The 57,315-nt window shown below is 57.5% G+C and carries 53 protein-coding genes (1 of these 53 only partly in view); 15 read left to right on the top strand and 38 right to left on the bottom strand.

Annotated features, from left to right (window positions below; translation table 11 throughout):
* Positions 1-178 precede the first annotated feature (178 nt).
* From PHQ58_RS01625 to PHQ58_RS01635, 3 genes are read left to right on the top strand one after another with little or no spacing between them, the layout of a single operon-like run.
* Positions 179-490 (top strand): type IIL restriction-modification enzyme MmeI, encoded by a 312-nt coding sequence (locus tag PHQ58_RS01625; protein WP_367187265.1) that lies wholly within the window; start codon positions 179-181, stop codon positions 488-490.
* 25 nt (positions 491-515) lie between these two features.
* Complete coding sequence (locus PHQ58_RS01630) at positions 516-734, top strand: addiction module protein (RefSeq protein ID WP_300106088.1); 219 nt, start codon at positions 516-518, stop codon at positions 732-734.
* A complete protein-coding gene (locus PHQ58_RS01635; RefSeq protein ID WP_300106089.1) occupies positions 731-1,054 on the top strand; it encodes a type II toxin-antitoxin system RelE/ParE family toxin in 324 nt (107 codons plus the stop codon). The genes PHQ58_RS01630 and PHQ58_RS01635 overlap by 4 nt, the downstream gene beginning before the upstream one ends.
* A gap of 21 nt (positions 1,055-1,075) precedes the next feature.
* Here the strand turns inward: PHQ58_RS01635 and PHQ58_RS01640 are convergent, their stop codons facing one another.
* The 7 genes from PHQ58_RS01640 to PHQ58_RS01670 all read right to left on the bottom strand — a co-directional run bounded on the left by PHQ58_RS01640 (position 1,076) and on the right by PHQ58_RS01670 (position 13,908).
* Positions 1,076-1,945 carry an HDOD domain-containing protein gene (locus tag PHQ58_RS01640; RefSeq protein WP_300106091.1) on the bottom strand — a complete coding sequence of 290 codons (870 nt, stop codon included), beginning with the start codon at positions 1,943-1,945 and terminating at the stop codon, positions 1,076-1,078.
* Positions 1,946-1,969: 24 nt separating this feature from the next.
* On the bottom strand, positions 1,970-5,167 hold the full coding sequence (locus PHQ58_RS01645; protein WP_300106093.1) for an EAL domain-containing protein: 3,198 nt from the start codon (positions 5,165-5,167) through the stop codon (positions 1,970-1,972).
* A gap of 36 nt (positions 5,168-5,203) precedes the next feature.
* Entirely contained in the window at positions 5,204-6,163 is a 960-nt protein-coding gene (locus PHQ58_RS01650; protein WP_300106095.1) for an alpha-E domain-containing protein, read from the bottom strand.
* A gap of 39 nt (positions 6,164-6,202) precedes the next feature.
* A complete protein-coding gene (locus PHQ58_RS01655; RefSeq protein ID WP_300106679.1) occupies positions 6,203-7,774 on the bottom strand; it encodes a circularly permuted type 2 ATP-grasp protein in 1,572 nt (523 codons plus the stop codon).
* 291 nt (positions 7,775-8,065) lie between these two features.
* On the bottom strand, positions 8,066-10,570 hold the full coding sequence (locus PHQ58_RS01660; protein ID WP_300106097.1) for a DNA internalization-related competence protein ComEC/Rec2: 2,505 nt from the start codon (positions 10,568-10,570) through the stop codon (positions 8,066-8,068).
* A 33-nt stretch (positions 10,571-10,603) separates the two neighbouring features.
* Complete coding sequence (locus PHQ58_RS01665) at positions 10,604-11,440, bottom strand: HDOD domain-containing protein (RefSeq protein WP_300106099.1); 837 nt, start codon at positions 11,438-11,440, stop codon at positions 10,604-10,606.
* 5 nt (positions 11,441-11,445) lie between these two features.
* The gene (locus tag PHQ58_RS01670) at positions 11,446-13,908 is read right to left on the bottom strand and encodes a Tex family protein (RefSeq protein WP_300106100.1); all 2,463 of its coding nucleotides are present in this window, start codon (positions 13,906-13,908) and stop codon (positions 11,446-11,448) included.
* Between the two features lie 179 nt (positions 13,909-14,087).
* On the opposite strand from PHQ58_RS01670, the gene PHQ58_RS01675 reads away from it, so the two are divergent.
* Positions 14,088-16,109: an HDOD domain-containing protein gene (locus PHQ58_RS01675; protein ID WP_300106102.1), complete on the top strand. Its 2,022-nt coding sequence runs from the start codon at positions 14,088-14,090 to the stop codon at positions 16,107-16,109.
* A gap of 27 nt (positions 16,110-16,136) precedes the next feature.
* On the opposite strand, the gene PHQ58_RS01680 is transcribed toward PHQ58_RS01675, so the two are convergent.
* The 4 genes from PHQ58_RS01680 to PHQ58_RS01695 form a co-directional block, all read right to left on the bottom strand.
* Complete coding sequence (locus PHQ58_RS01680; RefSeq protein WP_300106104.1) at positions 16,137-16,631, bottom strand: GNAT family N-acetyltransferase; 495 nt, start codon at positions 16,629-16,631, stop codon at positions 16,137-16,139.
* A 16-nt stretch (positions 16,632-16,647) separates the two neighbouring features.
* Positions 16,648-17,664 (bottom strand): NADP-dependent oxidoreductase, encoded by a 1,017-nt coding sequence (locus PHQ58_RS01685; protein ID WP_300106106.1) that lies wholly within the window; start codon positions 17,662-17,664, stop codon positions 16,648-16,650.
* Between the two features lie 123 nt (positions 17,665-17,787).
* Positions 17,788-18,282 (bottom strand): PaaI family thioesterase, encoded by a 495-nt coding sequence (locus tag PHQ58_RS01690; RefSeq protein WP_300106108.1) that lies wholly within the window; start codon positions 18,280-18,282, stop codon positions 17,788-17,790.
* A 2-nt stretch (positions 18,283-18,284) separates the two neighbouring features.
* Complete coding sequence (locus PHQ58_RS01695) at positions 18,285-19,085, bottom strand: SDR family oxidoreductase (protein ID WP_300106110.1); 801 nt, start codon at positions 19,083-19,085, stop codon at positions 18,285-18,287.
* 229 nt (positions 19,086-19,314) lie between these two features.
* Here PHQ58_RS01695 and PHQ58_RS01700 point away from each other — a divergent pair, with 229 nt between their 5' ends.
* Positions 19,315-20,880 carry a PAS domain-containing methyl-accepting chemotaxis protein gene (locus PHQ58_RS01700; protein WP_300106112.1) on the top strand — a complete coding sequence of 522 codons (1,566 nt, stop codon included), beginning with the start codon at positions 19,315-19,317 and terminating at the stop codon, positions 20,878-20,880.
* A 139-nt stretch (positions 20,881-21,019) separates the two neighbouring features.
* Here PHQ58_RS01700 and PHQ58_RS01705 read toward each other — a convergent pair whose 3' ends face one another.
* From PHQ58_RS01705 to PHQ58_RS01720, 4 genes are all read right to left on the bottom strand, one after another.
* Positions 21,020-21,451 carry a putative toxin-antitoxin system toxin component, PIN family gene (locus PHQ58_RS01705; RefSeq protein ID WP_300106114.1) on the bottom strand — a complete coding sequence of 144 codons (432 nt, stop codon included), beginning with the start codon at positions 21,449-21,451 and terminating at the stop codon, positions 21,020-21,022.
* Positions 21,448-21,687 carry a CopG family transcriptional regulator gene (locus tag PHQ58_RS01710; protein WP_300106116.1) on the bottom strand — a complete coding sequence of 80 codons (240 nt, stop codon included), beginning with the start codon at positions 21,685-21,687 and terminating at the stop codon, positions 21,448-21,450. Before PHQ58_RS01710 ends, PHQ58_RS01705 begins: the two co-directional genes overlap by 4 nt.
* 64 nt (positions 21,688-21,751) lie before the next feature.
* Entirely contained in the window at positions 21,752-22,927 is a 1,176-nt protein-coding gene (locus PHQ58_RS01715; RefSeq protein WP_300106117.1) for an acetyl-CoA C-acyltransferase, read from the bottom strand.
* Positions 22,928-22,984: 57 nt separating this feature from the next.
* On the bottom strand, positions 22,985-25,084 hold the full coding sequence (locus tag PHQ58_RS01720) for a 3-hydroxyacyl-CoA dehydrogenase NAD-binding domain-containing protein (RefSeq protein ID WP_300106119.1): 2,100 nt from the start codon (positions 25,082-25,084) through the stop codon (positions 22,985-22,987).
* 608 nt (positions 25,085-25,692) lie between these two features.
* On the opposite strand from PHQ58_RS01720, the gene PHQ58_RS01725 reads away from it, so the two are divergent.
* The 3 genes from PHQ58_RS01725 (at position 25,693) to PHQ58_RS01735 (ending at position 28,701) form a co-directional block, all read left to right on the top strand.
* The gene (locus PHQ58_RS01725; protein ID WP_300106121.1) at positions 25,693-27,534 is read left to right on the top strand and encodes a hypothetical protein; all 1,842 of its coding nucleotides are present in this window, start codon (positions 25,693-25,695) and stop codon (positions 27,532-27,534) included.
* A 79-nt stretch (positions 27,535-27,613) separates the two neighbouring features.
* Positions 27,614-28,336 carry a PEP-CTERM sorting domain-containing protein gene (locus PHQ58_RS01730; protein WP_300106123.1) on the top strand — a complete coding sequence of 241 codons (723 nt, stop codon included), beginning with the start codon at positions 27,614-27,616 and terminating at the stop codon, positions 28,334-28,336.
* A gap of 125 nt (positions 28,337-28,461) precedes the next feature.
* Positions 28,462-28,701 (top strand): hypothetical protein, encoded by a 240-nt coding sequence (locus PHQ58_RS01735; protein ID WP_300106125.1) that lies wholly within the window; start codon positions 28,462-28,464, stop codon positions 28,699-28,701.
* Positions 28,702-28,749: 48 nt separating this feature from the next.
* Here PHQ58_RS01735 and PHQ58_RS01740 read toward each other — a convergent pair whose 3' ends face one another.
* The gene (locus PHQ58_RS01740; RefSeq protein WP_300106127.1) at positions 28,750-30,393 is read right to left on the bottom strand and encodes a 3-(methylthio)propionyl-CoA ligase; all 1,644 of its coding nucleotides are present in this window, start codon (positions 30,391-30,393) and stop codon (positions 28,750-28,752) included.
* Between the two features lie 104 nt (positions 30,394-30,497).
* Positions 30,498-32,960 carry a diguanylate cyclase gene (locus PHQ58_RS01745; RefSeq protein ID WP_300106129.1) on the bottom strand — a complete coding sequence of 821 codons (2,463 nt, stop codon included), beginning with the start codon at positions 32,958-32,960 and terminating at the stop codon, positions 30,498-30,500.
* 152 nt (positions 32,961-33,112) lie between these two features.
* On the opposite strand from PHQ58_RS01745, the gene PHQ58_RS01750 reads away from it, so the two are divergent.
* The 5 genes from PHQ58_RS01750 to PHQ58_RS01770 are packed head-to-tail and all read left to right on the top strand — an operon-like array spanning position 33,113 to position 36,801.
* Positions 33,113-34,678 (top strand): YdiU family protein, encoded by a 1,566-nt coding sequence (locus PHQ58_RS01750; protein ID WP_300106682.1) that lies wholly within the window; start codon positions 33,113-33,115, stop codon positions 34,676-34,678.
* A 49-nt stretch (positions 34,679-34,727) separates the two neighbouring features.
* Entirely contained in the window at positions 34,728-35,135 is a 408-nt protein-coding gene (msrB, locus tag PHQ58_RS01755) for a peptide-methionine (R)-S-oxide reductase MsrB (protein ID WP_300106130.1), read from the top strand.
* Positions 35,132-35,680, top strand: coding sequence for a septation protein A (locus PHQ58_RS01760; RefSeq protein WP_300106132.1), 549 nt, complete (start codon positions 35,132-35,134; stop codon positions 35,678-35,680). The genes msrB and PHQ58_RS01760 overlap by 4 nt, the downstream gene beginning before the upstream one ends.
* Positions 35,677-35,958 carry a BolA family transcriptional regulator gene (locus tag PHQ58_RS01765; protein WP_300106133.1) on the top strand — a complete coding sequence of 94 codons (282 nt, stop codon included), beginning with the start codon at positions 35,677-35,679 and terminating at the stop codon, positions 35,956-35,958. Before PHQ58_RS01760 ends, PHQ58_RS01765 begins: the two co-directional genes overlap by 4 nt.
* Before the next feature lie 57 nt (positions 35,959-36,015).
* Positions 36,016-36,801: a peptidylprolyl isomerase gene (locus tag PHQ58_RS01770; protein WP_300106135.1), complete on the top strand. Its 786-nt coding sequence runs from the start codon at positions 36,016-36,018 to the stop codon at positions 36,799-36,801.
* A 105-nt stretch (positions 36,802-36,906) separates the two neighbouring features.
* Here PHQ58_RS01770 and PHQ58_RS01775 read toward each other — a convergent pair whose 3' ends face one another.
* The 3 genes from PHQ58_RS01775 to PHQ58_RS01785 all read right to left on the bottom strand — a co-directional run bounded on the left by PHQ58_RS01775 (position 36,907) and on the right by PHQ58_RS01785 (position 38,844).
* Complete coding sequence (locus PHQ58_RS01775) at positions 36,907-37,266, bottom strand: hypothetical protein (RefSeq protein WP_300106136.1); 360 nt, start codon at positions 37,264-37,266, stop codon at positions 36,907-36,909.
* Between the two features lie 105 nt (positions 37,267-37,371).
* On the bottom strand, positions 37,372-38,145 hold the full coding sequence (rlmB, locus tag PHQ58_RS01780; protein WP_300106138.1) for a 23S rRNA (guanosine(2251)-2'-O)-methyltransferase RlmB: 774 nt from the start codon (positions 38,143-38,145) through the stop codon (positions 37,372-37,374).
* Between the two features lie 30 nt (positions 38,146-38,175).
* Positions 38,176-38,844, bottom strand: coding sequence for an ABC transporter ATP-binding protein (locus tag PHQ58_RS01785; RefSeq protein ID WP_300106140.1), 669 nt, complete (start codon positions 38,842-38,844; stop codon positions 38,176-38,178).
* A gap of 70 nt (positions 38,845-38,914) precedes the next feature.
* Here PHQ58_RS01785 and PHQ58_RS01790 point away from each other — a divergent pair, with 70 nt between their 5' ends.
* Together PHQ58_RS01790 and mnmH are read left to right on the top strand one after the other, a co-directional pair.
* Positions 38,915-39,520, top strand: a complete 606-nt coding sequence (locus PHQ58_RS01790) for an arylesterase (protein ID WP_300106684.1) — start codon at positions 38,915-38,917, stop codon at positions 39,518-39,520.
* Positions 39,517-40,593: a tRNA 2-selenouridine(34) synthase MnmH gene (gene mnmH / locus PHQ58_RS01795; RefSeq protein ID WP_300106142.1), complete on the top strand. Its 1,077-nt coding sequence runs from the start codon at positions 39,517-39,519 to the stop codon at positions 40,591-40,593. The genes PHQ58_RS01790 and mnmH overlap by 4 nt, the downstream gene beginning before the upstream one ends.
* A 56-nt stretch (positions 40,594-40,649) precedes the next feature.
* On the opposite strand, the gene PHQ58_RS01800 is transcribed toward mnmH, so the two are convergent.
* The 18 genes from PHQ58_RS01800 to rlmN form a co-directional block, all read right to left on the bottom strand.
* On the bottom strand, positions 40,650-40,817 hold the full coding sequence (locus PHQ58_RS01800; RefSeq protein WP_300106144.1) for a hypothetical protein: 168 nt from the start codon (positions 40,815-40,817) through the stop codon (positions 40,650-40,652).
* Positions 40,818-40,883: 66 nt separating this feature from the next.
* A complete protein-coding gene (locus PHQ58_RS01805) occupies positions 40,884-42,098 on the bottom strand; it encodes a PLP-dependent transferase (protein ID WP_300106146.1) in 1,215 nt (404 codons plus the stop codon).
* 21 nt (positions 42,099-42,119) lie between these two features.
* On the bottom strand, positions 42,120-42,644 hold the full coding sequence (locus PHQ58_RS01810; RefSeq protein ID WP_300106147.1) for a phosphoribosyltransferase: 525 nt from the start codon (positions 42,642-42,644) through the stop codon (positions 42,120-42,122).
* Between the two features lie 78 nt (positions 42,645-42,722).
* The gene (locus PHQ58_RS01815; protein WP_300106149.1) at positions 42,723-44,099 is read right to left on the bottom strand and encodes an adenylosuccinate synthase; all 1,377 of its coding nucleotides are present in this window, start codon (positions 44,097-44,099) and stop codon (positions 42,723-42,725) included.
* Positions 44,100-44,119: 20 nt separating this feature from the next.
* The gene (locus PHQ58_RS01820; RefSeq protein WP_300106151.1) at positions 44,120-45,271 is read right to left on the bottom strand and encodes an ATP phosphoribosyltransferase regulatory subunit; all 1,152 of its coding nucleotides are present in this window, start codon (positions 45,269-45,271) and stop codon (positions 44,120-44,122) included.
* 57 nt (positions 45,272-45,328) lie between these two features.
* The gene (locus tag PHQ58_RS01825) at positions 45,329-45,517 is read right to left on the bottom strand and encodes a DUF2065 domain-containing protein (RefSeq protein ID WP_300106152.1); all 189 of its coding nucleotides are present in this window, start codon (positions 45,515-45,517) and stop codon (positions 45,329-45,331) included.
* Between the two features lie 14 nt (positions 45,518-45,531).
* Positions 45,532-46,434, bottom strand: a complete 903-nt coding sequence (gene hflC, locus PHQ58_RS01830; RefSeq protein WP_300106154.1) for a protease modulator HflC — start codon at positions 46,432-46,434, stop codon at positions 45,532-45,534.
* 9 nt (positions 46,435-46,443) lie between these two features.
* Entirely contained in the window at positions 46,444-47,841 is a 1,398-nt protein-coding gene (gene hflK, locus PHQ58_RS01835) for an FtsH protease activity modulator HflK (protein WP_300106156.1), read from the bottom strand.
* 46 nt (positions 47,842-47,887) lie between these two features.
* Positions 47,888-49,066 (bottom strand): GTPase HflX, encoded by a 1,179-nt coding sequence (gene hflX / locus PHQ58_RS01840; protein WP_300106158.1) that lies wholly within the window; start codon positions 49,064-49,066, stop codon positions 47,888-47,890.
* A complete protein-coding gene (gene hfq, locus PHQ58_RS01845) occupies positions 49,044-49,292 on the bottom strand; it encodes an RNA chaperone Hfq (protein WP_300106160.1) in 249 nt (82 codons plus the stop codon). Before hfq ends, hflX begins: the two co-directional genes overlap by 23 nt.
* Positions 49,293-49,416: 124 nt before the next feature.
* Entirely contained in the window at positions 49,417-50,754 is a 1,338-nt protein-coding gene (der, locus tag PHQ58_RS01850; protein ID WP_300106162.1) for a ribosome biogenesis GTPase Der, read from the bottom strand.
* Between the two features lie 39 nt (positions 50,755-50,793).
* Positions 50,794-51,930 (bottom strand): outer membrane protein assembly factor BamB, encoded by a 1,137-nt coding sequence (gene bamB / locus PHQ58_RS01855; RefSeq protein WP_300106164.1) that lies wholly within the window; start codon positions 51,928-51,930, stop codon positions 50,794-50,796.
* 6 nt (positions 51,931-51,936) lie between these two features.
* Entirely contained in the window at positions 51,937-52,614 is a 678-nt protein-coding gene (locus PHQ58_RS01860) for a tetratricopeptide repeat protein (RefSeq protein WP_300106166.1), read from the bottom strand.
* A 13-nt stretch (positions 52,615-52,627) separates the two neighbouring features.
* A complete protein-coding gene (hisS, locus tag PHQ58_RS01865) occupies positions 52,628-53,914 on the bottom strand; it encodes a histidine--tRNA ligase (protein WP_300106687.1) in 1,287 nt (428 codons plus the stop codon).
* A 38-nt stretch (positions 53,915-53,952) separates the two neighbouring features.
* On the bottom strand, positions 53,953-55,224 hold the full coding sequence (ispG, locus tag PHQ58_RS01870; RefSeq protein ID WP_300106168.1) for a flavodoxin-dependent (E)-4-hydroxy-3-methylbut-2-enyl-diphosphate synthase: 1,272 nt from the start codon (positions 55,222-55,224) through the stop codon (positions 53,953-53,955).
* Positions 55,224-56,201, bottom strand: coding sequence for a helix-turn-helix domain-containing protein (locus tag PHQ58_RS01875; protein ID WP_300106170.1), 978 nt, complete (start codon positions 56,199-56,201; stop codon positions 55,224-55,226). The genes ispG and PHQ58_RS01875 overlap by 1 nt, the downstream gene beginning before the upstream one ends.
* The gene (gene pilW, locus PHQ58_RS01880) at positions 56,161-56,940 is read right to left on the bottom strand and encodes a type IV pilus biogenesis/stability protein PilW (protein WP_300106690.1); all 780 of its coding nucleotides are present in this window, start codon (positions 56,938-56,940) and stop codon (positions 56,161-56,163) included. The genes PHQ58_RS01875 and pilW overlap by 41 nt, the downstream gene beginning before the upstream one ends.
* A 60-nt stretch (positions 56,941-57,000) precedes the next feature.
* Positions 57,001-57,315 carry the 3' end of a 23S rRNA (adenine(2503)-C(2))-methyltransferase RlmN gene (rlmN, locus tag PHQ58_RS01885; protein ID WP_300106172.1) on the bottom strand. The gene runs 828 nt beyond the window's last position, so only the last 315 of its 1,143 coding nucleotides appear in the window; the start codon falls outside the window, past its right edge; it ends in the stop codon at positions 57,001-57,003.

The following is a 57,315-nucleotide window of genomic DNA, read 5'->3' on the forward strand; positions in this document are numbered from 1 at the left end:
TCTTTACCATCCGCTCCTACTTGGCAACCATGACCAAGCAGAAAAACAATCTGTTTGACTGTTTGGTCAGCGTGTTTAACCGCCAGATAATTCAGCCCAGCTTTGCTCGTTAAGCTGAGTAGTTACAGACTTTAAGCAAAATCAGCCTATAGACCAAGTAAATCAAGCGCAAGCAGCTATAGAAACCGCAGCACAAGCCGTGCTCGACGTGCGCGCCAAATTCCAGGCCACCGACGCCGCAGGCAAACAAGCTGCAACGCTGGCGGACTTGTACGACCCGCTCACCATGCCACCCGAGTTGCTCAAAGCGCATCAAAAACTCGACGCCGACGTCGACAAGGCCTATGAGGCCAGTGGCGGCAAAAAGGTCTACAAGAGCGACGCCGAGCGCGTCGCCTTCCTGTTTGAGCTGTACCAAAAACTCACCAGCCTGCTGCCCGCCGATAAGCAAAAGCAAAAGCTTAGTGCAAAATTAACGATGAACAAGTAAAGTGACCATTCAGCCAGGAGCCACCATGTCAAACACACAAGCACTTCAGCGACAAATAGCCCAGCTACCAGCGTTGGACCGCATTGCCTTGGTCGAAGATATCTTGCAGGGCTTGGACGCGCCCGACAAATCTCTTGATGCCTTATGGGCCAACGAGGCAGAAAGTCGGCTTGCGGCTTACAAGGCGGGACAAGCAAAGGCCGTACCGCTGTCTGAGGTAATGGCCAAATACCGCGTGTCATGAACTTCAGCCTGATACCTGACGCGCAGGCAGAGTTAGACGATGCTTTTCAGTGGTATGAAACTCAATCGGGTGGCTTGGGCGATCGTTTTTTGGGTGAGGTAGTTCACGCCTTTGAATTGATTCGGCAATTTCCCAGCGCTTGGCATCCCCTCAGCGCAAACACTCGCCGTTGTCGCTTGAAGCGATTCCCCTACGGCGTGATTTATGCTCAAGTTGGTGATGACATAGTGGTTGTCGGCATTGCGCATTTGCACCGTGAACCCAACTACTGGTCCGAGCGATTTAATTCAGATCATCCGCAGGGTGACTACCCTGATTGAAGTGCTTAACGCCCGCCTGGCTCACGCCACCACCACGCCCTCAAACGCCGGGTAAAGCGCGTCCACCCAGGCCTCTACTTCGGCCTCGCCCACTTGCAAAAAGGCCAGGCAGTCGGCCCCGTGGCGCTGCCACTCGCGCTGAATCTCCAGGCCTTCATGGTTGGCCACCAGGTGGTCGGCAATGGCGGCGATGGCCACCAGGTTGCGCACGTCTAGCTCGACGCCGGTGTCGCTCAACACCGCAAAATCATGGTGTAGCCGCACCGCATGTGATATCACCTGGGGCAGTCGCCAGGTGCGGGCCACGATGGCGCCCACAACGGCGTGGTCGGTGCGGTGGGCGGCGTTTTCAGTTTGAATGAAGCTTCGGTCTTGCCGGGCCATGGCTTCGACCAGCGTCCCGCTGTAGCCACGCAATCCTTGCAGCATCACCGGAATGCCGACATGAAAAAACAGGCCACAGGTTCGGGCCACTTCCACGTCGACGCCATACATTTGCCGGGCGATGTGCGCCATGGCCAGGCTACGCCTGGTGGATGACTCCCAAAAATGCTCGATCAGCGTGGGGTCGATGTGGATCGTGTTGCGCAGCAAAAAGCCGGTGAGCAAAGTTGCAGTGGGTTTCATGCCCAGCATCGAGATGGCTTGTGCGACAGAACTCACCGGCTCGCGGCGTGCATAGACGGGGCTGTTGGCAATGCGAATCAAGGCGGCTGTCATGGCCACGTCGCTGCCGGCAATGGCGGCCACCACTTGCGGATCGGGGTCGGCCTGACTCAGCTCGGTTTGCAGCTGCACCAGCAGTTGTGGGCAGGGTGGAATGACGATGTGCTTGACCGGACCGGCGTCGCGGGCGTAGTCAAGTTCACGGTTGATGGCTTGGGCTTTCATGCATGGGTCTCCTGCACCCTATTATCAGTACAAGCTTGGGGCCTCCAGCAAGCGTTGCTGGCCAGCCCAGGCTACCAGCGCCACCGGGTCCAGCGGCCGCGCAAAAAAGTACCCTTGCAGCTCCTCACAACCCAGTGTGGTCAATTGCTCGGCCTGGGCCAGCGTCTCTACCCCCTCAGCCACCAGCTGCAAGCCCAGCTCATGCGCGAGGGCAATGGTGGCGCGAACAATGGCCAAATCGGCCGGGTCATCAAGCATGTCGCGCACAAAAGATTGGTCGATCTTGAGCTTGTCAATGGGAAAGCGCTTCAAGTAGGCCAAGCTGGAATAGCCGGTGCCAAAGTCGTCAATCGACAGTTGAACCCCAAGGGCTTTGATGGCCGCAAGCGTGCCCGCTGCCGAACTTGAGTTTTGCATCAGGTGCGATTCGGTGATTTCGAACTCCAATTTGCCTGGGTCACAGCCGTTTTGCTCAATGCAGGTGTGCATCAAGTCCAGCAAGCCGGGGTCGGCCAACTGCAGGGCCGACAAGTTGATGGCCATGGCCCAGTGACCCAAACCCGCATCGCGCCAGGCCGCCCACTGCGCACACGCCTGCTGCAGCACCCAGGTGCCAATCGGTTTAATGAGCCCTGTTTCTTCTGCCACCGGTATAAATTGCGCGGGCGACACCTGCCCCAGCTCCGGGCTGTGCCAGCGCAGCAAGGCCTCCACACCGACCATCTGGCGGGTTTTGGCGTCTATCTTGGGCTGGTAGTGCAGCGAGAATTCCTGGCGTTCCAATGCCAGCTTGAGGTTCCGCTCCAGCGTTTGACGTTGTTGCAGTGCCTGGTCAATAGATGGGTCAAACAGGCAGGCAGCGTCACGTCCGGTGGCCTTGGCGGTGTACATGGCGGAATCAGCGCGGCGCATCAGTTCGTCGCGGTCAGCGCCGTCTTGTGGGTAAGTGGCCACGCCCACGCTGCACGACACATTGAGCGCATGGCCCTGCACCTGATGGGCCTGGCGAATCAGCGGGATGATGCGCTGCTCGGCATGCTGATGGGCCTGCGCGGCATCTTTGAGGCCGCGCAGAATCACCACAAATTCATCGCCGCCCAAACGGCTGACAAAGTCACCACTGCGCACGGCCTGCTGCAATCGTTTGGCCACTGAGCGCAACAACCCGTCGCCTATGTGGTGCCCCAGCGTGTCATTGATGAGCTTGAAGCGGTCCAGGTCAATGAACAGCACCGCAATGCATTCGCCGGTGCGGCGTGCCTGAGCCAGGGCGGCATCCAGCGTATCGATGCACAAGGAGCGGTTGGGCAACTCGGTTAACACATCATGGTGGGCCAGGAACTGCACCCGGTCTTCGGCTTTTTTACGGTCCGTGATGTCGATGCAAATGCCAATGTAGTGCGACACGGTTTCTTGCCGTGCGGCGTCTCGCACCGCTGAAATCATCAACAGGGCCGGATAGGTATGGCCGCTGCGTGTGGTCAGCCGCACCTCACCCTGCCATTCATTGCGCCGCTGGATGGCCGCGGCAATCTCTTGTCCGATGGCAGATCCGCTGACCTCGGGCGAGCCAGCCAGCAGACTTGACAGCTGCTCGCCAAGCACCTCATAAAAATCATACGAGGTGGCCTTGCAAAACGCCTGGTTAACGCTGAGGATCTTTTGCTGGGCGTCCATGATGATGATGCCCTCGCTGGAGGCCTCAAACACCTTGGCCCACAACTGCAAGCGCTGCTCCATGAGCTTGAGCACATTGATGGGCGTGAAACTGGTCAGCACCGCGTCAACCCCCTGAAACCGGATGCGCCGAGCCGACAACACCGCCCAGGACGGCTCGGCGCCGCGCAGCCAACGCACCTCGAACTCGTCCACCCGGTCATGGTCTGCCAGGTGCTGAAAAAATCGCGCACGCACACCTGGCTCCAGACCGCGCACCCAGGGGTCGACCGTGCACCCGGCCAGCCAGGGTTTGGCCGGCTCATTGGCGTGCAACACCTGGTGGTCGGGGATGGAGGTGACCACCATGGCAATCGGCATGGCTTCTACCAGCTCGGTTTGCGCTTGCGCCGCGCGAGCACTGGCAGCCAGTTCTTGCTGCACCACCCGGTCATGGTCCAACTGGCCCAGCATGCCATTGAATGCCGTGACCAAGTGGCCAATTTCATCCTGGCTGCTCCAGCGTGCGCGTAAGGCGTAGTTGCTGCTCTGGCGCACTTTTTCGGCAACACTTGCAAGCTGCTTGAGCGGCCGGGAAATCTGGCGGGCCACAACGTACACCAGTCCCAAAATGGCCAGCAGCAGCAAAAGCGCCGTGCCCAAATGCAGCCACATGCGTGCAAACAAGCCATCTGCCCGCGCCTTCAGGAGCATGTCAAGCGCCTGCGAGGTCTGGCCCCACGCATTGGCCAATGCCTGCAGGCTTTGGCGATGCTGGGTATCAAAAGCCGCAGCATCCGCCCCGGCATGTTGCTGTGCAGCGTCGCGGACCAGCTTCAACATGTCGTTCAAGCGCACCGTCAGCACATTTTCATTCGCGCTCAGGCTTGCCCGCAGTGCGGGAGCGCCTGCGGTGTAGGCCTGCAGGTAATCTGCGCTGATGCCTTGGCGGATGGCATCCAAGCGGCCCGCCAAGATCAGCAGACTGGTGGCCTGTAAACCCGCATCTACTGGTTTGCCGTGCGCACCGTGCATGGCAGCCGCAGTCTCATCGATGACTTCAAGCAGCTCCGGAAAGCGCAGCGCCACCAAAGACATGCAGTAATAACTGTCCAGATCAGGGTCAAGAATCAGATTGGACTGGTTGGCCACTGTTGTCAACAGGCTGCGCGCGTCGCTGATGAGCTGGCTGCGACCAGCCACCGTCACTGCGTTCGAATCAGCAAACCGTTGCCAAGACCGCAGCAGACCGGCAGACGCCTCAGCCGTCTTCAGGTCGGCATCATGGGCCTCGCGTTGGCTGTCAAACCTGGCCAAAGCCAGCCGGGTTTGTTCAACCGGATGCGGCCAGTCAATCAGGCTGGGCAGCAGCATGTCGCGCACGCTGTCGCTGTAAGCGGTGCCAACAATTTCCTTGCGGGTGAAGTCTATGGCGAGGTATTTTTCGTGGATCAAAATACCTGAAATGAAGATGACAGTGGTCAAATCCAGCAGATAAATCAGCGTGAGCTTGCGGCTCACACTCAAACCACCAAGCCAGGATACAAGAGGACCGAAAAATTTCATCCGCTTGGTTGCCAGACTTGCCGATATCGCGCGAACTTAAACCGGCACGGGCACCAAAAAGTCTCGGCTGATGTGGGCACCCAAATCGTTCACGCGGTCCAGAAACTGCGTCAGGTAGGCATGCAAACCTGTTGCCAAAATCTCATCGATGCGGCCATATTGCAGCTCGGCGCGCAGCTTGCCGGCGCGGCGCTGGGTCTCGCCTGACTGGTCGTTGGCGATCATCTTCAAATTACCCACCACTTCGTTCAGGCTGGCGTGCAGGCTGCGCGGCATGTCGGGGCGAAGAATCAGCAACTCGGCCACGCGCTCGGGCCGAATCACATCGCGGTAAACCTTGCGGTACACCTCAAAGCCGCTGACGCTGCGCAAAATCGCGCTCCAGTGGTAGAAGTCGTACTCTTGTTCCTTACCGTTGGCGGTGCCGTAAAAGTCTTTGTCTACCGCATGAAACTTCACATCCACCAGGCGGGCGGTGTTGTCAGCACGCTCCAGAAAAGTGCCCAAGCGCATGAAGTAAAGCGACTCGTCCATCAGCATGGTGCCCACGGTGACACCGCGCGAGAGGTGCGAGCGGAACTTGACCCATTCAAAAAACTGCGACGGATCAGCCTCAAAGTCGCCCTGCTTGATCATGCGCTTGACTTCAAGCCAGGTCTGGTTTTGGGTTTCCCAAACCTCGGTGGTGAGGGTACCGCGCACAGCACGGGCGTTTTCACGGGCAGCGCTCAGGCAAGAGACGATGCTGGACGGGTTTTCTTCGTCTTTGACCATGAAGTCCATCACTTCTTTGGCCTGAATATCGTCGTGCTTTTCTTTGTAAAGGGGCAGCAACTCACTGATGGACAGCAAGCCTTGCCAGCCAGCGCGCGCCAGCGCCTCGGACTGGGGCAGCAGCGAGCTTTGGTAATTGACATCCAGCAGACGTGCGGTGTTTTCGGCACGCTCGGTGTAGCGACTCATCCAGAAGAGGTGATCGGCGGTTCTTGAAAGCATAAGGTTCTCCGGAATTTTTTTGACTGGGCCTGTGACTGGCTATGACTGCGTCTGTGACTGCGCCTTGGGTGCAGCAGGCTCAATCCGATCAGCCTCTTCGGCGGCGGCCGCTTCTGCCGCTGCGGCCAGTTCGACTCGCGCCACGGCTGCGGCATCGTCTTCCAGAATCCAGGTGTCTTTTGTACCGCCACCCTGTGACGAGTTGACGACAAGTGAGCCCTCTTTCAGCGCGACGCGGGTCAGGCCGCCCGGCACCATTTGCACAGTCTTGCCTGACAACACATACGGGCGCAGGTCGATGTGGCGCGGGGCAATGCCGCTTTCCACAAACGTGGGGCAGCTTGACAGGCTCAAGGTGGGCTGTGCAATGTAGCCACTCGGGTTGGCCAGCACGGCTTTCTTAAAGTCTTCGACCTCGGCTTTGGTGGCAGCTGGCCCCACCAGCATGCCGTAGCCGCCAGCGCCATGCACCTCTTTGACCACCAGGTCTTTCATGTTGGCAATGACGTAAGACAACTCGTCCTTGTTGCGGCACATGTAGGTCGGCACGTTGTTCAAAATGGGTTTTTCACCCAGATAAAACTCGATCATTTTGGGCACGTAGGGGTAGATCGACTTGTCGTCTGCCACACCGGTGCCGACACCGTTGCAAATGTTGATGTGACCCGCCTTGTACACATCAAGCAGCCCGGCGCAGCCCAGTGTGGAGCCAGGGCGAAACACCTTGGGGTCCAAAAAGTCGTCATCCACCCGGCGGTAGATCACATCCACCCGCTGCGGGCCGCGCGTGGTACGCATGTAGCAGAAGTTGTCCTTGACAAACAGGTCTTGCCCTTCGACCAATTCAACGCCCATTTGCTGGGCCAGAAAGGCGTGCTCAAAGTAAGCGCTGTTGTACATGCCGGGTGTCAGCACCACCACGGTTGGCTCGGCGGTGGTGGCCGGACTGCTTTGGCGCAGAGTTTCAAGCAACAAGTCGGGGTAATGCGCAATGGGCGCGACGCGGTGGGCTGAAAAAAGGTCGGGGAACAGCCGCATCATCATCTTGCGGTCTTCCAGCATGTAACTCACTCCGGAAGGTACACGCAGGTTGTCTTCCAGCACGTAGTACTCGCCGTTGCCCTTGGCATCCGGAGCGCGCACGATGTCAATGCCAGAGATTTGTGAATACACGTTGTTGGGCAGGTCAATGCCCATCATTTGTGGGCGGAACTGGGCGTTTTGCTCGATCTGCTCGCGCGGAATCAAGCCCGCCTTGAGAATTTCCTGGTCGTGGTAGATGTCATGCAGAAAGCGGTTCAGGGCGGTGACACGTTGTGTCAGCCCAAGCTCCATGCTGCGCCACTCGTTGGCCGGGATGATGCGGGGGATCAAGTCGAACGGAATCAGGCGCTCAGTGCCGGCGCCATCTTCGTCCTTTTCGCCGTACACCGCAAAGGTGATGCCGACGCGGCGAAAGATCATTTCGGCTTCTTCACGGCGCTTGGCCATCATGTTGCCGGGCTGGCGCGCCAGCCATTCGTCGTAAATTTTGTAATGGTCCCGAATTTGCGCCCCGTGAGTAAAGAACTCGTAGGGCAACTTGGTGTACATCTCGTCGAATTTCTGCATCATTTTTTACTCCTGAATACAGCATAGCAAGCTTTGGGCCATGTTTGACGCGTAACAGTGGGTGTCACGAGGGTGCGTCAAGCTTATTACGCAATACCTTGCGCTAACCCCAGCGAAAATCCATCAGTTCTTTCGCGGCCTTGTATTCTTGCTGTCACCCCCCCTATCCCCCAATCCATTTCGCCCACCCACCGGACAGGAAAGGGCTTGGATAGGGTGGGGGCCGATTGTTTGAATTTGGAAGCTTGACTTAGGAAGTCTGCCCCGGAACCCTGACCCTGGACCCAGACTTCAAGGCACCAGGTGATGCCAATACCGCCGATCCAGTTCCCGCTGACATCGCATGCTGTCTGGCCGCCACGATTGCCAGCCAGCCGCACCACAACGGGGCGAATCAATCACCGTGATGTGGCGCTCGGCATAACGCACCAAAACAGGGCTAGCCGGATGCCCAAAGCGGTTTCTGTAACCGGCTTGCACCAGCGCAAAGCGGGGTTGCACCGCGTCCAGAAACACCGCGCTGCTGGAAGTCTTGCTGCCATGGTGCGGCATCAGCAACACATCAGCACGCAAAAGCCCAGCATTGCTCAAGCCTGAGCCTGAGTCCGCACCTTTGCCAGCATCAGCCGTGTCTGCACCAGCGCCAACCGCAGCCCCTGCCGCTGCCCGCGCCACCAACTGCGCCTCTTGCGCCTGCTCGATATCCCCTGCCAGCAGCACCGTTTGTGTGCCATTGCTGATGCGCAGGGTGCAGCTCATGGCGTTGGTCTTGCGCTTGTCGTCGTAATCAGAGGCTTGTGGGTGCAACACCTCAAACGTCACGCCGTCCCAACGCCAGCGCTGCCCCAATTGGCAGCGTTGTGCTGGTCGCAGGCTTTGCAGCGAATGCTCCAGCTCAATTGAACTCAGCAGCGTGGCTTGGGGCTGCATCATCAGCACGGCTTGCGCACCACCGGAGTGGTCGCTGTCGCGGTGGCTCAGCACCAGTATGTCAAGCGGCACATCCAGCGCACGCAACAGCGGCACCAGCACGCGGTAGCCGGCATCACTTTCACGGCTGAAACGCGGGCCGGCGTCATACAGCAGCGTGTGGTTTGCGGTACGCAGCAGCACGGCGTTGCCCTGGCCAATGTCGGCTGCCAGCAACTCAAATTGGCCCAAGGGCGGCCGCGGTGCTTGCCACAACAACACCGGCAGCAGCAGCGGGACACCCATCAAACGCCAGCGCCAAGGCCAAGGCAGGGCCAGCAACACACCACCCAACACCCCAGCCACACCGGCCCACACGGGCGCTTGTGCTGTCGACACGGTGGCCCACGGCCAAGCCGCCAGCCAAGCCAAAAGACCACCCAACACATCAATGGCCCAAGCCGCCACGCCCCACAACGCGGGCCACACAGCGCCCAACATGGCCAGCGGCGTTACAGCCAAGGTTACCCACGGAATCGCCACGGCATTGGCCAGCAAACCAACCAGCGAAACCTGGCCAAACAGCAGCAGCGTCAAAGGTGTCAGCGACAGCGTGATCACCCATTGCTCCCGCCATATTGCAACAAATCGACCTCTAGCCCCCGCACTGTTTGCGCGAGCAGCTTCTGAGTCTGTAGCAAACAAGACACCCACCGCAACAAAGCTCAGCCAGAACCCGGCTTGCAGCAGCGCCCAGGGGTCCGCCAGTACCACCACGGCACAGGCCAGCAGCCAGACCTGCGGCCATGGCCAGCGCTGGCCGAGCAAACGTAAGGCCCCCACGGCGGCCAACATCAACACCGTGCGCTGCGCCGGCACGCCCCAGCCGCTGAACAAGGCATAGGCTGCGGCCAGCAAAATACCACCGCCCAAGGCGGCGCTGGGGGCACTCACCCGCAGGCACAGCCAGCTTGAGCGGCGCCACAACCAGCCCACCCATGCCACAGCCAGCCAGGCAAACATGGTCACGTGCAGGCCTGAAATACTCATGAGGTGGGCCACGCCGGTGGCCCTGAAGATATCCCAGTCGGCGCGGTCGATGGCGGCTTGGTCGCCCACCACGAGTGCAGCGATCAGGCCAGCAGCTTTTGGCTCAGTGACATGCTCAAAAATGCGCTCTCGCAACTGGCCGCGAGCCCATTCCACCGGGTGCTGCCAACTGCTTCCCAAGTGCTCGGGCACAGGGTCTTTGACGCCGGCGCGCACATAGCCGGTAGCTTGCACGCCCTGCTCCCACTGCCACAACTCGTAGTCAAACCCGTGCGGGTTAATCGCGCCATGCGGTGCTTTCAGGCGCACCGTGAATTGCCAGCGGTCCCCGGCCTGCAGCGCTGCGGGCGCACGCTGCAGCTCACCCAGCAACTCCCCCGGGCCGTCGCCCCGGGCAAACACGCCGCTGTACCAGGCCAGTTCAAGCCGCTTGGGCAAGCGCACCGCTTGGGAGTCCAGCAGCACGGTGTCCACATCAAAACGAAAGCGCAGCCCGCTTTCATTGCGCTGCGGCATGGCGGCCACCACACCACTGATGGCGATGTCGCGCCCCTCCAGCGCCGGCGCCAGTGCTTGCCCCATGAAAACACTGGCACGCAGGCCAGTCAACCCGAAGGCCAGCACAGCAAAGGCCATGACAAGTGCACCAAAGCGAAGGGGACGCGATATTCTTTTAATAGCTGCTAGCGCAATACCCATAAGGGCTAGAGCCACAAATAGCATATAAATTGAGCCCGACGACAACTCAGCCTGGCCAATTTGCACCATCGACCCCAGCAACACCCCCAGCAACACCGGCGTCAGGGTGCCTGGGCGCATCGCATGGCCAGATGTCATTGCGTTGATGGCATCAGGTGACGGATTGGCAGGCTATCTGGCGGCCAGGTCAGCAAAGGTCTGGCCGGGCACTTGACGGGTCCAGTCCAGCGGGTCTTGTTGCAGCACCATGTCAATGTCAAGGCCCAGCACCTCCCCCACCAGCGACGGAAAAGTCACCGCCAGCGCATTCGGTGGCAAGCCAGCCTGGCGGGCGCGGGCACGCCAGATGGCCAAATGCAGCACGCCAGCCAGCGGCTCATAGGCGTCGTTGTCAAACGGGGCATGCGCAAAATTCAGGGCATCCGTGATGACCTGCGGCAAATGCCATTGCGCGCTCAAACCGGCACTGACCTGGGTGTAGCAAAAGCCAAAAATCTGGCGCTCGGCCCGCGCGCGCTTGAGTTCCAGCGGCCCGCACTGGGCATCCAGCGCCACCACCTGTGGCATCACCGCGCGCATGGTCAGCTCGCCCATGGCATGAATCAAACCCAGGGTGTAAGCCGCTTGCTGGTTGAGTCGCAACAGCCCCGCCAGCGAACGCGCCATGCGGGCCGCATCCACACTGCAGGCCCAGAATTTGGCCAGCGGCAAACCCGGCACTGTCTTGAACGAGGCTTGGGCCGCCGCCTGGCTGACCATGGACTGCACTTGGCCCAGCCGCAGCACGGCAAGCGCCTCGGCCACGCTGTGAATTTGCCCAGGCAGCTTGAAAAAGGGGGCGTTGGCGGCTTGCAACAGGCGCAAGCCCAGGGCCGGGTCGGTGCACAGCAGCTGGTCAATGCGGCGCAAATCGGGCTGCGTTGCACCCAGCTCGGTCAGCAGCAGCGCCACCACGCGGGGCACGCTGGGCATGACAAAACGCTGGGTCAACAGGGCAGCCAGTTCCATGGCGGCTAGTTCCCAAGGCCTTTGAGTTTGGCAAATGCAGATGACATAGCGTTGGATTGTGGCGCATGGCTGCCTGATGCTGCGCCCTGCCCTGCACCACTGCCATAGCCCGGGCCACCAGAGCGGCCACGTTGCTGCGGGTTGGCACTCTGAAAACGGTTGTCGCCAGCACTGCGCGCCGGGGCTGCACCCAGCTTCATGGTGAGTGCAATGCGTTTGCGCGCCACATCCACCTCCACCACCTGCACCTTCACGATGTCGCCGGTTTTGACCACTTCACGCGCGTCGGTCACAAACTTGTGGCTGAGCTGACTCACATGCACCAAGCCGTCCTGGTGCACGCCGAGGTCGATGAAGGCGCCAAAGGCAGCCACATTGCTCACCGTGCCCTCCAGCACCATGCCCTCTTTCAGGTCGCGAATGTCTTCGACGCCATCATTGAAGCGCGCCACCTTGAAGTCAGGGCGAGGGTCACGGCCGGGTTTCTCCAGCTCACCCAGAATGTCCTTGACAGTGATCACGCCAAACTTGTCGTTGGCAAACAACTCGGGGCGCAGGGTTTTGAGCATGTCGGCGCGGCCCATGAGCGCGGCAACGGGCTGGCCGGTCTTGGCCATGATTTGCTCGACCACCGGGTAGGTTTCAGGGTGCACACCCGTCATGTCCAGCGGGTTGCTGCCGCCGCGAATGCGCAAAAAGCCGGCACTTTGCTCAAACGCTTTGGGGCCTAGCCCGGTGACTTTGAGCAAATCTTGCCGGCTGCCAAAGGCGCCATTGGCCTCGCGCCAGCGCACCACGGCCTTGGCCACGCTGCCACTCAGGCCTGAAACACGGCTCAAGAGCGGCACGCTGGCCATGTTCAGGTCAACGCCCACAGAATTCACGCAGTCTTCCACCACGGCTTCAAGCGTTTTGGCCAGCTCGCTCTGGTTCACGTCGTGCTGGTACTGGCCCACGCCAATGCTTTTGGGGTCGATCTTGACCAGCTCAGCCAGCGGGTCTTGCAAGCGCCGCGCAATGCTGGCGGCACCGCGCAGGCTCACGTCGACGTCGGGCATTTCTTGGCTGGCGAACTCGCTTGCTGAATAGACGGACGCACCAGCTTCTGAGACCACTACTTTTTCAATAGCTACTTGCGCTTGTACCGCATGGGTTTCAGCCTTTTTAGCCATAATTTTTATCAAATCAGCAGCGAGTTTGTCGGTCTCGCGGCTGGCGGTGCCGTTGCCAATGGCGATCAGGTTCACGCCGTGTTTTTCGCACAGTTTGGACAAAATATGCAACGAGCCATCCCAGTCTTTGCGGGGCTCGTGCGGGTACACCGTGCTGGTGTCGACCAGCTTGCCGGTGGCGTCCACCACCGCCACCTTCACACCGGTGCGAATGCCGGGGTCCAGGCCCAGCACCACACGCGGGCCAGCGGGGGCGGCCAGCAGCAAATCACGCAGGTTGTCAGCAAACACCTTGATGGCGACTTTTTCGGCGTCTTCACGCAGGCGGGTGAACAGGTCGCGCTCGGTCGACAAACTCAGCTTGACGCGCCAGGTCCAGGCGACGCATTTGCGAATCAAATCGTCGGCCGGGCGGCTTTGGTGGTGCCAGCCCAGCTTGAGGGCAATGCGGCCTTCGGCCAGCGACACTGCCGGTGCCGCTCTAGATTTTGTAGCTGCTTGCGCTTGCTCTACATGAGCTAGAGGCTGATTTAGCTCTGGAAGCACAAGCTTGGCATCCAGAATCTCCAGGCTACGCCCGCGAAACACCGCCAGCGCCCGGTGCGACGGCACTCGGTGAATCGGCTCATCGTAGTCAAAATAATCACGGAACTTGGCGACATCGGGGTCGTTTTCGTTCTTGCCGTCCATCAGTTTGCTTTGCAGCAGGCCCTCGGCCCACAGCCATTCGCGCAGGTCTTGCACCAGCGTGGGGGTTTCGGCCCAGCGTTCACTGAGCAAATCGCGCACGCCATCCAACACCGCTTGCACGGTTGAAAAATCTGGCTTTTTGTCTTCGCCAGGCGCCGCTTCGGTGAACGGAATCAGGTAGCTTTGGGCCTCATCGGCCGGCACTAATGCAGGGTTTGCAAACAGCGCGTCGGCCAGTGGCTCCAAGCCGGCTTCGCGGGCCAGCTGGCCTTTGGTGCGGCGTTTCAACTTAAACGGCAGGTAAAGGTCTTCCAGCTCTTGTTTGGTGGCGCACGCGTGCAGCGCGGCCAGCAGCTGGGGGGTGAGCTTGCCTTGCTCGTCAATGGCTTTGGTGACGGTGGCTAGGCGGTCGCGCAGCTCACGCAGGTAGCTCAGGCGCGCTTCAAGTTCGCGCAGTTGAATGTCATCCAGACCACCGGTCACCTCTTTGCGGTAGCGCGCAATGAAGGGCACCGTGGCGCCACCGTCCAGCAGGTCGACGGCGGCCTGTACTTGTTGCTCTTTGACCCTGATTTCATGGGCAATTTGACTGATGATTTTTTGCATATCCCGCGGGCGTCAAGCGACTCAAAACATAGAAGGCCGCGAGTGTGCCACAGGCCCTGATTAACAATTGCTTACGATTCTGGCCCAATTGCGCCAAGACAAGGCCTCAGCCCCGCCCCAAAATAGCCGACAACACATGTAATCGCCAGAAAACCCCTGCCGAAAACTCAAAGTCACCTGTGAACACCGACACCGCCATGGACATTCGCAGCCGCCTGCTGGCGGCCCGTCTGCCCAGCCCACCGCAAACCTTGCTCAAGCTGCTTCGCCTGTGCCAGGAGGAAGACGTTGACATCCGGGCACTGGTTGAGCTGATTGCCAGCGACCCTGCCCTGTCGGCCAAAGTGCTGCTGGTGGCCCACAGCGCCGCCTACCACGCGGCAGATGCCCAGGCGCTGACGCTGCTGCAAGCCTCCAGCCGGCTGGGCACGGCACTGATCAAAGTGCTGGCGCTCAGCGTCATGGTGACCCAGACCTTTAACGGCTTCACGCCCTCCGGCGGTGTTGATCTGCGCGCTTTCTGGAAACACAGCCTGGGCGTGGCCCTGCTGTCCCGCGAGCTGGCAGCACGGCTCGACTACCCCTTGGCAGAAGAAGCCTACCTAGCTGGTTTGCTGCACGACATTGGCCGGCTGGCGCTGCTGGTGGCCGCGCCGCAGCAGGCACAGCCGCTGTTTTTGGTGGCGGACGACGACGCCTTGTGCGCCCAAGAGCATCAAGCCTTCGGACTGGCCCACGCGGCGGCAGGCGCCTGGCTGCTGGGCCGCTGGCATTTGAGCGAGCCGCTCATTGCGAGCGTGCTGCACCACCACGACGACAGCGCAAGCCTCTCAGGGGCGCAGCCTTTGACCCAATTGGTGCATTTGGCGCACCGCCTGGCGGCACTGCAGATGGCCCATGGCAAGGTGCCTGACGCAGCTGACACCGCCACCGCATCTGACGCCTTCAAGGATTTCACCTCCGACCAGGGGTTACCGGCGGCTGACTTGTTGGCTGTGACTGAGCGCGCCGCCGGTCAGCTTGAGCAAATGGCGCGCGACCTGGGCATTGACATTTCTGAGTCAGATCAGCCCTCGGCGGCGCTTGCGCCCGCCGCCTCAAGCCCGCCAGCGGATGCCTTGCAGACGCAATTGGTCCAAGAGCTTTTTGACCGCAGCGTGCTCAATGAAATGGCCATGACCCTGATTGCACAGGGCAGCAATAACGACGCCCTGACGCAGCTGCGCCAGCATGCCAGCGCCTTGCTGCAGTTGGAAGACGTGGTGGTCATGCTGTTGCGCAGCAACCAGCAGCAACTGGTGCCGGCTTCCATGAACGCACACCACCAAGCCGCCGCGCAACTGACCTACGACGTGGCAAACGACGCTATTTTTGCCAGCTGCGTTGCCACCCGTAAAGTGGTGTTTACCGGGCGCAACAGCCGCTGCGCCATCGCGCTGCTCAACGTTCTGGCGGCAGATGAGCTGGTGCTGATTCCGCTGATCTCGGCGCGCAATTGCCTGGGCCTGCTGGCCGCTGCCGTGCCAGCGGAGTTGAGCCGCCACATGCGCAGCCAAACACCGCTGCTGCAGGCCTTTGGCATCTATGCGGGTTTGGCGCTGGCGCGTCGTCGCCAGGCCACCATGAGCTCCGAGACCCTGTCGGTGATCTCAAGACAGGAGCAGCGGCTGGGGCTAATGAAGCTGGCACTGGCCCTGAACAAGGCCGCCAGCCCGTTGGGCGCCAGCGACCCCTGTAGCGCCGTGAGCGCACTGCTGCAAAAACTCAAAGTCAGCCGCTTGCTGCCAGACAACATCAAGCTCCATAGCCAGTTGGCAAATCAGGCTCCCTTGGTGCGTGGCTCTTTTGAGATGGTGCAGCTGGTAGCGCTGTTGCTGATTCGCCATGCCTTTGAACGCATGCCAAAAAGTGGCGAACTGACGGTTAGCACGGGGGCATTGGCTTACCGGCACGGCGCAAAATTCGTCGCCCTGAGTGTGTCAGACACGACGACCAGCTCAGCGCAAGCCATGGCAGCCCAGCTGCATGAGCCCCCGACAAGCAGTGCCAACAGCAGTGATGCCGCTGCACCAAACCTGGCAGAAATCAACCGCCTAATTGAAGCCCTGGGCGGCCACCTGAGCTTCAAGTGTGACGCCACAGGCACGCGTTTTGACGTTTTGCTGCCCAGCGTCAACGCCCCGCGCACCATGCCACCTTGAGGCGGGCACCAGCCAGCATGGCGATTTTCAGGCCTCACGCAGCATTTCAAGGTGCGCAATACCGTCTTCAACGAAGGGTTTGCCCACGTCCTTGAAACCGTGCCGGGCATAAAACCCGGCCAGATGCGCCTGGGCACCAATGCGTATGGCCTGCGGCCCCCAAACTTGTCCGGTGGCCAGAATCGCCTGCTCCATCAGGGTGTGGCCAAGGCCCGTGGCGCGCGCGCTCTTGCGCACCAGCACCCGGCCGATGGTGGCTTCGGCAAATTTGACGCCAGGCGCAAAACAGCGCGCGTAGGCCTGTAGCTCGCCGCCCTGCACACCCAGCAAATGCATGGCTTGGCCGTCGAACCCATCCATGTCCTGGTAGACGCATTGCTGCTCCACCACAAACACCTCGCTGCGCAGGCGCAACACCTCATAAAGCTCAAGCACGCGCAGGTCGTCAAACGACATCAGGCGCCACACCGGCACCGCTTCTTGCGCGGGATGGCGGCCAATCGACCAGAGTTTGAAAGTCATGTGCTTGTCTCCTGTTTCAAATCAATTTAACCAACTGCTTGCCAAAGTTCTTGCCCTTGAGCAAGCCCAAAAACGCCTCGGGCGCCCCCGCCAAGCCAATCGCTACCGACTCGCGGGGGCGCAGCTTGCCGGTGGCGACCAGCGTGCCGAGTTCTTTCAAGGCCTCGGGCCAAACCTCCATGTGTTCGCTAACGATGAAGCCCTGCACTTTCAGGCGGCTGATCAAGATCAGCGCCGGGTTGGCCAGAGGCAGCGGCGCGCCGTTGTAGCCGGCAATCATGCCGCACACCGCGATGCGGCCAAAGGCGTTCATGCGCGAAAGCACCGCGTCCAGCACCATGCCGCCCACGTTTTCAAAGTAGCCGTCAATGCCATTCGGGCACGCCGCTTTAAGCGCTTTGGAAAGCGATGCCGCGTCTTTGTGCAGCTTGTAGTCAATGCAGGCATCAAAGCCCAGTTCATCAACCGCGTATTTGCATTTGTCTGGCCCGCCAGCTATGCCCACTGTGCGGCAGCCGCGTGCCCGGCTCAAAGCCGCAAAGGCGCTGCCCACGGCACCGGTGGCGGCACTCACCACCATGGTTTCGCCGGCTTTCGGCGCGATGATGTTGACCAGCCCATACCAGGCCGTCACACCCGGCATACCCACTGCGCCGAGGTAGGCGCCCAGGGGAATGTGCGTGGTGTCAACCTTACGCAACGCGCCCGGCTCATTGGCGCTCACCACGCTGTATTGCTGCCAGCCGCCCATGCCAACCACCTGGTCGCCCACGGCGAATTTGGGGTGTCTGGATTCGATGATGTCACCCACCGTGCCACCGCCCATGACCTCGTGCAAGGGTTGGGCTGCCGTGTAGCTCTTGCTGTCGTTCATGCGGCCGCGCATGTAAGGGTCAAGGCTCAGGAAATGATGGCGCACCAGCACCTGGCCGTCTTGCAAGGCTGGCGTTTCGTTGCTGACCAGTTTGAAATTGCTGGCCACCGCTTCGCCCACCGGGCGGTTGTCAAGCAGGATTTGGGCATTCAAAGGCATCTTGGCGTCTCCATGTGTTGGCAAATTTTTACTATAAATAAAGTAGCTACTTACGCATTATTTACAAGGGCTGGAGGCTTATTTAACTTAAAAAAAGCTACGCGGTGTATCGCAGCGGCAAATTCAATCGGCCTGGTCGATTGAGATCGACCCCACAGCATCGTCCACAGACCCATTCAACGGGTGGCTGCTTTTGGGCCCAACAGGCAAACGGCGGATGTACTTGAACGTGCCGGTGGCGTGCGCGCAGGCCTTGCCATGCTCGTCAAACACGGTGGCCTCGGTGAAGGCCAGCGTGGCGGTGCGGTGCAGCAGTTTGCCACGCGCAATCAACGGGCCGTGCGAGGGGCGCATGAAGCTGGTTTTCATCTCGATGGTGACCACGCCAAGATCAGCGTGGTCGGCGCGCGCGGCCATGGCCATGGTCACATCCAGCAGCGTCATTACCGCGCCGCCATGGGTCACGCTGTATGAATTAAGGTGCTCGGGCTTGGCGGTGTAGTGCAACTCAGACTGGCCGTTGTCAAACTTTGTGAGCACAAAGCCCAGGTGTGCAATGAAGGGGTTGGTTTTGCCAAAGTCGGTGGTCGGCAAGGTGATGTTGTGGGTGGTGGTCATGCTCAAGCCCCCACCACGGCGCTCACGCCACCATCCACCGCCAGCCACTGGCCGGTGATGTGTTTGCCGGCGTCGCTGGCAAACAACAGCGTGATGCCCTTGAGGTCTTCATCGTCGCCCAAACGGCGCAACGGGGCAGCCGCTGCCAAGCGTTCTTCACCCAGCGCCGCCAGTGTGCCGGCAGTCATCTTGCTGGGAAAAAAGCCCGGGCAAATCGCATTCACATTGATGCCGTAGGGGCCCCATTCGCAAGCCAACGCGCGGGTGAAGTTGATCACCGCGCCCTTGCTGGTGTTGTACGCCAGCGTATTGAGCCCGACCGGGTTGCCGCCCAGCCCGGCAATGGATGCCACGTTGATGATGCGCCCGGCGCTGCCACCTTTGCGTCCGATCATGCTGTGTTTGCCCACCAGCTGGCTGAGCACAAAGTAGCCACGCACGTTCAGGGCCATCACCTTGTCCCAGGCTTCTATGGGGTGCTCTTGCGCAGGCGCCCCCCAAGTGGCACCGGCGTTGTTGACCAGAATGTCAATGTCGCCCATGCGGTGCAGCGTCTCGGTGACGAGACGCTGCAGGTCTTGCTCAACGGCGCAATCTGCGGCCACCCAGCGGGCGTCAATGCCCGCGTCTTGCAGCTCAGCGCAGGCAATTTCGAGTTCGTCCGCCTTGTGCGCTGCCAGCATGACACGCGCGCCCGCCTCGCCCAACGCATGCGCCATTTGCAAGCCCAGCCCGCGTGAGCCACCGGTAACCAGCGCGGTTTTGCCGGTGAGGTTGAAGAGTTGTTGGGTGGTGCGAGACATAAAAGCGGCTTCCTGAATTGGCCTGGCGGGGCCGATCAAGGCATTTTGCAGGAAATCAGGTGCAAGCCTGTTCACGCTGTCGCTGTAGCGGTAAGAGTCGCACTGAGGCCGTGACCAAGAAATTGAAACCGAAACCTTATACCCGATAAAAATACTACAAGTGATGCGAATTTGCATACACAATATTAGAAACAAATAAATTAATGATATTTACTTAAAAAAGGGTTTCATGCGTACCAATTTACCTGTCACCCATGCAGAAGTCGTTTTAAGCGACAAGTTTTCCATCGTTTCCACCACGGACCTGCAGGGCAACATCACCTACGCCAACCCATATTTCGTGGAAATCAGCGGCTACCCGACACATGAACTCCTTGGTGCACCACAAAACATCTTGCGCCACCCCGACATGCCAGCAGAGGCCTTTGCCGACCTGTGGGCCACCATCAAGGCTGGCCGCCCGTGGACCGGCATGGTCAAAAACCGCACTTATGCTGGCGACTTTTATTGGGTGCTAGCCAACGTGACCCCGGTCTACGAGGGTGGCCAGCCCGTAGGCTTCATGTCGGTGCGCACCAAGCCCAGTCGCGACCAAGTGAAGCAAGCGGATGCAGCTTACAAGGAAATCCGCCAGGGAAACCCGCGCAAACTGCGCATTGAAAACGGGGGGGTGGTGCACCCCGGTCTGTTGGGTCAGCTGAAAAGCGTGGGCCTAGTGACTTGGTTGCGGATGAGCTTTGCGCTGGTGCTGCTGGCCTTTGTGCTGCTGGGCATCAACTCGCTGTTGTCCGGTGCAGCAGCCTGGCCGCTGGCCGCCGCCGCAGTGGGGCTGCTGGCCACGCTGTTTGCCGGGGTCAGCGTACAGCGCCAGGTGCTTACCCCCTTGCGCCAGGTAACCCATTCGGCACGGATTCTGGCCGGAGGCGATTTGACGCAGCAAATGACCGCGGCAGGACAAGACGAAGTCGGCCAGTTGCAAAACGCGTTGCGCCAGATGAATGTCAACTTGTGCAGCATCATTGGCGATGTGCGCAGCAATTTTGAGTCGATTCGCATGGCCACCCACGAGATTGCCAGCGGCAATATGGACCTGTCCAACCGCACCGAGTCCCAAGCCTCCAGCCTGGAAGAAACCGCCGCCAGCATGGAGCAAATCACCGGCACAGTGCAGCAAAGCGCCAACAATGCGGCGCAAGCCAACGCACTGGGTGCCCAGGCCTCGGAAGCAGCCAACAAAAGTGGGGACATCGTGGGGCAGGCTGTCAGCACCATGAACGACATCAATGTGGCCTCGCACAAAATTGTCGACATCATTGGGTTGATCGACGGCATTGCGTTCCAGACCAACATCCTGGCGCTCAACGCTGCCGTGGAAGCCGCCCGCGCGGGCGAGCAAGGTCGCGGCTTTGCCGTGGTGGCCGCGGAGGTGCGCAACCTGGCCGGACGCAGTGCCTCAGCAGCCAAAGAAATCAAGACCCTGATCGGCAACTCCATGCAGCAAGTGGCAGCCGGCACAGCGCTAACAGCGCAGGCAGGCAACACCATGCAAGAGGTAATTGACGCCACCGCACGGGTGAACCTGATCATGATGGAAATGACCGCAGCCACACGCGAGCAAAGCCTGGGCATTGCCCAAGTCAACCAAGCGGTGGGCCTGATGGACACCGTGACCCAGCAAAACGCGGCCTTGGTTGAAGAAGCGGCCGCAGCCGCGGGAAATCTGGCCGATCAGACTGAGCGGCTGACCAATGCGCTGGCTGTGTTCAAGCTGCCACGGGGCGAGTCAGACCGCTAATCCCCACGCACGTTGCGTAGCAACTCGGTGCAGGTGTACGGCTTGACCAGACAGCAGCAAGGCGAAGCGCGTTTACACACGCAAATTGGCCTCTAGTCCTTTAATTAATTGCGCAATATGGTGAGGCTTTGATAGCGAATCAGTGCCACAACTGCGCAACGAACGTCTGGGCCGACATCACGCGGGGCTGCATTGAAGTATCTGCTAACAGCAATTTGTCACCAGTGACCAGCACCAGATCCGTGCGGCTGCACAACAAATCCCACAGGAACTGGTCGCCTGGGTCAGGTGCCCTGGGCAGCACTGCGTCAGCAACCGGGTTTAACACAATGGCGTGCCGGGCCAAATCGATTAAAACGGTGTCGATATCAACCTCAGTTAAACCATGCATTTTTTGTAAATGCGGCCGTAGCAGCACGGCTCGGTACTCAGACAACAGCGGCTCAGACAAAACAAAACCAAAAGCTGCGCCAAGCATGCCGTCCAGAATTCGCGCCACCGGCGAATCTGAGTGCGCGGTAAGCACACCTGCGACCACAATGTTGGTGTCAATGATGAAAAACTGGCTCACAGTCCGTGGCGCACGGCGTGTTGCGCATCGAGTGCCAGCGACATGGCCTGCTCATCGCTCAGACTACTGCGTGTGCGCGCCCTGCTGACCAAGTTTTGCGCTTGCTCGCGTGATTTGATGCCGTAAAAGTCTAGGCTTTCGTCAATCAACTGACCAATGGTCTTGTCGCGCTGGGCCGCCGCTTCTTTCAGCGCGCGATAGCGTGGTTCGGACAACGTAATGGTCAAACGGCTCATGGTGATACCTCACATTGGTGCTAAAACACCAATATACCAAAACAATGGGAGTCAGCGCAAGGTCTTACAACACCTCAAACACCCCGCACGCCCCCATGCCACCGCCAATGCACATGCTGACTGCCACACGTTTGGCGCCGCGACGTTTGCCTTCGATCAGTGCATGGGCCGCTAGGCGCTGGCCGCTCACGCCATAAGGGTGGCCCACGGCAATGGCACCGCCGTTTACATTCAGGCGCGCGTTGTCAATGCCCAGCTTGTTGCGGCAATAAATCACTTGCACAGCAAAAGCTTCGTTGATTTCCCACAGATCGATGTCGTCCACCTCGAGCCCCAGGCGGGCCAGCGCTTTGGGGATGGCAAACACCGGGCCAATGCCCATTTCATCGGGCTCACAACCGGCTGCCGCAAAGCCCAAAAACCGGCCCAACGGGCTCAAACCCTTGCGCTGGGCGGTGCGCTCGTCCATCACCACCACGGCGCCAGCGCCGTCAGAAAACTGGCTGGCGTTGCCCGCGCTGACCACGCCTCCGGGCAATGCAGGGCGCAAATCCTTGATGCCCTCATAAGTGGTGCCGGGGCGAATGCCTTCATCAACACTGACAGTCACCTGCTTGGTGATCAAGCCCCGGGTTTTGTCGGCCACACCCATGGTGACGCTGATGGGCGCAATCTCGGCCATGAACAAACCCGCCGCCAGGGCAGCGGCCGCTTTTTGCTGGCTGGCCGCGCCATAGTCATCCATGGCTTCTCTAGTGATGCCGTAACGCCTGGCGACGATCTCGGCAGTTTCCAGCATGCTCATATAAACCTCGGGCTTGGTCTTCATCAACTCGTGGTCGCGCAGCATGTGCAGGTTCATCTCTTGCTGCACACATGAGATGCTTTCCACCCCGCCCGCCACGTAAATGTCGCCCTCGCCCGCCATGATGCGCTGCGCGGCCAGTGCAATGGTTTGCAGGCCCGATGAGCAAAAGCGGTTCACCGTCATGCCCGGCACCGACACCGGGCAACCGGCGCGCAAGGCAATCTGGCGCGCAATGTTGTAGCCATTGGCACCTTCGGGAAAAGCGCACCCCATGATGACGTCTTCAAGCTCTGCGGCGTCAATGCCGGCACGGGCCAAGGCGTGTTGCACGGCGTGGCCGCCCAGCGTGGCGCTGTGGGTCATGTTGAAAGCGCCCTTCCAACTCTTGGCCAAGGGGGTACGGGCGGTGGAAACGATGAGGGCGGATGTCATATTTATTCCTGAATTAATAGCTACTTACGCTTTATTTATAAGGTCTAGAGGGCACATTTAGCTAAATGTTTTACCTTCAGCCGCCAGCTCGGCGAGCAGCGGCGCTGGCTGCCAAAAAGCCGCATCGTCAAGCGGATTCTGGGCAAAACGCTGCATGGCCTGCACCACGTTGAACAGGCCGACCTCGTTGGCGTAGTTCATCGGGCCGCCGCGCCAAAGTGGAAAGCCGTAGCCCAGCAAATACACCATGTCGATGTCACCAGCGCGTGCGGCGAAGCCTTCTTCCAGAATGCGGGCGCCCTCGTTGATCAGCGCAAACACCAAGCGCTGCACAATTTCTTCGTCTGAAATTTTGCGCGGGGTGATGTCAAGGCTGGCCCGGTGGTCTTCGATCATGTTGACCACCTCCAGACTGGGCACAGCGTCGCGCTTGCCTGGCACATAGTCATACCAGCCGGCGCTGGTTTTTTGGCCAAAGCGGCCTTGCTCACACAGCAAGTCGGCAGTCTTGCTGTATTTCAGGTCAGGCGCCTCAAGGTAACGGCGCTTTCGCACGGCCCAGCCAATGTCGTTGCCCGCCAAGTCACTCATGCGAAACGGCCCCATGGCGAAGCCAAAGGTTTCCATCGCCTTGTCCACCTGCGCCGGGGTGCATCCCTCGTCCAACAAAAAGCCGGCCTGGCGGCCATAGGGGTCGATCATGCGGTTGCCAATGAAGCCGTCGCACACGCCTGACATCACGGCAGTTTTTCGGATCTTTTTGGCCAGGGCCATCACCGTGGCCAGGACATCTTTGGCAGTTTGCTCACCGCGCACCACTTCCAGCAGTTTCATCACGTGGGCCGGGCTGAAGAAATGCAGGCCCAGCACGTCTTGCGGGCGCTGGGTGAAAGCGGCAATTTGGTTGATGTCAAGCGTGGAGGTGTTGCTGGCCAAAATGGCGCCGGGCTTCATCACTCGGTCGAGTTCCTTGAACACGGCTTGTTTCACACCAAGGTCTTCAAACACGGCTTCAATGGCCAGGTCAGCATCTTTGAGGTCGTCGTAGCTCAAGGTGGTTGACAGGAGCGCCATGCGCTGCTCGTACTTGTCTTGCTTGAGCTTGCCTTTTTTGACTTGCGCTTCAAAATTTTTGCGGATGGTGGCCACACCGCGGTCGAGCGCGTCCTGGCGCGACTCCAGCATTTTGACCGGCACACCGGCGTTGAGAAAATTCATGGCAATGCCGCTGCCCATCGTGCCAGCGCCAATGATTGCCACAGATTTAATAGCACGTTGCGCTGTATCTGCGGGCACATCAGGTATTTTTGACGCTGCACGCTCGGCCATGAAGATGTGCCGCAGGGCACGGCTCTCGGGGGTCCACATCAAGTTGACGAAGGTGTCACGCTCAAAACGCAGCCCATCGTCAAACTGGCGTTTGGTGGCAGCTTCTACGGCGTCGACACATTTGAGCGGCGCCGAGAAATGTTTGGCCATGCCGCCCACCATGTTGCGGGCAAACTGAAAATACGCGTCGCCCTGCGGGTGGATGCACGGCAGCTGGCGCACCAGTGGCAAGGGGCGCACATCGGCCACGTCCTGCGCAAGCGCCAGAGCTTCGGCCAGCAAGGTGTCGGGTGACGTGGCCAGTTTGTCAAACAGCTTTTGCCCTGGCAGTGAGAAAAGCAGTTCGCTCTTGACCGGCTCGCCGCTCACAATCATGTTCAGCGCGGGCTCCACACCCAGCGCACGCGGCAAGCGCTGCGTGCCACCGGCGCCGGGCAGCAGGCCCAGCTTGACTTCGGGCAGCGCCACGTTGCAGCCAGGTGCGGCGATGCGGAAGTGGCAGCCCAGCGCCAGCTCCAACCCGCCACCCATGCACACGCTGTGCACGGCGGCTATCACCGGCTTGGTGGCGGCCTCAAAGGCCAAAATCACGCTGAGCAAGTTCGGCTCCTGAAAGGCTTTGGGCGAGCCAAATTCGGTGATGTCGGCCCCGCCTGAAAAGGCCTTGCCAGCGCCCGTGAGAACGATGGCTTTGACAGCCCCATCCGCAAGCGCCCTGGCCAGCGCATCAGTCAGCGCCACGCGGGTCGTCAGCCCCAAGCCGTTCACGGGCGGGTTGTTCAGGGTGATCACGGCAACATTGCCCTGCACGGCGTATTCAGCGGTCATGGTGCTTTCCTTTTTCAAAAAATAGAACGATCGTTCGTTTAATTGTAGGAAGTGTTGATGACAGCATGACTACGGACAAGCCCTAGGTTTGTCGCGGATGGGACAAAAGCTCATGCCGGCTGGAAAAAAATGAAGTGGAAACTGACTCAGTAATGAAAATATGTCGAAAAAACTTACAGCCCAAAAAATCTCGCCTCCATTTGAGGAGATTTTTTAAACAAATTTGATCATTTTTTTGATTATTTTTGAACGACCGTTCGATTGACGCCGGCAATTGAAGGAGGCCTTTACAAAGTCAAACTCTACCAAAGCAACGACTAATTGCGCATTCTCAATTGACCTTCGGCTAGTGGCTGAAATTTCAAAATCATTTAGCCAGCAATGACCCTGGCGTGTCAGGAAACTTGACAAGTTGTCGTCAATTTTTTGTCAAAAAAACCACGCACTTTTATAAGTCATTGATTAATCAATGCTTTTACCCCTTGCACCTTCATGGGCATATTTAGTGCTCAGGCCTAGGCCACGCGGTTAACGGGCCGGGCGCCTTGAAGATGGTGATGCAGTCCGCAACAGCGTGGATGACCCATACCATTTATCTAGGGGATATCATGTTAAAAAAACAGAAGCTAGCTGCAGTAGCAGCCTTGTTTGCTGCCACCACCTCGGGTTACCACGGCGCATTGGTAGCTGCGGAAGCCTTGGTTTTGGCCACGCCAACCTTGGTGTCAAACCAAGTGCCGGATTGGTCCAATGCTTTCAAAGCCAAGATGGTCGGGCAGGCCTATAAGTCGTCAACCGCGCTCGCAACCTACGACGTGCGCGCCACGCTCATGGTCTATGCGGACAACTACTCGGGAGCACCCGGCCAGAATATCTGGATCGCCCGCAGCATCGACAACGGCGCGACCTGGAGCCACACGGCACTGACCAACAATGCTGGAACGTCAGTGACGCTCACCGGGCCCGACAGTCTCGTTTACACCCTACCCACAACCAACGGCAAACCAAACATTTTTGCCCCAGCCACCGGCGCCATCGCCAGCGGTAAAGGCGCCAACACGCTGGTGACCTGGGGTAGCTCCTACTGCCGCGACCTGGCCGACCCCACGCAGCCCAGTTCAGTGCAAAAAGTCAACTTGAACTTGACCACCGGCCCCGAGCCTTACAAGTGCTTATGGTCAGCCAGGACGACCGATGGCGGAGCCACCTGGATCACACAGCAGATCACCGATGGTGCCATGGACATTGACGAAGACGTGCCAGCTGGCTTTACCACAACCAATCTTTTGACTGGCGGCTTTGGCATCGTCTGGCAAGCAGATCCAGCTGGCCTGAAGCAGGGTCAGGCTGAAGGGCCCGGAGAAGGCGCTTCAGGCGCATCCGTCAGCAAAGGCACCAATGTCTGGTACAGCTTTCTCACAAAAGCAGACTTCGAGAATGGAACGAAGTTTCCGACTCCCAGCGTGCCACTCTCAGACAACGATCCCATCACCAACACGCGTGGCGCCTCGCGGCCCAATCTGGCCATCGTGGGTGGTACAGCCATCGTTGCCTACGAAGAAACCAAGGGTGACTCCGAACTCTTTGGCAAGCAGATCATCTACCATTCTTTCGCCTACAACGCACCTGATACCAACAGTGCTGGCACGGTGATGTCTGACCCGCTGCTCAATTCACGTCGCGTGCGTTTCCTGTCCCAGGGTGATGCGTCAGCTGGCACGTCACCCCTGCGGGTGGTGTTGCTGTACCGCCAGACCAATGTCAATACGCCCGGCGCCGAGTCCAACGTCATCATGCAACGCGGATTGAAGAACACCGTGATTGATCCAGCCTCGACAGGTCTTCGTCCCTCAGACATTGAGCCTTTCAGCGCAGCCAAAAATCTCAGCAACCTGCTGGGCGCTAAAGACACTGACAACGCCTTGGCGCAACGTGGTGTTCTGCGTGGCGGCAATATCGCTGTTGGCTTCGACTACACGCCCAACATGCTGGCGTCAGTTGCCGTGCCACCCACGAGCACCTACAACTTCTACGTCACGGTCTCGAAAGACAGCGGGGTGACCTGGGCTGCGCCCTCCAACATCTCAGGCATTCGCAGCAACACCATCCGGGTGGTGGAGCCACGCATTGTGGGTACACCGGGGACAATTTTGAATCCGAACAACACCGCAACCGGCGACTCGGCCGATGTGCAGGCACCCGATGTATTTTTCGCCTCTTATGGCACGGAAACCAACAGCGCAGTGTCGGAGTCACTGGACATCTGGCTGACACGCACCACCAACTTTGGCAGCACGTTTGAGGTCAAGCAGTTGCTGGCGGGCGGCGTAACGCGGCAATCTGAAACCCAACTGCGTTCTTCGCCAAACGGCAAGAACCTGCAGTCGCTGTGGATGCAGCAGGAAGGGGTGGTGACCGACGTCTATTTCCGCAACGGAACGGTGAAATGAGTCAAGCCAGTTCAACTTAACGTTGCCTGAGGCCGAAGGTCGAACACAAGCTTCGGCAGGCAACACCTTGGAGCCCATGATGAAAACCTCTATCCAAATGCGCAAGACCCTGACCCGTCTTGCAATTGCTTCCGCTTTGTGTCTGAGTGCTGCGGCACCAGCCCATGCCAGTTATGCCCTCGGCTTCGTGCAAAACGAAACCGCTGGAGGCGTGCCCAATGGCGACTACAACATTGACTACAACGCCTACGTAGCTGATCCCACATTGTTTCTGGCCTTCAGCCCAGAAATTGCCATAGGGGCGGCGTCAACCTTGACATTCAAGGTTTTCGTGGGTGATGAATACGGCCCGGATGCATTACCCGACGAGTATGACCAATTTTCGCTATGGGCCTCAACAGACGGGGCATCCCTCGGCTACGACATTCTGGCATCTTCCTCGCCTTCGCTAGGCGGCGTTCTGGTGCCCGAATGGGGCGGCGTACCTGGTTACGCCAGCATCACGGTCAATCTGAGCGCCTTCGCCAATCAATCAATCCGGCTGGCCTTCAGCTTTGACCCGCTGGACGATGTCAACAACAACTTTCCCGGTGTGCGTGTTGACGACATTCTGGTAACCGATGGTGGGGCTACTCGGTTTGCAGAGAACTTCGAGAGCGCCACAGCGGATGGTTGGCAACTCAACGGGCTTTGGCATCTGACTGGTAACGTGGTGCCGGAGCCCTCGATGCTGTCGCTGCTGGGTGCTTGCGCCATTGGTTTCGGGCTGAGTCGGCGGCGCCGCCCAGAGACACGCGCCTGACCTTCGCCGGAGCGCCTGGCAACATACCCTGAACGCCTGGACCCAAGTCGAACTTGCGACATCCAAAGCATTCAGGGCGTCATGCGCATCGCGCCCAAGTTTGAATTTCAACCGGGTGGATCATCATGAAACTACTTGCCCTTGCCTTGGTAACATCGATGCTTTTTGCGTGTGGCGGAAGTGGAGCCGACTACTATTACGGGGCCTGGCAAACCAGCAACGCCCAGAATGAAAAAATCGAACTGCAAAGGTTTCCGGAAACCTTTGCAACCGAGTCAGAGTGTCAGGCCTCGTCGAACGCCCAGATCCCGACGCCAGATTTCAGGACGGACTATGAGTGCGTGCATTTTGTGTCTGGTAGATAACGTGGTGGCTTCGGCCGTATCTACCGGCCAACAATCACTCCCGGACCATCAGCGCAAATCTGGCAACTGGTAGTCCTTGAGCACCTCGCGCAGCTTGCTTTTTTGCATCTTGCCGGTGGCACCCATGGGAATCGCGTCCAGAAACACCACGTCGTCGGGAATCTGCCATTTGGCGGCTTTGCCCTCGTAAAAGGCCAACAATTCTTCGCGCGTCAACTCGGCCCCGGGCTTTTTCACCACCGCCACAATCGGGCGTTCATCCCACTTGGGGTGCGCCATGCCAACGCAGGCGGCCATGGCCACGCCGGGATGCGCCACAGCAATGTTTTCGATGTCAATCGAGCTGATCCACTCGCCGCCCGACTTGATCACGTCTTTGCTGCGGTCGGTGATCTGCATGTAGCCGTCGGCGTCAATGGTGGCCACGTCGCCGGTGGGGAACCAGCCATCCACCAAGGGCATGACCGGTGCCGCGTCGCCCACCCCCTGAAAGTATTCGCGCAACACCCAAGGGCCTTTGACCAGCAAATCGCCGTAGGTTTTGCCGTCCCACGGCAACTCTTTACCTTCGCCATCGACAATTTTCATGTCAATGCCATAAATGGCGCGGCCCTGCTTGAGGCGAACCTTCATCTTGTCGTCGTCAGACAGGCTGAGGTGTTTGTTTTTAAGGGTGCACAGCGTGCCCAGCGGGCTCATCTCGGTCATGCCCCAGGCGTGCAGCACTTCCACGCCGTATTTGTCGTTGAACGCGGTGATCATGGCGGGTGGGCAGGCCGAGCCACCAATTACCGTGCGTTTGAGGCTGGAAAAATGCAAGCCGTTGGGCTCCATGTGGCCCAGCAGCATCTGCCAAATGGTGGGCACGCCCGCAGCATAGGTCACCTGCTCCAGCTCAATCAGTTCGTAAATGGATTTACCATCCATACCCGCGCCGGGAAACACCAGCTTGGCCCCGGTGAGCGCGGCCGAATACGGAATGCCCCAGGCGTTGACGTGAAACATGGGCACCACCGGCAGAATCGCATCGCGCGCCGAGATGCCCATCACATCGGGCAAGGCCGCCGCATACGCATGCAGCACGGTGGAGCGGTGGCTGTACAGCGCCGCCTTGGGGTTGCCCGTGGTGCCACTGGTGTAGCACATGCTTGACGCCGTGTTTTCATCCAGTTCAGGCCATTGATAGCTGGTGGGTTGCGCCGCCAGCAGGGCTTCGTAACTGAGCAGGTTGGGTATGCCCGTATCTGCAGGCAGCTTGTCCGCATCACACAGCGCCACCCAGTGTTTCACGCCAAGGCACTTACTGTGAATGGCTTTAACAATGGGCAGGAAGGTCATGTCAAAACACACCATCTGGTCTTGTGCATGCTGCATCACCCAGGTGATTTGATCAGGCGACATGCGCGGGTTGATGGTGTGGAGCACACGGCCCGAGCCACTGACACCAAAATACATCTCAAGGTGGCGGTAGCCGTTCCAGGCGATAGATGCCACGCGCTCACCCATCTTCAGGCCAAAGGTGTCAAGCGCATTGGCAAATTGGCGCGAGCGCTGCGCCGCCTCAAGGTAGGTGTAGCGATGGATGTCGCCCTCGACCCGGCGCGACACGATTTGGCCCTCAGCGTGGTGGCGCGCGGCAAATTCGATGAGTGACGAAATCGACAGCTGTTGGTTTTGCATCAGTCCGAGCATGGGTGTCTCCTTTGGGTTTTTATGCAGAAAAGCATCGTACTGCCAAACCATGCGCAGCGCGGACTTGCCGTCACCTGTGCGACGCGTGGCAACCGATCAAGGCGTCAGAGCGAACGAGCCAAGGTCGCAAAAAATGCCCGGTCAGCATGCAGCATGTGCCATGCAACCAGGTCATTCACCAAAAAATGGACCAATTTGCCATCAGCAGCGGCTTGCCCGCCGCCTGCCCGAGCTGCCATAAACAGGGCATTAGCCTGTGTGATCAGCGCCTGATGCTGTAGCGCGTGCACCGCCAGTTGGTCATAACCATGCGCCAAGAGGATGGCTTCCTCATGCGCAAAGTGGGCTTTCACGTGGTCTAGCAGATGGTGAAACGCGGCATCAAAGGCCAGCGGCTGCTGGTCAGTCAGTGGCACTTGATCCAGCAGCGAGTTGGCGAGTTGAAACAACTGCCGGTGCTCGTCGTCAATCTCCGGGAGACCACATTCAAAGGCCACCTTCCAGCGCAAATGGACGTAAGACGGGCGTGCGCTTGGTGCAATGTCCGCAGCATCTTGCGAAGCGATCGGCGGGCACAACATGACGGCATTTCGCCCACCTTTTTTAGCCCGGTACATGGCCTCATCGCCCATGCGCAGCAGGTCTTTATCGGTGTCACCATGGTCTGGGTACAACGCCACGCCAATGCTCGACGAAATACTCAGGGCCACGCCTTGGCTGGTGACAAATTCCTGCGCCAGCAGGCTGCGAATTTTTTCAGCAACGGCCAAGGCGTCATCACTGGTCTGAAGGTCTGGCAGAAGCACCACAAATTCGTCACCGCCCATGCGCGCGGCGGTGTCAGAGGCGCGCACGCAACTCAAAATACGCTGTGCCACGGCCTGTAGCAGCCAATCACCCACCTCATGCCCCAGCTCATCATTGATCGGCTTGAACTTGTCGAGGTCGATAAACAACAGGGCCAGCCGCGATTTGGTCCGGCGCGCGCGCACCAGCTGCTGGCTCAGCCGCTCCAACGCCAAGCGACGGTTGGGCAACTGCGTCAGCGGGTCATTAAATGCCAACTGGCGCACATGTTGCGCCATCAGCATGCGCACGGTAATGTCTTCCAGCGACACCACCGCGCCCCGCAGTGCCTGACTTTCCAGCGCTGTCACGCTCATGCTCAGCCAGCGTTGATGTGGCGTCGATCGGCTTTGGTATTCCACGTAAAAGCGTGGCAAACGGCCATCAAGCACCTCCCGAATCCCGCGCGTGATGGGCATGGCGTCGCCCGGCTCTTTACCGGTCTCTTTGCCTGGCTCTTTTTCTGAAGCGGCGGCCTGGCAGATCGCCAGGAAATCAGCACCTTCAGGCGCACCTGCCCCCGGCATGTTTTGGCCTTGGTCTGGCGTGGCTTCCTGTGCACGCCGCCAAGCATCGTTGGTGGCCAGAATCAGGCCATCATGGCTCAACACAGCGATTTCAGCGGTGACCGAATTGAGCACTGCCTGCTTGAGTGTCTCGCTGTCCTGCAACACTTTTTGCTGCTGCAGCAAGGTGTCAAGCAGACGGTTAAAGCCCCCCACCAATTGACCCACTTCGTCTTGCCGAACCACGGGCAAGGCTTGCGGCGGCTGGTCATGGCGTACAAACCCATCCAGCGTTTGCAGTGCCGCCGTCATGGGTGCCAGTTGCCTACGCAACAACCACCAGATCAACGCCAGACTCACCAGCGCCAGCAGCAGCGCGGCCAGGCGTGCGTTTGGCTTAATGGCGTCAATCAGCGCAAAGGTTTCTTCAGGCGTGAGCGTGACCGACGCGTACCAGTTCGCCAAAGGGATTTGCTGGATGCTGACCAACACCTCAACCCCATGCGGATTAATAAGCCGCGCCGTCCCCTCAAAACCTTCAACAAACCGGTCAATCCAGGGGCTGATACCTGGGCCAGGCAACACCTCCATCACGCGCGGTGCGTCAGACGTGGCAAAGATCAGTCGCTGGCTGGCATCAATCAGGAAAAAGTTTCCAGTCTTTCCATAACGATGGGACGCCAATTGGGTCAAGAAATTGGCTTGATCAAGCCGAATCGCACCGGCCAATGCCCCAATGACGGCGCCCTTTGGGTCGCGAATGGGTACCGCCATCGTGAACACCGGCGTTTTCAGGGAGGCATGGGACTGAATACTGCCAACTACAGGCTCGCCGTTTTGCAGCACCCTGGCAAGTTCCGGTGGCGTCAATCCGCTGGCACCCAACCCATCCTTCAAAAAAAACATCTCGGCCTGTGGCAAGCCTGGCGTGCTCCACATCAACAGGCCACCGTTGAACAGACCGGACAGAAACGCACGTTCAGCCAAAAAAGCTTTGGCCGCAGCCGGATCGCCCAGCTGCGCCGGCAAGACCAGAGAGGCCTCGTTCTTGAGCGCGCTCAGCCGGTCTTGCAGGCCCTGATTGACTTCAGCGGTGAGCAAGTTGAGGGCCGAGCGCTGTTGCTCTCCGGTGTAGCGCAACAGTTCGTCGCGAAGCAGTGCATTGGTATAAAAAGCAAGCGACAGGAAACTCAACCCGAACACAAGCAGTGTCAACAGGGAAACACGGGTTTTAAGTGACTGCAACTGAAAGCGATCAAGAAACATAGGCCTGCGCGGACACCAACAAAAACCCTAATGGTACGAGGTGAATACCGGTTTTGTCCCTGCCCACACTGAGTTTGTACCCGACACGCCACAATTCGGTGATGAATGCAGCCAGCGAAATCCCTAAAATCGTCCACACCAAATTGGCGTGGCACAACCGTTTTCACCAGTTAGGGCGTGACTTTTACACCCCGCTGGCACCTCAGCCTCTGGGTGCGCCCTACTGGGTGGGGCGCTCTAACGCCGTGGCAGATTTACTGGGGCTGGAGCGCAGCCAATTAAACACAGATGACCTGCTGCAGGCCTTGTCCGGCAACTTGCCCATCAGCGGCACCCAGCCGCTGGCCAGCGTCTACAGCGGCCACCAGTTTGGCAACTGGGCCGGGCAATTGGGCGACGGCCGAGCTTGTTTGCTGGGCGAGGCCAACGGCCTTGAGGTGCAACTCAAGGGCTCGGGCCTAACACCTTATTCGCGCATGGGTGATGGCCGCGCCGTGTTGCGAAGCAGCATTCGCGAATTTTTGTGCAGCGAGGCCATGCAGGCTTTGGGCATTCCCACCACACGTGCCTTGTGTGTTACCGGCTCCGACGATGAAGTGTGGCGCGAAACGCCTGAGTCCTCAGCTGTGGTGACCCGCACAGCCCCCAGCTTCATTCGTTTTGGTCATTTTGAACACTTTTCCGCGCGCAACCAGTTGACCCCGCTGAAAACGCTGGCTGATTACGTGATTGAGCGCTATTACCCGGCCTGCCTCACCACCGAAGCCTTAGATGCCAACCCCTATGCCAATCTGCTGCAGGCAGTGACCGAGCGCACCGCCGTCATGGTGGCGCACTGGCAAGCCGTGGGCTTTTGCCACGGCGTGATGAACACCGACAACATGAGCATTCTGGGTCTGACCATGGACTACGGCCCGTTTCAGTTTCTGGATGCTTTTGAGCCCGGCCACATTTGCAACCACACCGACCGCGGTGGCCGCTACGCCTTTGAGCGCCAGCCAGAAATTGCCCACTGGAACCTGTATGCGCTGGCGCAGGCGCTGATGCCCTTGATCAAAGACCAGCCACTTGCCCTGCAGGCCTTGGCAACGTTCGAGGCGATCTTCAAAGACAAGCTGTACCAACTGATGCGTGCCAAGCTAGGTTTGGTAGATGCTGCGGGTGCAGTGAACGAGCCGCTGGGGACGACCGAAACTTCGGCAAACAGTCACTCAAATACATCCACCGCTGGCTCTGAGAGCCACAAAGCGCTGATCCAGACCCTTCTGGCAGACCTGCTGAATCTAATGGCGCAAGACCGGGTCGACTACACCCTGTTCTGGCGGCGTTTGAGCACCGCCGTTGCCACCGACGCGTTTGACCCGGTGCGCGACCTGTTTTTGCAGCGACCTATCTTCGATGCCTGGATGCTACGATATTTAGAGCTGCTTACGCTTACTAATAAAGGGCTATCGGCCGGTTTAATGTATAAAAACAATCCCAAGTTTGTGTTGCGAAACTATTTGGGTGAAGAAGCCATCCAAGCTGCCAAGCTCAAGAACTTCACTGTGCTAGCGGACTTGCTAAAAGTTTTGGAGCGGCCCTTTGACGAGCACCCTGAGCATGAGCCTTGGGCCGGTTTTCCACCTGACTGGGCCGCCAGCATTGCCATCAGTTGCAGTTCTTAGCGCGACATTTCTTAGCGCCACATTTTTATCCATTCAAACGGAGGCCTTCATGCCCTACCCCATCAGCAAGACAGACGACGAGTGGCAAGCCCTGCTGGCCCAAAAAGGGGCCGAACCCGGCGCCTTCGCCGTCACCCGGCATGCCAGCACCGAGCGCCCTTTTACGGGCAAATACGCGGCCCATTGGGCTGACGGCAGCTACCACTGCATCTGTTGCGGCAACAAGCTGTTTGACGCCGACACCAAGTTTGACGCGCACTGCGGCTGGCCCAGCTTTTCGCTGGCAGTGCCGGGCGCCATCAATGAGATCACCGACCGCAGCCACGGCATGGCCCGGGTTGAAACCGTCTGCGCCCAATGCGGCGCCCATCTGGGCCATGTGTTTGACGATGGCCCCGCGCCCACCGGTTTGCGCTACTGCATGAACTCGGCTTCGTTAAACTTCACCCCAACATGAAAATACTGATCGACTTCTTCCCCATCCTGCTGTTTTTTGGTGCCTACAAGATGTACGACATCTACATCGGCACTGGCGTACTGATGGCGGCCACCGTGCTGCAAATGGCCTTGATTTACGGCATTGACCGCAAACTGCAGATGATGCACAAAATCACGCTGGCGCTGATTTTGGTGTTTGGCACACTCACGCTGGTGCTGCACGATGACCGCTTCATCAAATGGAAACCCACTGTGCTGTATGCCGCCATGGCGATCGCGCTGGCGATTGCCGTCTGGGTCTACAAAAAGAACTTTTTGAAAATGCTGCTGGGCAGCCAGCTGACCCTGCCCGAACCAGTGTGGATGCGGCTGAACATGCTTTGGGTCATCTACAGTGCCTTCATGGCGCTCATCAATGCCTATGTGGCAGCCAACTACACCACAGAAGCATGGGTGAACTTCAAGCTCTGGGGCTACGCTTTTCCGCTGGTGTTCATCGTCGGGCAAGGTTTCTACATTTCGCGCTATTTGACGGCTGACGAATCCAACACACCCACACCATGACGACCAGCACTCCAACCGCCGAACAGCTTCAGCAACGCCTGCAAGAGGTGCTGCAACCAACCCACCTTGAAGTGATTGACGAAAGCGCCCAACACCATGGTCATGCCGGGGCCAATGGCACCGGTTTTGGCACCCATTTCAGGGTGCGTATCACAACTGCGGCCTTTGTCGGCAAGTCCGCCGTAAGCCGGCATAGGCTTGTGTATGATGCGCTCCAAGATTTCATGGATCAAGGCCTGCACGCGCTGGCCATTGAAGCCCAGTCGCCGGCTGCCTAAGGGTAGTCGGCCGAAACCCCAAAACCCCTTTTTTACATTGATTCGCAGGAAATTTGCATGAAATACAAACTTGTGTCGAGCATTGCTTTTGTTGCCCTGATGGGCAGCTTGTCAAACGTAGCAATCGCGCAGAACGTGGCCATTGTGAACGGCAAGGCTGTGCCTTTGGCACGTGTCGAAGCCCTGAGTCAGCAAGTGGCCCGCTCAGGTCGCCAGGTCACGCCTGAGATGCAACAACAAATCAAGGACGAAGTCATCGCCCGCGAAATCTTCATGCAGGAAGCCCAAAAAATGGGGCTTGACACTTCGGAAGACTTCAAATCACAAATGGAGCTGGCACGCCAGACCATTCTGATTCGCGAATTGTTCACCAATTACCAAAAAACCCATCCCGTGACCGATGCCGACATCCAGGTCGAATACGACAAGTTTGCAGCCGCCAACAGTGGCAAGGAATACCGGGCGCGCCACATTCTGGTTGAGAAAGAGGCTGAAGCCAACGCCATCATTGCCCAACTCAAAAAAGGTGGCAAGTTCGACGAAATCGCCAAAAAATCCAGCAAAGACCCAGGCTCCGGGGCCAAAGGTGGCGATCTGGATTGGGCGCCCGCTGGTAACTACGTGGCTGAATTTGCCACCGCCCTCACGGCATTGACCAAAGGCAAAACCACCGAAACCCCAGTCAAATCACAGTTTGGCTACCACATCATCCGCCTGGACGACGTGCGTGATGCCCAGTTGCCCAAGCTTGAAGACGTGAAACCTCAAGTGTCGCAACAACTGCAACAGCAAAAACTGACCAAGTACCAAGACGAACTCCGCGCCAAGGCCAAAGTTGAATAAGACCTTTGTTGCATAAAAAAAGCGGCCTGTGTGCCGCTTTTTTTACGCCTGCTTTTTAGGCTGCTTCTTCATGGCTGCTGTGACCGGCTGCCAGGCAACGGGCTGTCAGTGTGGGTTTTCAAAAAACAGGTAGTTGGACGCGTAGTCGCTGATCTCGAAGTACACCTTCTTTTCATTCGGGTCAGCGATGAAATTCAGGTTTTCGTCCATCACGCCATAACCGTAGCGGTAGGGGCGTGGCACGTTGTCCTGTGTGCCCAAAGCGGTGGAGAGTTTGTCGATTTTCATGAAGCGCCGCACCACTTTGTCGCCTGCGTAAAACTCCAAAACGCCGTTGGTACCGGTCCAGTTTTGAATATCTCGGTTGATCTTGTTCTGCTGCTCCTGGGTGCAACTTGCAAGAAGAAAAACAGCTGCGACTCCCGCCAATGAAGCGCAAGTGGCTCTCAATTTTAATTTTTTCATAAGATGCTCCGAATGACTCACAAGGAATAGCCCACCCAAACCACATGGGCGGGTAGTCTGGCTGTCAGATGATTGACGAAAGATGCGTCATACCGCTTGGGCCGCTTACGCCACGCCACGCTGGCGCACGGCCTCATACAAACACACGCCACTGGCCACCGACACGTTCAGGCTTTCGACCGCGCCGCACATCGGAATACTCACCAACTGGTCGCAGGTTTTGGCCGTGAGCGCTCGCATGCCATCGCCTTCGGCACCCAGCACCAAGGCAATGGGGCCTTTCAGGTCGGCCTGATACAGCGTTTGCGTCGCCTGGTCACTGGTACCAATGACCCAGATGTTGCGTTCTTTCAGTTCATTCAAGGTGCGCGCCAGGTTGGTCACCATGAAATACGGCACGGTCTCGGCGGCGCCACTGGCCACCTTGGCCACGGTGGCATTGATGCCCGCCGCGTGGTCTTTGGGCGCAATCACGGCGTGCACGCCTGCGCCATCGGCCACGCGCAGGCAAGCGCCCAGGTTGTGCGGGTCGGTGACACCATCCAGCACAAGAATCAGCGGCTGGGTGCGCTCTGCAGCCGGCAAGGCCGCGTTGGCTGCTTCCAGGTTTTCCAGCAATTCATCAAGCGAATGGACCTGGGCAATTTCATGCACGCGAGCCGCAACACCTTGGTGGCCATGGCTACCAGACATGCGCGCCAGGCGCACGCCATCAGCCTCCAGCAGGCGAACACCGGCTTCTTGCACACGCTCCACAAACTGGCGCATGCGTGCATCGCGACGCGTCGGGTCAATGTAAATTTCAATGATGGATTTGGGCGCGGTCTTCAGACGCACACCCACGGCATGAAAGCCGAACAGGGTTTTAGGGGTAGACATGCCCTGATTATCGGGCTTGGCACCCTCAATTCAGACCATGCGTCCCGCTTCAATGGTGATGGCACGCTGGCAACGTGCGGCAATAGCGCGGTCGTGCGTCACCAAGGCCAAGGTGGTGCCCAGTTCACGGTTCAAGTCAAACATGAGTTCCATCACCGTTTCGCCAGTGGCAAAGTCCAGGCTGCCAGTGGGTTCATCTGCCAACAGCAAGGCGGGCTGTACGACAAAGGCGCGAGCCAGGGCTACCCGCTGCTGCTCACCGCCGGATAGCACTTTGGGGTAGTGACCCAGGCGCTGGAAGAGGCCAACACGCGCCAGCATCTCTGTGGCGGCGTGACGCGCGTCGCGCCTGCCAGCCAACTCCAGTGGCAGCATCACGTTTTCAAGCGCGGTCAGGTTGCCCAGCAGCTGGAAACTCTGAAAGACAAAACCTACTTTTTCTGCCCGCAAGGCAGCTCGGGCATCTTCGTTGATCGCAAAGATGTCCTGACCAGCCAGGCGCACCGTGCCGCTGCTGGGCGTGTCCAGACCCGCAATGATTGACAGCAGCGTGCTTTTGCCCGAACCGGAGGCACCGACAATGGCAACTGTTTCCTTGGGCGCCAGGGAGAAATCAATATCGCGCAAAATGTCCAATGTGCCGGTGGAGTCGGTCACACTTTTGGACACATGATCGACCGAAATAATGCAATCAGACATGAACTTCTTTTCAAAACAACGTTGGATGAATCGCCGCAACTGTATCGCGCTGGGCATTGGGCTGGCAGTTATGGGGTTGAACCCGGCTGGGGCAGCCACTGCAGCGGGAACAAAATCTAAAGCTAACGTGCTGGTTTTGGGTGACTCGCTGAGCGCCGAATATGGGCTCAAGCGTGGCAGTGGCTGGGTGGCGCTGCTGGAACAAAAACTCGGCGCAGAGAAAATTGCAGCCACGGTTACCAACGCCAGCATCAGTGGCGATACCACCTCTGGCGGACGCACTCGCTTGCCCGCGCTTCTTGCCAAACACCGCCCAACCCTTGTGGTGATTGAGCTTGGCGCCAACGATGCGCTGCGCGGGCTACCCATTGCCTTGACGCAGGACAACCTGACGGCCATGGCCCTGCTGGCGCAGAAAGCCGGGGCCAAGGTGTTACTGCTGGGCATGCAAATGCCACCCAACTACGGCCGCGACTACGGTTTGCGTTTTGCCGACATGTACGCAGGCGTTGCCAAAACCACACGGGCCGCCTTGGTGCCGTTCATGCTCAAGGGCATTGCCGATGCGCCTGACAGCCTGAAATGGTTTCAGGCCGACCGGATTCACCCCAAGGAAGAAGCGCACCCGCTGATTCTGGCCAACGTTTGGCCCGAACTGAAAAAAGGACTGCAATGAGCCTGACCCCCATGAGCGCCACTGACGTGATTACGCGGTTGGCTGACTTTGACAGCATCATTGATGCCCGTAGCGAGGCGGAGTTTGACGAAGACCATTTGCCACAGGCGATCAACTGGCCAACCCTCAACAATGCCGAGCGCATCGACATTGGCACGCTTTACAAACTGGTGAACCCGTTTGAGGCGCGCAAACGCGGCGCAGCCATTGCCGCGCGCAACATTGCCGCGCACATTGACCGTGAGGTCATCGACAAACCCAAGGACTGGAAGCCGTTGGCCTACTGCTGGCGGGGCGGCCAGCGCAGCGGCTCGTTGTCGCTGATCCTGAGTCAGATTGGTTTTCGCGTCACCTTGGTAGAAGGCGGCTACAAGGCGTTTCGCGCCGCCGTGGTGCAAGACATTGCACGACTGACCCAAGGCCTGCGATTCAGAGTGATCTGTGGCCCAACCGGCAGCGGCAAAACCCGTCTGTTGCAAGCCTTGGCCGCGCAAGGAGCCCAGGTAATCGACTTGGAAGCCCTGGCCAACCACCGAAGCTCAGTGCTGGGCGCTATGCCAGGATTGGCGCAGCCGACACAAAAGCGCTTCGACACACTGATCTGGAATCAGTTGCGCAGCTTTGACGCCTCACGTCCCGTGTTTGTGGAGAGCGAGAGCAAAAAGGTCGGTAACCTCGCCGTTCCTGTCGCGTTGATGGACGCGATGCGCGGCAGCCCTTGCCTGAACCTGCAACTCTCTGACAACGAGCGCGTGGCCTTGCTGATGGAAGACTATGTCTACCTGATGCAAGACGTGGACTATTTTTGTGACCGGTTGTCCGTGCTGATTCCCTTGAAGGGTCGCGCCGTGGTGACCTCGTGGCAAACCCAGGCACGCGGCGGACAGTTTGCGCCCGTGGTGCTGGATCTTCTGAATAACCATTACGACCCAGCCTACCTGCAGTCGATGCAACGAAATTTTTTGCAGTTTGGTGAAGTGCAACACATCGCGGCAACCGATCGGTCTACGGCGGCGATGGCGCAATTGGCCGGACAAATCATGAGTCTGCCCGGGAGTTCGGGCGAGGCTTGACCGTTCAAGCCAGCCCGGGCTTGTCAAGCCCCATAGGATTCAAATGTTGAGTCGCTTCAAGCCGCAGCGTCAGGCTGCGCATCGTTGGGTGGATTTTCTTCACCGGTGTCAGGCGAGCCATCCTCTACTTTGCGCTGAGCTTTCTCTTTGAGTTTCTCTTCTTTTTTCTTCTTTTTCGCCAGTTCTTTCTGACGTTTTTCGTAGCCGTAATTAGGTGTTGCCAAGGTGTACTTTCAAGTTAAGGCCGCGATTTTACCCGCCAGCGTCGTGTCAACATCAATCTGCCTGATTCATGCACTCAGACCAGACGAAAAAAGCGCTTGCTCCAGGTCTGCCTGCAAATCTACAGCCGCCTCCAGGCCCACGGAAAACCGCACCAAGATGCCTTGCTTGAGGTGTGTTGGCCAGCTTTGGCGCATCTTCAACAACTCATAAGGCACCACCAAACTGACCGGTCCACCCCAGCTGTAGCCAATTTTGAACAGCTTGAGGGCATCACAAAAAGCATCGACCTGCACCTGGGAATAACGGGGAGCGAAGACCACGCTGAACAGTCCTGCCGCGCCGCCCGCAGCGTTTTCACACAAGGCCTGCCAATGCGCGTGGCCAGGTGACTGTGCCAAGGCCGGATGCAGCACCTGGGCGAATTCAGAGCGCTGCAGAGCCCACTCGGCGAGTAGGCGGGTGGAGGCGTCATGCGCGCTGTAGCGTAGCGCCAGGCTGGGCAAGCCACGCAGCACTGCTTCTGCATCGTTGGCGCCAACACCCAAGCCTAAACGCATGTGGCACAACTTGAGCATCATGTGCAGCTTGTCGTCTTGCGTGGTGATGCTGCCCATCAGCACATCGCCACCGCCGCTGGGGTATTTGGTCAGGGCATGGATGGAGATGTCCACCCCAAGCGCTGCTTGCGCGCCAGGCACCAGGTCAAAAGGCTTGAAAGCCAGCCCAGCCCCCCAGGTGTTGTCTAACGCGCACCAAACGCCAGCCGCCTTGCAGATGCGCACTTGCTCGCACAAATCCGGGAACTCCAGGGTGACCGATCCCGCCGCTTCCAGCCAAACCAGCCGGGTTTTCGGTGTGATTTTGGCGGCCAGGTCAGCCGGAACCATCGGGTCAAAGTATTGATGCGTGATGCCCCAGGCCTTGAGTTCGCCTTCAGCCAGCGCCTTGGATGGACCATACGCGTTGTCAGGAATCAGCACTTCGTCACCCGACCTCAGCAGCGCCAACGCAACCGTGGCAATTGCCGCCAAACCACTCGGTGCCAGCAGGCACTGCGCACCACCTTCCAGCGTACACAAGCGCTCTTCCAGCGTGTAAGTGGTCGGTGTGCCGTGCAGTCCATAGGTGTAGGCAGTTTTGTCCTTCCAGTCAAACTCGCGCATCGCGGTCACACTGGGAAAAAACACCGTCGATGCTTTAAAAACACCGGGTTGGGGCGCACCAAAGCCAGCGGGTGGCTGATACGAGTGATGAATCAGCGTTGTGACAAGCTCAGTCATGATGTTATTACGGCCTTTGACTCAAACGCTCCACTTGGTGATCAGTTGCTCTGGACGCAAGCTGTCGTAGCTCTCAAAAGGCTGATGAATCCACGGGTTGGTGGGTAAAAAATCCACGCAATAATCGGGTAAAAAAGTTGATACCGCTTTGGTCCAGATCACCGCGCTTCGCAGTTCGGTGATGGGTTTGTAGTTGTTTTTCAACTGCTTTATCACAGCATTCAGGGTGTGCCCCGAGTCCGCCAAATCATCTACCAGCAGCACTTTGCCAGCAATTTCACCTTTAGGCGTGGTGATGTAATGAGCGATGTCAAGGTTGCCCTGCACGGTGCCAGCGTCAGAGCGGTAAGAACTGGTCGACATGATCGCCAGCGGCTTGTTAAACACGCGTGAAAGAATGTCACCTGGGCGCATACCGCCACGCGCGAGACACAAAATGGTGTCGAACTCCCAGCCTGACTGAAAAATTTTGATGGCCAATTTTTCTATCAGGTTGTTGTACTCGTCATAGCTCACGTACAAGTGTTTGCCGTCTTCTGTCAACATGAATATGCTCCTTAATTAATAGCTACTCACGCAAGTAAATAGAGGGCTATAGGCCAATTTTATATATAAATACAAGATTTAGTCAGCTAGAAATGGGTGGCGCATCATGATGGTGTGATCGCGATCAGGGCTGGTAGACACCACATGGATTGGCACACCGGTGACTTGCTCAATGCGCTGCAGGTAAAGACGTGCCGCGGTGGGCAACTTGTCATATTGCGTCACACCTACCGTGCAATCGCTCCAGCCTTCCAGCGTTTCGTAGATCGGGGTGCAGCGTGCAATGTCATCCGCGCCCATGGGCAAAATGTCGGTGATTTCACCGTCAAGCTCATAGCTGGTGCAAAGCTTGAGCTCTTTCAAACCGTCCAGCACATCCAGCTTGGTGATGCACAAACCTGTCAAACCGTTGACCTGTGCTGAGCGTTTGAGCAGCGCCGCATCAAACCAACCACAGCGACGGCTGCGCCCTGTGGTCACGCCTTTTTCGGCGCCCACGGTGCTCATGTGCCAGCCTGGCGTGCCTTCCACTTCCCAGTCAAGTTCGGTGGGAAAAGGGCCACCGCCAACACGCGTGCAATAGGCTTTGGTGATACCGAGGATGTAGTGCAACAAATTAGGACCGACCCCAGCACCGGCAGCCGCATTGCCAGCCACGCAATTGCTGGATGTCACGAATGGATAAGTGCCGTGATCCACATCGAGCAACGTACCCTGTGCGCCTTCAAACAGCAGGTTTTCACCTTTGAGGTGGGCATCATTCAACTCGCGTGACACATCAGCCATCATCGGTTTGAGCAACTCGGCGTGGCGCATGGCTTCGTCGTAGACGGCGTAAAACTGTACTTCGCCATCTTTCATATAAGGCGACAAACCAGGGCCAAAGTCAAACGCCTTCGAACCCAAGAAAGTAGTCAACACATGGTTGTGCAGGCTCAGCAGCACGCGCAGTTTGCTGGCAAAACGCTCGGGATACTTCAGGTCTTGCACGCGCAAGGCGCGCCGTGCAATCTTGTCCTCGTAAGCCGGGCCAATGCCACGCCCTGTAGTGCCAATTTTTTCGCTACCACCCTGCTCCCGGGCGGCTTCGCGCGCTACATCAAGGGCCGCATGAAACGGCAAAATCAAGGGACAGGCTTCACTGATGCGCAGGCGGGACACCACGTCGACGCCAACCTTCTCAAGCCCGGCAATTTCTTCAAACAGTTTGGCGGCCGACAACACCACGCCGTTGCCGATATAGCACTTGACGCCTGGACGCATGATGCCACTGGGAATCAGGTGCAGCGCGGTTTTGACACCGTTGATTACCAAGGTGTGACCCGCGTTGTGTCCCCCTTGGAACCGAACCACACCTTGCGCACTCTCAGTGAGCCAGTCAACCAGTTTGCCTTTGCCCTCGTCACCCCATTGGGTGCCCACGACAACCACGTTACGTCCTTTGATAGCAGTCATTTTTAGCTTCGCTTTTGGTTTTAATAAATGGATTGCACGACCCACTGGCCGGCAACTTCAATGAGTTCACGGTCGCAGCAAAATTCATCAACCTGGCTTTCATGCCCAGGCAACACACACGTCACAATATCGCCGCGCGAGCGCAAGGAGGTAATGGCAGCACTCAGATTGGCATCGTCACGCCAAGGCGCACGAATGGCAGCTTGCAAGGGCCGAGGATTCACAGCGGCAACAAGTGCTTTCAAATCAAGGCTGAAACCTGCCGCCGGGCGATTGCGCCCAAAGACAGCACCGACCTCGTCATAACGACCACCGCGCACCAGCGCATCACTGGCCCCTGGTGCATAAATCGCAAAACGCGCACCAGTGTAATAAGCGTAACCACGTAAATCAGCCAGGTCAAATGTGACATTGACACCTTGCAGGTGATCTGCCAAAAGTTGCAAATTTTGCAGCGCATCACGCACAGCTGGCAAGGGTGGCAGCGCTTTTTCAGCCTCAACCAACACACGATTGTCGCCATACAGCCCCACCAGAGCCAACAAACCCTGACGCACATGCGTTGGCAATTCCGCAGTGAGCGACTGCAATTCAGGTTTGTCTTTGGCGGCCAATGCAGCATGCAGTTGACCCAGCCGAAGCGGGCTGACGGGCACATCGGACAACAGTGCTTTGACCAAACGGGCATCGGCCAAATCTATGCTGGGGTCGACCAGGCGAGCCGCGCGCAGGCAGTCCTGTGCCAGGGTCAACACCTCGATGTCAGCCTCAAGCCCCGCATGACCATAAATCTCCGCACCAAACTGCAACGGTTCACGCGTGGCATGCGGCGCGCCGGGGCGCGTGTGCAACACAGGCCCGCAGTAACACAGGCGCGTCACACCGGCACGATTGAGCAAGTGCGCATCAATCCGAGCCACTTGCGGCGTGCTGTCGGCTCGCAAGCCCATCATGCGACCTGAGAGTTGATCAACGAGTTTGAAAGTTTGCAGATCGAGCGCTTCGCCCGAACCTGACAACAGAGATTCAAGATGTTCAAGCAGCGGAGGCATGACCAACTCGTAGCCATAGCAGCGCGCCATGTCCAACAAATCTCGACGTAGTTCTTCGATGTGTCGCGCTTCAGAAGGCAAGACATCGGCAATGTGATCCGGCAGGACCCAAGCAGACATGTGATTATGGGAGGCTGTTAAAACCGTGATTTTACCGGGCTAAAGCACCGTATTGAATCAGGCCAACCACCAAATCAATGCGAGACCAGACAACAGACTGGCCAAACCAAAAAAACGCAGCTGCCCATCGGAAAGTTGCAGAATCTGCAAAAACGTCTTGCGCCACGTACCCGGTGACATCAAGGGCATGAAGCCTTCAATCACCAGCACAAGCGCCATGGCAAGCCAAAATGTGGTGCTGTCCAAACGAGCCCCTGGCTTTATTTTTTGGGCGCTGCAGTTACGGCGACACCACCACGCATGGCCTTGAAGAATTCTGAACTTGAAGGATCAAGCACCATCACGTCGCTCTTTTTGGAAAATGATGACTTGTAGGCATCCAGGCTCCGGTAAAACTGCGCAAACTGCGGATCACGACCAAAGGCATCGGCATACAGGCGCGCCGCTTCGGCATCACCCTCACCCTTGAACTTTTGGGCATCACGATAGGCATTGGCGACCGTAACTTCACGCTGGCGGTCAGCATCAGCACGAATTTTTTCACCTTCAGCAAAACCGGTGGAGCGCAACTCGTTGGCAACACGCTTGCGCTCAGCCTCCATGCGGCGGTAAACTGATTCGGTGATGGCATCCACGTAATCCACACGGGTGATGCGCACGTCAATCACATCAACACCCCAGGGTTTGGCGCCTCGGACTTGACTCAAGACCTCTTTTTTGACGTCTTGCATCACTTCTTCGCGCTTGGCAGACAACAACTCCTTGACGGTACGCTTGTTGACTTCCTCTTGAAAGGCATTGCGCACCACCCGGTTAAGCTGACTGGCACCTGCGGCCTCGGTGGTGCCCACATTCCGGATGTACTCGGTGGGCTCAGAAATGCGCCAGCGCACATACCAATCGATCACCACGCGCTGCTTTTCAGCCGTCAGCACGGGCTCGTTATCAGTGCTGTCAAGGGTGAGCAAACGTTTATCGATGTATGACACATTCTGAAAAGGAGGGGGCAATTTGAAGTTCAAACCTGGTTCAGTGATCACTTCCTTGATCTGACCAAGCGCAAACACCACGCCAAACTGGCGTTGATCCACCACAAACAACATCGAACTGGCAATGGCCAGCACAAACAGAAGACTGGAAAAAATAAAACCTATGCGATTCATGCGCGGCTCCTATCGGGTTTCACGGGTACGTGCGCGTGCGGCATCACGGGTGCGAGCATCCGAGATAGCAGCCGCAGCGTTGGCCGCATTTGGCGTAATGCCCGGCGCTGACAAAGCAGGCACTGCGGCCACATCTTCAGCCACATGGCCAGTCATTTGAATGAGTTTGTCAAGTGGCAAATACAACAGGTTCGAGCCCTGCTTGGAGTCCACCATGATCTTGGTCACACTGCTGTAAATCTGCTGCATGGCATCAATGTACATTCGGTCCCGTGTCACTTGTGGTGCCTTTTGGTACTCAGTCAACACGGATTTAAAGCGCTGCGAATCACCTTGGGCTTGCGCAACGATGCGTGCCTTGTACGCATCAGCTTCTTCTTTCAAACGGGACGCAGCACCCACAGCACGGGGAATCACATCATTGGCGTAGGCCTGAGCCTCATTTTTGGCCCGCTCACGCTCTTGCCCTGCTTTAAGCACATCATCGAACGCTGCCTGAACCTGCTCGGGCGGGCGGACACCGCCTTGCTGCAGGTTAATACCGACCACCTCAATGCCAACTTTGTAGCGATCCAGAATCTTCTGCATCATGGCCCGCACGCGTGGTGCGATCTGGTCACGTTCTTCAGACAAGGCACTGTCCATTTTCATCTTGCCGACCACCTCACGTACAGCAGTCTCAGCGGCTTGCACCACAGCGTCTGCCGGGTTTTTGCTTTCAAACAGAAAAGCCCGGGCATCGTTCAATCGGTACTGCACCGCGAACTTGATCTCAACGATATTTTCGTCTTCGGTCAACATGGCTGATTCACGCAAACCAGTGGCTTTGATCACCACATCGCGCCCCACATCAACTGATCGGATCTGGGTTACAAAAATGAGCTCGTGACGCTGAATCGGATAAGGCAGACGCCAGTTAAAGCCCGCACCTACAGTCGAGTTGTATTTGCCAAACTGCGTGATAACAGCCTGCTGACCTTCTTGTACGATGAAAAAACCAGTACCCAGCCAAATCAGCACGGCCACCGCAGCCACCAAGCCAACCCCAATGCCAGCACTTTTCATATCCGGCTGAAATCCACCACCAGCCGGACCATTACCACCATTACCGCCGCCAGGGGGCATACCCCTACCACCGTTCTTGACGTTGCCAAACAGGCCGCCTAACTTGCGGTTGAAGTCGCGCCAGAGCTCATCCAGATCCGGCGGCCCCTGAGTGGGGTTGCGACGCGGCCCTCGGTCTTCAGGTGTTGGTGACTCCGGCGGCTTTACCTCCGGCCGCTCTGAACCATTTGTGTCTGCAGGCTTGTCATCGCTTCGTCCCCAACGCGGGTCATTCAGGTTGAACATGCCTCGCAGGCGCTGCGGCAACCAAGCCGCGCTTGGTGTGGTAATTTGAAGTTTCATCTAATCAACTCTCAACTCTTATGTATTTGATCTGGATTGTGCCGAATCAAGGGGCATCCTCACGGCCTTCAGGGAAATGAGCGTCTGGCCCGGAAGACAATTTTGAAGCCTTCACCTGCTCCACAAGCAATTGGCGCACCGCCGACAAGCCCGCACCTTGCTGGGCACTGATGAAGACGCGTGGCGTCTGCATTCCCTCTAGGTCATAGGTGTCTTGCAGCACACCAGGCTGCGCATCAGCCGAGACCGCGTCAATCTTGTTGAACACCAGAATTTGCGGGATGTCTGATGCGCCAATTTCAGCTAATACACGCTGCACTTGTGCAATTTGTTCAACGTGGTCAGGGCTTGAGAAATCGACCACATGCAAAAGCAAATCGGCATCAACCGCTTCTTGCAAAGTAGCCTGAAACGCATCGATCAAACCGTGTGGCAAGTCGCGAATGAAGCCAACTGTGTCCGATAACGAGACCATGCGCCCCACTTCACCCAGGTAAAGTTGGCGCGTGGTCGTGTCAAGCGTGGCAAACAATTGGTCAGCAGCATAAGCTCGCGCCTTGACCAAGGCATTGAACAGCGTTGACTTACCAGCATTGGTGTAGCCGACCAAGGAAATATTGAAGGCATCACGACGCTCTCGCTGACGACGCTGAGTCTGACGTTGGCGCTTGACCTTACTCAAGCGCTCCTTGATACGTTTGATGTTGTCGCCAATCATGCGTCGATCAAGCTCAATCTGAGTCTCACCAGGGCCACCGCGCATGCCAATACCACCACTCTGTCGCTCAAGGTGTGACCAACGACGCACCAAGCGTGTACTCAAATACTGCAAGCGCGCGAGTTCAACCTGCAACTTGCCCTCGTGACTGCGCGCCCGTTGCCCAAAAATCTCCAGGATCAACAGAGTGCGGTCATTAACAGGGAGTTCAAGATGGCGCTCAAGATTGCGCTGCTGCGCCGGGCTCAAGCTCTGATCGAAGAGAATTTCCTGAACACCGAGTTGCAGCGCCAGTTCCTTGATTTCATCTGCCTTGCCGCTGCCGATGAACAGGGCTGCATCAGGCGCGCGGCGTTTGCAAGTAACCCGGGCCACAGGGTTCAGACCGGCGGTCTGGGCCAGCAAACCCAACTCTTCCAACTTGTCGTCAAAGTGCGGATGCCCGAAATCAACCCCCACCAGCAAGGTAGGGATGCCCTTGGCGTTAGGCGGCGGCAGGTTCGTCACCCTCGGCGGCTGAAAAGTTCACGGCGCGACCGGGAACAATGGTCGAAATGGCGTGTTTATAGACCATTTGCGTCACAGTGTTGCGTAGCAACACGACATACTGATCGAAAGACTCGATCTGCCCTTGAAGCTTGATCCCATTGACCAGATAGATAGATACTGGCACATGCTCCCGACGCAAAGTGTTCAGGAAGGGATCTTGTAATAATTGGCCTTTGTTGCTCACGATATTCTCCGTGTTCTGGAAATTTAAGAAGAGGTCACGATACCACAGCCCCGGGAAGAAACGCTTCTCAAGCAGTTCAATTCCACAATAAAGTTAAGCGGTGTCAAGCCCCAAATGCACGCATTCAGCCCGCTTTATCCGCAAACGGGTTGGCTGATGTTTTCAGCTCGATGCGAAGCGGTGTGCCGACCAGATCGAATTCCTTGCGGAAACGGCCTTCCAAAAATCTCTTGTAGGCATCCGTCACATGTTCAAGCGAGTTACCGTGAATAACAATCACTGGCGGGTTCATGCCACCTTGGTGTGCATATCGCAACTTGGGGCGATACATGCCTGCGCGCTTGGGACTTTGGAACTGCACCGCTTCAAGCAACAAACGCGTCAGCACAGGCGTGGACATCTTGCAATTCGCTGCCTTGTACGCTTGTGCAATCGAGGCCCACAACGGCCCCAAACCCTGACGCTTTTGGGCCGAAATCAGATGCATGTTGGCGAATTTCAAAAATGGCAACCGCGTTTCAATTGAGCGTTTAACTATTTCGCGCTGGTACTCATCGACAGCATCCCATTTATTAACGGCCAACACCACAGCCCGACCATTCTCCAGAATATAGCCAGCAATATGGGCATCCTGATCCGTCACGCCCTGGGTGGCATCAATCAACAACAAAACCACATGGGCAGATTCAATAGCCTGCAAGGTTTTGACCACTGAAAATTTTTCAATAGCCTCAAATACCTTGCCTCGACGTCGAAGGCCGGCGGTGTCGATCAACTCAAACTTTTGTCCATTGCGCTCAAACGGAACTGAGATCGCGTCTCGCGTTGTTCCAGGCAAGTCAAAAGCCACTAACCGCTCCTCGCCCAGCCAGACATTGATGAGCGTCGATTTACCAACATTAGGACGCCCGGCAACGGCGAGCTTGATCACGCCGGGCTGTTCCGGTTCGTCACTTTCGTCCTCAGACAAATTCAGAGGCACAAGCGCCTGTTCAACCAACTGCCGAATGCCCTGGCCATGAGCCGCCGAAACGGGAATCACCTCACCTAGGCCCAACTCATAAAACTCAACAAGTTGACTGCCTTCAAGCATGCCTTCAGCCTTGTTGGCAACCAACAGGCACGGCTTGCCCAAACGTCTGAGATAGTTGGCGATGTCATGATCTTGGGCCGAAACACCCGCCCGGGCATCAACGACAAAAATCACCACATCCGATTCAGCAACGGCTTGTGTCGTTTGCTTGGCCATTTCCTTGAAGATACCAGTGGTTGCATCGGGCTCGAACCCACCAGTGTCGATCACAATGTATTCAAGCTTGCCCTGCTTGCCGTTGCCGTAATGCCGGTCACGGGTCAACCCAGCAAAATCAGCCACGATGGCATCGCGCGACTTGGTCAGCCGATTGAACAGCGTCGACTTTCCGACGTTGGGGCGGCCTACCAGAGCCAGTACAGGTTTCATTGATTGTTGTCCGTTATTTATATTGGTTTTAGGCGTTGTTTATTCAGGCTGAAACCCGAACACGCCACCCTTACTGCTGACCACCACCATCGTGCCATTGACAACCACTGGCGTTGCGCCAAGGGCTGACCCGTCGGTCGCCAAGCGTGCCAGCGCAGAACCATCTGAACGCGACAACAAATGCACCCACCCAGTGTCATCACCCACGACCACTGAGCGCCCAAGCACCAGCGGGGCACTCAGTTGCCGGTAACGTAAACGATCCGAAGTCCAAACGGGCTCTCCGTCAGCCCGTCGCCAAGCAATCAGCCGTCCATCGCTTTCGACACCATAGACCTGTTGAGTGTCGCCCTGCAAGCCAACCGAGCCAAATGCTGGTTTCTTCCAATTAACAACGCCACGCACGGTGTCGACACATGCAACAGCCGCCTGAAAGGCTCGTACACAGACGACATCACCTTCACGGCTAGCACCACTCACCAGGTCCACCAGTCGTTCGATGTCGTTGGTACCCCGTGGTGTTGCCACCGGGGCGTCCCAAACGACACTGCCATTGATCGGATTCATGCCAACCAAATGACCTGAAAGGCCAACCACCAGGGTGTTGCCGACAGCCATCAACAAGCCTGACTGGCGCAGTACCAAGGCCTCACCGGGACGCTGATTCTGCCAAAGCTTTCGGCCAGTGGCGGCATCAAACGCAGCGACGCTTCGGTCAGCGCCGAACACGAAAACTCGTTCGCCTGCAACCAATGGCGCAGTGAACACCTGTGTGGTCAATCGAGTACGCCAAGGGCTTTGCCCTTGGTCCATCACAACAAGCTCGCTGTCGCGGGTAACCACGGCAGCAAATCGGCCATCACTGCCAACACCAGCAACGATTGGTGCGCCCACATTGGCACGCCAAAGTTCCGCCCCGGTGCGGGCATCCAGGGACACCACACTGCCATCCGAGCCAGCCAGTGACACATTGCCGCCAGAGGCCTTGACCTGCAAAGGAAAATCGACCGGGCCGATCTTGCCAGACCATGCCAATCGCGCGCCTAACAAAGCCGGGTTGGGACCTAGCTCATCTGGTTTTGGACTGCTGGATCCACTGGCGCAGGCTGACAACGCCAAAATAACCACGCTTCCAGCTAAAGCTTGGAGTGATTTGATTGAATATTTATATGTCATGGCCAACTACTTTCCTGTGACTACAGAAATCTGGTCAGGCATCGGAACATCCACGCCTTGTGCATTCAGCTTCACTTCAACCAGACGTCGGTATTCAGTGCGGGGATCAAACAGGCGGTAAGCTTTTTCGTACTCGGCAACCGCCTTGGCTTTGTTACCCTTTAAGACGTAGATATCGCCTTTGCGATCAGCCACAAGTGCATCAAAATTCGGGTCAAAAGTGCCCTCAAGCTGACTCAAAGCTGCGTCAAACTTCTTGGACTCCAGCAAAAGAGCAGCAAGACGGAGCCTGGCCACCGAGCGGTAACCTGAATCAGATGACTTTTCAACGACCCAAGCTAACGCAGCCTCTGCTGAATCAGGCTTCCCGAGGGACATGTACTGTTGAGCAACAAGTAACCCTGATTGCTGCGCATATGCAGTGGAGGGAAACCGGTCTTTCATATCTGCAAAAACACGATCGATGCGAGCCACATCGGCAGATTGTGCCGCTCGATCAACCTCATCAAACAGCGCGGCAGCCTGCACCGATTGGCTGCGCTGCCAATACTGGTAGAAATTCCAGCTTGCAAATGCACCTAACACCACAATCAACACCCAAGTGATGATATTGCCGTACTGTTTCCAGAAATGCTTGAGTTGGTCAAGCTGTTCTTGTTCTTCGAGGTCTAAATGATTGGCCATTCGGGGTATCCAGTTAAGCAGCTGATTGTAGGGTGGTAGCCCATTCGACAATATCGTCGAGCGAGTGTGTTTGCTGAGTGGCACTGGCGTCGCGAAGCGGCTTCACAGTGACTTGGCGAGCGGCCACTTCGTCAGATCCAAATACAAGAGCAAATCTTGCCCCGCTGCTGTCTGCGCGTTTGAACTGGCTTTTCATGCTACCCATGGTGTCACCAGTACTTGCATGCATCTGAACACTCACACCGGCCGTACGCAAGGCTTGGAGCACAGAAAGAACCAGGGGTAACGCCTGCGTATCAGTCACGATGGCGTAGGCGTCCAAACGGGGGCCAACATCCTTCAAACCCGCGCCTTTAGCCAGTTCCAGCACGCGATCAACACCTAAAGCCCAACCTACCGCCGAGGCCGGCTTGCCACCTAGCTGCTCAAAAAGATAGTCGTATCGCCCCCCCGCACAAACAGTACCCTGGGATCCCAGGCGATCGGTGGTGAATTCAAACACCGTCAGATTGTAGTAATCCATGCCACGCACCAACCGTGGATTGACGGTGTAGGCAACCCCATTGCTCTTCAAAATTGACGTCAGGGTATTGAAATGCGAAAGAGATGCCTCACCCAAAAAATCCAACAGTTTGGGTGCAGACGCCACCAATGATTGCATGTGCGGATTCTTGGTGTCGAGAATGCGCAGTGGGTTGCTGTAGAGACGTCTTTTGGCATCTTCATCAAGCACCTCTGCGTGTTGCTCCAAGTGAGCGATCAATGCTTGGCGGTGCGCCAATCGTTCATCTGGCTGTCCAAGGCTGTTTAGCTCAAGACGGACATCTTCAATACCAATCTCTTTCCACAGCGCACAGGCCATCAAAATCAATTCCGCATCGACCTCGGCGCCACCAAACCCCAGCGCCTCCGCACCGATTTGATCAAATTGACGGTAGCGGCCTTTTTGTGGGCGCTCATGGCGAAACATGGGGCCCATGTAATACAGCCGCTTGCCGCCGTCGTACAGCAAATTATGCTCAAGTGCTGCTCGGACCACACCTGCGGTCGCCTCGGGACGAAGGGTTAGCGGATCACCGTTGAGCCGATCTTCGAAGCAATACATTTCTTTCTCAACAATGTCCGTGACCTCACCCAAACCACGAACGAACAAAGGCGTGCGCTCCACGATGGGGGTGCGAATGTTCCGATAAGCGTAGCGAGCCATCAACAGCCGTACTTTTGATTCAAGCCATTCCACCATGGCTGAGTCTGGCGGCAACACGTCGTTCATGCCTTTGACGGCGGTCAGCTTTTCAATTTTTTGAGAAATTAGGGGTTCAGTCATGACAATTCAAATCAAAGAATGGTGCCTGCTTGGCCACCAAATCGCTTTTCCACGTAGCTTTCAACAATTGCCTGGAATTCCTGGGCGATCGAGTCACCTCGTAGCGTCAAGCGTTTTTCACCATCAATAAACACCGGCGCAGCGGGCGTTTCACCGGTGCCCGGCAAACTGATGCCAATATCGGCTTGTTTGCTTTCACCCGGGCCGTTCACGATGCAGCCCATTACCGCGACTTTCATCTTTTCCACCCCAGGATACTTTGCACGCCACTGCGGCATTTGCGCCCGCAAAAACCCTTCAATTTGCTGTGTCAGCTCCTGAAATGTTGTGCTGGTGGTTCGTCCACAACCCGGACATGCGGTCACACTTGGCACAAATGACCGAAGCTCCAGCGCCTGCAAAATCTCTGATGCAACAACAACCTCCTGGGTTCTGGATTCGCCTGGCTGTGGTGTCAAGGAAACCCTGATCGTGTCCCCGATGCCCTCTTGCAACAAGATCGACAAAGCTGCAGTGGATGCCACTGTGCCTTTTGTCCCCATGCCTGCTTCTGTCAAGCCCAGGTGGAGCGCATAGTTACAGCGTTTTGCCAATTCCCGATAGACAGAAATCAAATCCTGGACGCCGCTAACTTTGCATGAAAGAATGATCTGATTCGGATCCATGCCCAATTCAACTGCTTGGGTAGCCGAATCAATCGCTGAAGTAATCAACGCCTCATACATGACCGGCTTGGCATCCCAAGGCATTGGACGCCGACTGTTTTGATCCATCAGTTGAGCTAATAACTCTTGATCGAGACTGCCCCAGTTCACCCCAATGCGCACTGCTTTATTCCAGCGCATGGCAGCTTCAATCATGACTGCAAACTGGCGATCATGTTTGTCACCTTTGCCGACGTTGCCAGGGTTAATGCGGTACTTAGATAAAGCCTGCGCGCATTCCGGGTAATCGGTCAACAGGCGATGCCCGTTATAGTGAAAGTCGCCAACCAGTGGCACATCAATGCCCATGCGATCCAATTGCTCACGGATGGGAGCAACTGCCTGCGCCGCTTCCGGCGTGTTGACTGTGATCCGTACCATCTCCGACCCAGCCAAAGCCAATTCCTTAACCTGGATCGCCGTCCCGATCACATCCGCCGTGTCGGTGTTGGTCATGGACTGCACCCGAACAGGCGCACCAGCACCCACTGTGACACAGCGAGTGCCCCAAACCACCCGCGCTTGGCGGCTCCGACTGGGCATAGCAATGGCAGAAGCCACGGGCAAGGATGTATCCATTACTTCACCTCAAATCGAGCCACATTGTCTTTGGCTATGGAGAGCGCATCAAAAGGTTGGCCGTGCACCGTCACTGCAACCAGGTCTGCTCGCCCCAGCACAACGACCAAAGGCAGCGCACCAGTCACCGGGACGACTTCATCCTTCAGCAGAGTCTTTCGCAATTGCAGGACGCCTTTTGCATCTACTACTTCAACCCACGCTGCACCAAGTGCGCGCAAGCTCAGAACTTCTCCCGCATGGGTACCCAACACCACATCAGGAGGCAACACAGGCGTAGGGACCAATGCGTTGAGCACCGGCGGCGGCGCCTGACTGACAGCACTGACTGGCAAATCAACACCATTGTTGGCGACCAGGGGCGGTAACACCTCGGCAACCTGCAGCGATGAACTCACGACAGGCTGCTGATTGGGTTCTGATGCTACCGATACCATTGGTAGCAGTGAAGAATTCCCACCCGTCAACATGGCTGATATCCGCTCATTTGAAGTGCCAGCTGGTAAAAAAAGAATAGCAAGAATACCCAGCACCAACAACACCATCGCAAAGCCCAAAGGCTTGCCAAAATGAGACAACAGAGCCCGACCAGAACCACGGGGAACGTCATTGAAAGTGGTGTTCAATCCCGCAACACTGGCCTTGATTTTGGGCATATCAGAACGCGGCAAGGCCGCTAATACGGGTGCTGCATCGATCCCAAGGGCCCGGCACACGCTGGCAGCCAAAGCTCGCACAAACACCGTGTCTGGCAACAAGTCGTAGCGCTCTGCTTCCAACGCTTCAAGTTTCGTGATGGGCACTTTTAACGATACGGCCAACATGGCAATGTGCAAGCCTTGTGCTTCACGCGCCGCCCGAAGCAAGGCACCCGCACCGGACGGGATGCCCGGTTCCGGGCGCTCAATGTTGACCTCCACTGGCTCCACGGCAGATTCACTCATCGAATACACCTCGATGGTAGGCAGCTGCTTCACGAGATTGTGGAAATCGTTTTTCCAGTTGAGTCGCAAGCTGGGTCATCGCTTCATTATTGCCAAGCCGCTTTTCAACTTTAACCCCCAGCCAAAGCGACTCCGCATTGGCGAGTTCACTGTTGTTCAATCTACGGACATAAAACTGCGCCCGTACGTGATCTTCTTTTTGGTAAAGCAAATATGCCAGGTTATACCCAGTGATTGGGTTGCCGGCGTCATATTCGTATGACTTCAGCAGACTGGCTTCAGCCTCTTGGCGCATACCGGCGCGCGATTGGCACAAACCTTGAGCCATCAGTGTTTTTGCTCGTTCGCCGTAAAGCGGATCTGACAGAGCCTGACCAAAATACTTCAGCGCCTGAGGGTAAAGCGCTTGCTGGCATTTCAACCAACCCAGGTTATGCAACACATTGGCATTCTGCGGCTTGAGTGACAACGCCTTGTTAAAGCTATCTTCTGCAAACCCAAAATCATTGAGTCGCATGTAAACCAGACCCCGCAAACTGTAGGCGTCAACAAACGTGGGATCGGCCGCAATCGCCTGCTTGATCTCATCAAGTGCAATGTTCGTTTTGCCTTGTTCAAAGTAACCCAAGGCCAATTCCACCCGAATCCGGGCGCGCCGGCGCTCACTTGACTCGTCCGACTCCGTCACTATTTCAGTGCGAGTCGCAGAAGCTCCTGACTGATCAGCTTTGCTGGCGCAGCCGGTCAATACCGAAAAATACCCCATCACCATGATGATGAGCCAACGATCCAGGCGCATCCATGCGTCAATACCCGTGACAGTTTTCATCGGTCAGGCCTTCAAGGTCGTAGTAGCTGCATGACGAAAGGGCTGGATCGGAATGGTCCGTTGGCGCGCCATACGCTCAACCGCCCGAGTGCGGTCTTTCACATCGCCCGCAAGCTGACCGCAGGCGGCATCAATGTCTTCACCACGTGTCTTGCGCACCGTGGTAGTGATACCAGCGGCGCTCAAAATCCGCGAAAACACCATGACTCTGTCTGGTTTTGATCGATGCAAGCCGGAGGCTGGAAAAGGGTTAAACGGTATCAAGTTAAATTTGCACCAAGCACCGGGGTAGGCACGCACCAAACGGATCAACTCGTG

Origin of the sequence: Rhodoferax sp. (assembly GCF_028688795.1) — a bacterium.
Taxonomy (GTDB): Bacteria; Pseudomonadota; Gammaproteobacteria; order Burkholderiales; family Burkholderiaceae_C; genus Rhodoferax.

What these genes read in the sequence shown, in the direction of transcription:
- PHQ58_RS01655 (WP_300106679.1), bottom strand. Translation starts at nt 7,774, where the DNA reads ATGCAGAAATTCGACGAGATGTACACCAAGTTGCCCTACGAGTTCTTT.
- mnmH (WP_300106142.1), top strand. Translation starts at nt 39,517, where the DNA reads ATGAGCCTGACCCCCATGAGCGCCACTGACGTGATTACGCGGTTGGCT.
- PHQ58_RS01770 (WP_300106135.1), top strand. Translation starts at nt 36,016, where the DNA reads ATGAAATACAAACTTGTGTCGAGCATTGCTTTTGTTGCCCTGATGGGC.
- PHQ58_RS01820 (WP_300106151.1), bottom strand. Translation starts at nt 45,271, where the DNA reads ATGTCTGCTTGGGTCCTGCCGGATCACATTGCCGATGTCTTGCCTTCT.
- PHQ58_RS01750 (WP_300106682.1), top strand. Translation starts at nt 33,113, where the DNA reads ATGAATGCAGCCAGCGAAATCCCTAAAATCGTCCACACCAAATTGGCG.
- PHQ58_RS01630 (WP_300106088.1), top strand. Translation starts at nt 516, where the DNA reads ATGTCAAACACACAAGCACTTCAGCGACAAATAGCCCAGCTACCAGCG.
- PHQ58_RS01805 (WP_300106146.1), bottom strand. Translation starts at nt 42,098, where the DNA reads ATGACTGAGCTTGTCACAACGCTGATTCATCACTCGTATCAGCCACCC.
- PHQ58_RS01690 (WP_300106108.1), bottom strand. Translation starts at nt 18,282, where the DNA reads ATGACCACCACCCACAACATCACCTTGCCGACCACCGACTTTGGCAAA.
- PHQ58_RS01635 (WP_300106089.1), top strand. Translation starts at nt 731, where the DNA reads ATGAACTTCAGCCTGATACCTGACGCGCAGGCAGAGTTAGACGATGCT.
- PHQ58_RS01720 (WP_300106119.1), bottom strand. Translation starts at nt 25,084, where the DNA reads ATGACCGCTGAATACGCCGTGCAGGGCAATGTTGCCGTGATCACCCTG.
- hflC (WP_300106154.1), bottom strand. Translation starts at nt 46,434, where the DNA reads ATGAATCGCATAGGTTTTATTTTTTCCAGTCTTCTGTTTGTGCTGGCC.
- PHQ58_RS01740 (WP_300106127.1), bottom strand. Translation starts at nt 30,393, where the DNA reads ATGCTCGGACTGATGCAAAACCAACAGCTGTCGATTTCGTCACTCATC.
- pilW (WP_300106690.1), bottom strand. Translation starts at nt 56,940, where the DNA reads ATGGTGATGGGGTATTTTTCGGTATTGACCGGCTGCGCCAGCAAAGCT.
- PHQ58_RS01685 (WP_300106106.1), bottom strand. Translation starts at nt 17,664, where the DNA reads ATGCCTTTGAATGCCCAAATCCTGCTTGACAACCGCCCGGTGGGCGAA.
- PHQ58_RS01670 (WP_300106100.1), bottom strand. Translation starts at nt 13,908, where the DNA reads ATGCAAAAAATCATCAGTCAAATTGCCCATGAAATCAGGGTCAAAGAG.
- PHQ58_RS01735 (WP_300106125.1), top strand. Translation starts at nt 28,462, where the DNA reads ATGAAACTACTTGCCCTTGCCTTGGTAACATCGATGCTTTTTGCGTGT.
- PHQ58_RS01860 (WP_300106166.1), bottom strand. Translation starts at nt 52,614, where the DNA reads ATGGCCAATCATTTAGACCTCGAAGAACAAGAACAGCTTGACCAACTC.
- der (WP_300106162.1), bottom strand. Translation starts at nt 50,754, where the DNA reads ATGAAACCTGTACTGGCTCTGGTAGGCCGCCCCAACGTCGGAAAGTCG.
- PHQ58_RS01680 (WP_300106104.1), bottom strand. Translation starts at nt 16,631, where the DNA reads ATGACTTTCAAACTCTGGTCGATTGGCCGCCATCCCGCGCAAGAAGCG.
- PHQ58_RS01765 (WP_300106133.1), top strand. Translation starts at nt 35,677, where the DNA reads ATGACGACCAGCACTCCAACCGCCGAACAGCTTCAGCAACGCCTGCAA.
- PHQ58_RS01815 (WP_300106149.1), bottom strand. Translation starts at nt 44,099, where the DNA reads ATGACTGCTATCAAAGGACGTAACGTGGTTGTCGTGGGCACCCAATGG.
- PHQ58_RS01785 (WP_300106140.1), bottom strand. Translation starts at nt 38,844, where the DNA reads ATGTCTGATTGCATTATTTCGGTCGATCATGTGTCCAAAAGTGTGACC.
- PHQ58_RS01660 (WP_300106097.1), bottom strand. Translation starts at nt 10,570, where the DNA reads ATGACATCTGGCCATGCGATGCGCCCAGGCACCCTGACGCCGGTGTTG.
- PHQ58_RS01715 (WP_300106117.1), bottom strand. Translation starts at nt 22,927, where the DNA reads ATGACATCCGCCCTCATCGTTTCCACCGCCCGTACCCCCTTGGCCAAG.
- PHQ58_RS01695 (WP_300106110.1), bottom strand. Translation starts at nt 19,085, where the DNA reads ATGTCTCGCACCACCCAACAACTCTTCAACCTCACCGGCAAAACCGCG.
- rlmB (WP_300106138.1), bottom strand. Translation starts at nt 38,145, where the DNA reads ATGTCTACCCCTAAAACCCTGTTCGGCTTTCATGCCGTGGGTGTGCGT.
- PHQ58_RS01775 (WP_300106136.1), bottom strand. Translation starts at nt 37,266, where the DNA reads ATGAAAAAATTAAAATTGAGAGCCACTTGCGCTTCATTGGCGGGAGTC.
- PHQ58_RS01730 (WP_300106123.1), top strand. Translation starts at nt 27,614, where the DNA reads ATGAAAACCTCTATCCAAATGCGCAAGACCCTGACCCGTCTTGCAATT.
- PHQ58_RS01710 (WP_300106116.1), bottom strand. Translation starts at nt 21,687, where the DNA reads ATGAGCCGTTTGACCATTACGTTGTCCGAACCACGCTATCGCGCGCTG.
- hflK (WP_300106156.1), bottom strand. Translation starts at nt 47,841, where the DNA reads ATGAAACTTCAAATTACCACACCAAGCGCGGCTTGGTTGCCGCAGCGC.
- msrB (WP_300106130.1), top strand. Translation starts at nt 34,728, where the DNA reads ATGCCCTACCCCATCAGCAAGACAGACGACGAGTGGCAAGCCCTGCTG.
- PHQ58_RS01725 (WP_300106121.1), top strand. Translation starts at nt 25,693, where the DNA reads ATGTTAAAAAAACAGAAGCTAGCTGCAGTAGCAGCCTTGTTTGCTGCC.
- PHQ58_RS01650 (WP_300106095.1), bottom strand. Translation starts at nt 6,163, where the DNA reads ATGCTTTCAAGAACCGCCGATCACCTCTTCTGGATGAGTCGCTACACC.
- PHQ58_RS01790 (WP_300106684.1), top strand. Translation starts at nt 38,915, where the DNA reads ATGGGGTTGAACCCGGCTGGGGCAGCCACTGCAGCGGGAACAAAATCT.
- PHQ58_RS01810 (WP_300106147.1), bottom strand. Translation starts at nt 42,644, where the DNA reads ATGTTGACAGAAGACGGCAAACACTTGTACGTGAGCTATGACGAGTAC.
- PHQ58_RS01700 (WP_300106112.1), top strand. Translation starts at nt 19,315, where the DNA reads ATGCGTACCAATTTACCTGTCACCCATGCAGAAGTCGTTTTAAGCGAC.
- PHQ58_RS01665 (WP_300106099.1), bottom strand. Translation starts at nt 11,440, where the DNA reads ATGGAACTGGCTGCCCTGTTGACCCAGCGTTTTGTCATGCCCAGCGTG.
- ispG (WP_300106168.1), bottom strand. Translation starts at nt 55,224, where the DNA reads ATGGATACATCCTTGCCCGTGGCTTCTGCCATTGCTATGCCCAGTCGG.
- bamB (WP_300106164.1), bottom strand. Translation starts at nt 51,930, where the DNA reads ATGACATATAAATATTCAATCAAATCACTCCAAGCTTTAGCTGGAAGC.
- PHQ58_RS01640 (WP_300106091.1), bottom strand. Translation starts at nt 1,945, where the DNA reads ATGAAAGCCCAAGCCATCAACCGTGAACTTGACTACGCCCGCGACGCC.
- PHQ58_RS01760 (WP_300106132.1), top strand. Translation starts at nt 35,132, where the DNA reads ATGAAAATACTGATCGACTTCTTCCCCATCCTGCTGTTTTTTGGTGCC.
- PHQ58_RS01645 (WP_300106093.1), bottom strand. Translation starts at nt 5,167, where the DNA reads ATGAAATTTTTCGGTCCTCTTGTATCCTGGCTTGGTGGTTTGAGTGTG.